Source organism: Amycolatopsis sp. lyj-90, from assembly GCF_046549035.1.
Classification (GTDB): Bacteria; Actinomycetota; Actinomycetes; order Mycobacteriales; family Pseudonocardiaceae; genus Amycolatopsis.
This window is the reverse complement of the sequence record NZ_JAJPWP010000014.1, coordinates 1-57,671: the sequence shown is the minus strand read 5'-3', so window position 1 is coordinate 57,671 and position 57,671 is coordinate 1. Positions and strand designations below refer to the sequence as shown.

General features: G+C 68.5%; 45 protein-coding genes, 1 rRNA gene and 1 other RNA gene (1 of these 47 running past the window's edge). 31 read left to right on the top strand and 16 right to left on the bottom strand.

The window, feature by feature from the left end:
* The 3 genes in view from ACLJPX_RS39445 to ACLJPX_RS39435 are tightly spaced (at most 31 nt apart) and all read right to left on the bottom strand, a layout consistent with a single transcriptional unit that may run on beyond the window.
* Positions 1-1,894: the 5' portion of an AAA family ATPase gene (locus ACLJPX_RS39445; protein ID WP_410605359.1), read on the bottom strand. The gene continues 935 nt to the left of window position 1, outside the view; the window shows 1,894 of its 2,829 coding nt (coding positions 1-1,894); its start codon is at positions 1,892-1,894; its stop codon lies off the left edge, out of view.
* Between the two features lie 31 nt (positions 1,895-1,925).
* A complete protein-coding gene (locus ACLJPX_RS39440; protein ID WP_410605524.1) occupies positions 1,926-2,300 on the bottom strand; it encodes a zf-HC2 domain-containing protein in 375 nt (124 codons plus the stop codon).
* A gap of 2 nt (positions 2,301-2,302) precedes the next feature.
* The gene (locus ACLJPX_RS39435) at positions 2,303-2,869 is read right to left on the bottom strand and encodes a sigma-70 family RNA polymerase sigma factor (RefSeq protein ID WP_410605523.1); all 567 of its coding nucleotides are present in this window, start codon (positions 2,867-2,869) and stop codon (positions 2,303-2,305) included.
* A 247-nt stretch (positions 2,870-3,116) separates the two neighbouring features.
* Between ACLJPX_RS39435 and ACLJPX_RS39430 the strand changes: the two genes are divergently transcribed.
* The 14 genes from ACLJPX_RS39430 (at position 3,117) to ACLJPX_RS39365 (ending at position 17,222) form a co-directional block, all read left to right on the top strand.
* A complete protein-coding gene (locus ACLJPX_RS39430; RefSeq protein WP_410605358.1) occupies positions 3,117-3,767 on the top strand; it encodes a DUF4142 domain-containing protein in 651 nt (216 codons plus the stop codon).
* Positions 3,764-4,573, top strand: coding sequence for a 4Fe-4S domain-containing protein (locus ACLJPX_RS39425; protein WP_410605357.1), 810 nt, complete (start codon positions 3,764-3,766; stop codon positions 4,571-4,573). The genes ACLJPX_RS39430 and ACLJPX_RS39425 overlap by 4 nt, the downstream gene beginning before the upstream one ends.
* Positions 4,570-5,853 (top strand): NAD(P)/FAD-dependent oxidoreductase, encoded by a 1,284-nt coding sequence (locus ACLJPX_RS39420; protein ID WP_410605356.1) that lies wholly within the window; start codon positions 4,570-4,572, stop codon positions 5,851-5,853. Before ACLJPX_RS39425 ends, ACLJPX_RS39420 begins: the two co-directional genes overlap by 4 nt.
* On the top strand, positions 5,774-6,343 hold the full coding sequence (locus ACLJPX_RS39415; RefSeq protein ID WP_410605355.1) for a hypothetical protein: 570 nt from the start codon (positions 5,774-5,776) through the stop codon (positions 6,341-6,343). Before ACLJPX_RS39420 ends, ACLJPX_RS39415 begins: the two co-directional genes overlap by 80 nt.
* A gap of 14 nt (positions 6,344-6,357) precedes the next feature.
* An RNA gene (gene rnpB, locus ACLJPX_RS39410) (RNase P RNA component class A) lies at positions 6,358-6,747 on the top strand.
* A 194-nt stretch (positions 6,748-6,941) separates the two neighbouring features.
* Positions 6,942-7,805, top strand: a complete 864-nt coding sequence (locus ACLJPX_RS39405; protein WP_410605354.1) for an SCO6745 family protein — start codon at positions 6,942-6,944, stop codon at positions 7,803-7,805.
* A 442-nt stretch (positions 7,806-8,247) separates the two neighbouring features.
* Positions 8,248-8,514, top strand: coding sequence for a hypothetical protein (locus ACLJPX_RS39400; RefSeq protein WP_005166545.1), 267 nt, complete (start codon positions 8,248-8,250; stop codon positions 8,512-8,514).
* A 13-nt stretch (positions 8,515-8,527) separates the two neighbouring features.
* The gene (locus ACLJPX_RS39395; protein WP_101612583.1) at positions 8,528-9,004 is read left to right on the top strand and encodes a hypothetical protein; all 477 of its coding nucleotides are present in this window, start codon (positions 8,528-8,530) and stop codon (positions 9,002-9,004) included.
* A gap of 3 nt (positions 9,005-9,007) precedes the next feature.
* Complete coding sequence (locus ACLJPX_RS39390; protein ID WP_410605353.1) at positions 9,008-11,965, top strand: ATP-binding protein; 2,958 nt, start codon at positions 9,008-9,010, stop codon at positions 11,963-11,965.
* Positions 11,962-14,127 (top strand): magnesium transporter, encoded by a 2,166-nt coding sequence (locus tag ACLJPX_RS39385; RefSeq protein ID WP_410605352.1) that lies wholly within the window; start codon positions 11,962-11,964, stop codon positions 14,125-14,127. Before ACLJPX_RS39390 ends, ACLJPX_RS39385 begins: the two co-directional genes overlap by 4 nt.
* A gap of 3 nt (positions 14,128-14,130) precedes the next feature.
* A complete protein-coding gene (locus ACLJPX_RS39380) occupies positions 14,131-14,727 on the top strand; it encodes a hypothetical protein (protein ID WP_410605351.1) in 597 nt (198 codons plus the stop codon).
* A gap of 4 nt (positions 14,728-14,731) precedes the next feature.
* Positions 14,732-15,730: a C40 family peptidase gene (locus ACLJPX_RS39375; RefSeq protein WP_101612587.1), complete on the top strand. Its 999-nt coding sequence runs from the start codon at positions 14,732-14,734 to the stop codon at positions 15,728-15,730.
* A 102-nt stretch (positions 15,731-15,832) separates the two neighbouring features.
* A complete protein-coding gene (locus ACLJPX_RS39370) occupies positions 15,833-16,990 on the top strand; it encodes a hypothetical protein (protein WP_410605350.1) in 1,158 nt (385 codons plus the stop codon).
* 34 nt (positions 16,991-17,024) lie between these two features.
* Positions 17,025-17,222: a hypothetical protein gene (locus tag ACLJPX_RS39365; RefSeq protein WP_410605349.1), complete on the top strand. Its 198-nt coding sequence runs from the start codon at positions 17,025-17,027 to the stop codon at positions 17,220-17,222.
* A gap of 465 nt (positions 17,223-17,687) precedes the next feature.
* Here ACLJPX_RS39365 and ACLJPX_RS39360 read toward each other — a convergent pair whose 3' ends face one another.
* A complete protein-coding gene (locus ACLJPX_RS39360) occupies positions 17,688-18,653 on the bottom strand; it encodes an AAA family ATPase (RefSeq protein ID WP_101612590.1) in 966 nt (321 codons plus the stop codon).
* 133 nt (positions 18,654-18,786) lie between these two features.
* Between ACLJPX_RS39360 and ACLJPX_RS39355 the strand changes: the two genes are divergently transcribed.
* Together ACLJPX_RS39355 and ACLJPX_RS39350 are read left to right on the top strand one after the other, a co-directional pair.
* Positions 18,787-20,196, top strand: coding sequence for an RNB domain-containing ribonuclease (locus ACLJPX_RS39355; protein WP_410605522.1), 1,410 nt, complete (start codon positions 18,787-18,789; stop codon positions 20,194-20,196).
* Complete coding sequence (locus ACLJPX_RS39350; protein WP_410605348.1) at positions 20,193-20,954, top strand: helical backbone metal receptor; 762 nt, start codon at positions 20,193-20,195, stop codon at positions 20,952-20,954. Before ACLJPX_RS39355 ends, ACLJPX_RS39350 begins: the two co-directional genes overlap by 4 nt.
* 55 nt (positions 20,955-21,009) lie before the next feature.
* On the opposite strand, the gene ACLJPX_RS39345 is transcribed toward ACLJPX_RS39350, so the two are convergent.
* Both ACLJPX_RS39345 and gabT read right to left on the bottom strand, forming a co-directional pair.
* Positions 21,010-22,440, bottom strand: a complete 1,431-nt coding sequence (locus ACLJPX_RS39345; protein WP_410605347.1) for an aldehyde dehydrogenase family protein — start codon at positions 22,438-22,440, stop codon at positions 21,010-21,012.
* Complete coding sequence (gabT, locus tag ACLJPX_RS39340) at positions 22,437-23,768, bottom strand: 4-aminobutyrate--2-oxoglutarate transaminase (protein WP_168214506.1); 1,332 nt, start codon at positions 23,766-23,768, stop codon at positions 22,437-22,439. The genes ACLJPX_RS39345 and gabT overlap by 4 nt, the downstream gene beginning before the upstream one ends.
* A gap of 109 nt (positions 23,769-23,877) precedes the next feature.
* Between gabT and ACLJPX_RS39335 the strand changes: the two genes are divergently transcribed.
* On the top strand, positions 23,878-25,365 hold the full coding sequence (locus ACLJPX_RS39335) for a PucR family transcriptional regulator (protein ID WP_410605346.1): 1,488 nt from the start codon (positions 23,878-23,880) through the stop codon (positions 25,363-25,365).
* On the opposite strand, the gene ACLJPX_RS39330 is transcribed toward ACLJPX_RS39335, so the two are convergent.
* Both ACLJPX_RS39330 and ACLJPX_RS39325 read right to left on the bottom strand, forming a co-directional pair.
* Positions 25,349-26,083 (bottom strand): cache domain-containing protein, encoded by a 735-nt coding sequence (locus ACLJPX_RS39330; protein WP_410605345.1) that lies wholly within the window; start codon positions 26,081-26,083, stop codon positions 25,349-25,351. The two genes, ACLJPX_RS39335 and ACLJPX_RS39330, sit on opposite strands and share 17 nt — an antisense overlap.
* 32 nt (positions 26,084-26,115) lie before the next feature.
* Complete coding sequence (locus ACLJPX_RS39325) at positions 26,116-26,859, bottom strand: FadR/GntR family transcriptional regulator (protein ID WP_101612597.1); 744 nt, start codon at positions 26,857-26,859, stop codon at positions 26,116-26,118.
* A 164-nt stretch (positions 26,860-27,023) separates the two neighbouring features.
* Here ACLJPX_RS39325 and ACLJPX_RS39320 point away from each other — a divergent pair, with 164 nt between their 5' ends.
* The 5 genes from ACLJPX_RS39320 to ACLJPX_RS39300 all read left to right on the top strand — a co-directional run bounded on the left by ACLJPX_RS39320 (position 27,024) and on the right by ACLJPX_RS39300 (position 32,563).
* Complete coding sequence (locus tag ACLJPX_RS39320; protein WP_410605344.1) at positions 27,024-28,445, top strand: gamma-aminobutyraldehyde dehydrogenase; 1,422 nt, start codon at positions 27,024-27,026, stop codon at positions 28,443-28,445.
* Positions 28,442-29,551 (top strand): ABC transporter ATP-binding protein, encoded by a 1,110-nt coding sequence (locus tag ACLJPX_RS39315; RefSeq protein ID WP_410605343.1) that lies wholly within the window; start codon positions 28,442-28,444, stop codon positions 29,549-29,551. Before ACLJPX_RS39320 ends, ACLJPX_RS39315 begins: the two co-directional genes overlap by 4 nt.
* A gap of 27 nt (positions 29,552-29,578) precedes the next feature.
* A complete protein-coding gene (locus ACLJPX_RS39310) occupies positions 29,579-30,784 on the top strand; it encodes an ABC transporter substrate-binding protein (protein ID WP_410605342.1) in 1,206 nt (401 codons plus the stop codon).
* 78 nt (positions 30,785-30,862) lie between these two features.
* Positions 30,863-31,747 carry an ABC transporter permease gene (locus tag ACLJPX_RS39305; protein ID WP_410605341.1) on the top strand — a complete coding sequence of 295 codons (885 nt, stop codon included), beginning with the start codon at positions 30,863-30,865 and terminating at the stop codon, positions 31,745-31,747.
* 9 nt (positions 31,748-31,756) lie between these two features.
* A complete protein-coding gene (locus ACLJPX_RS39300; RefSeq protein ID WP_410605340.1) occupies positions 31,757-32,563 on the top strand; it encodes an ABC transporter permease in 807 nt (268 codons plus the stop codon).
* Between the two features lie 47 nt (positions 32,564-32,610).
* Here the strand turns inward: ACLJPX_RS39300 and ACLJPX_RS39295 are convergent, their stop codons facing one another.
* The 4 genes from ACLJPX_RS39295 to panB all read right to left on the bottom strand — a co-directional run bounded on the left by ACLJPX_RS39295 (position 32,611) and on the right by panB (position 38,895).
* The gene (locus ACLJPX_RS39295) at positions 32,611-35,568 is read right to left on the bottom strand and encodes a PQQ-dependent sugar dehydrogenase (RefSeq protein ID WP_410605339.1); all 2,958 of its coding nucleotides are present in this window, start codon (positions 35,566-35,568) and stop codon (positions 32,611-32,613) included.
* Positions 35,569-35,760: 192 nt separating this feature from the next.
* A complete protein-coding gene (pip, locus tag ACLJPX_RS39290) occupies positions 35,761-36,720 on the bottom strand; it encodes a prolyl aminopeptidase (protein WP_410605338.1) in 960 nt (319 codons plus the stop codon).
* A gap of 89 nt (positions 36,721-36,809) precedes the next feature.
* Positions 36,810-37,784 carry a hypothetical protein gene (locus tag ACLJPX_RS39285; RefSeq protein ID WP_410605337.1) on the bottom strand — a complete coding sequence of 325 codons (975 nt, stop codon included), beginning with the start codon at positions 37,782-37,784 and terminating at the stop codon, positions 36,810-36,812.
* A 235-nt stretch (positions 37,785-38,019) separates the two neighbouring features.
* On the bottom strand, positions 38,020-38,895 hold the full coding sequence (gene panB / locus ACLJPX_RS39280) for a 3-methyl-2-oxobutanoate hydroxymethyltransferase (protein ID WP_101612605.1): 876 nt from the start codon (positions 38,893-38,895) through the stop codon (positions 38,020-38,022).
* A 255-nt stretch (positions 38,896-39,150) separates the two neighbouring features.
* Here panB and lysX point away from each other — a divergent pair, with 255 nt between their 5' ends.
* Positions 39,151-42,468 carry a bifunctional lysylphosphatidylglycerol synthetase/lysine--tRNA ligase LysX gene (gene lysX, locus ACLJPX_RS39275; protein ID WP_410605336.1) on the top strand — a complete coding sequence of 1,106 codons (3,318 nt, stop codon included), beginning with the start codon at positions 39,151-39,153 and terminating at the stop codon, positions 42,466-42,468.
* 148 nt (positions 42,469-42,616) lie between these two features.
* Positions 42,617-43,201, top strand: coding sequence for a DinB family protein (locus ACLJPX_RS39270; RefSeq protein ID WP_410605335.1), 585 nt, complete (start codon positions 42,617-42,619; stop codon positions 43,199-43,201).
* Here ACLJPX_RS39270 and ACLJPX_RS39265 read toward each other — a convergent pair.
* On the bottom strand, positions 43,198-43,734 hold the full coding sequence (locus ACLJPX_RS39265) for a methylated-DNA--[protein]-cysteine S-methyltransferase (protein ID WP_410605334.1): 537 nt from the start codon (positions 43,732-43,734) through the stop codon (positions 43,198-43,200). The genes ACLJPX_RS39270 and ACLJPX_RS39265 overlap by 4 nt on opposite strands.
* Before the next feature lie 97 nt (positions 43,735-43,831).
* On the opposite strand from ACLJPX_RS39265, the gene ACLJPX_RS39260 reads away from it, so the two are divergent.
* Complete coding sequence (locus ACLJPX_RS39260) at positions 43,832-44,458, top strand: VOC family protein (protein WP_410605333.1); 627 nt, start codon at positions 43,832-43,834, stop codon at positions 44,456-44,458.
* Here ACLJPX_RS39260 and ACLJPX_RS39255 read toward each other — a convergent pair.
* Together ACLJPX_RS39255 and secA2 are read right to left on the bottom strand one after the other, a co-directional pair.
* Positions 44,429-46,186 carry an NAD+ synthase gene (locus tag ACLJPX_RS39255; protein ID WP_410605332.1) on the bottom strand — a complete coding sequence of 586 codons (1,758 nt, stop codon included), beginning with the start codon at positions 46,184-46,186 and terminating at the stop codon, positions 44,429-44,431. The two genes, ACLJPX_RS39260 and ACLJPX_RS39255, sit on opposite strands and share 30 nt — an antisense overlap.
* Positions 46,187-46,410: 224 nt before the next feature.
* Complete coding sequence (gene secA2 / locus ACLJPX_RS39250; protein WP_410605331.1) at positions 46,411-48,738, bottom strand: accessory Sec system translocase SecA2; 2,328 nt, start codon at positions 48,736-48,738, stop codon at positions 46,411-46,413.
* 149 nt (positions 48,739-48,887) lie between these two features.
* On the opposite strand from secA2, the gene ACLJPX_RS39245 reads away from it, so the two are divergent.
* Both ACLJPX_RS39245 and ACLJPX_RS39240 read left to right on the top strand, forming a co-directional pair.
* On the top strand, positions 48,888-50,459 hold the full coding sequence (locus tag ACLJPX_RS39245) for an alpha/beta hydrolase (RefSeq protein WP_410605521.1): 1,572 nt from the start codon (positions 48,888-48,890) through the stop codon (positions 50,457-50,459).
* A gap of 52 nt (positions 50,460-50,511) precedes the next feature.
* Complete coding sequence (locus tag ACLJPX_RS39240) at positions 50,512-52,065, top strand: alpha/beta hydrolase (protein WP_410605330.1); 1,554 nt, start codon at positions 50,512-50,514, stop codon at positions 52,063-52,065.
* Between the two features lie 79 nt (positions 52,066-52,144).
* Here ACLJPX_RS39240 and ACLJPX_RS39235 read toward each other — a convergent pair whose 3' ends face one another.
* Entirely contained in the window at positions 52,145-52,813 is a 669-nt protein-coding gene (locus ACLJPX_RS39235) for an LppX_LprAFG lipoprotein (protein WP_410605329.1), read from the bottom strand.
* An 88-nt stretch (positions 52,814-52,901) separates the two neighbouring features.
* Between ACLJPX_RS39235 and ACLJPX_RS39230 the strand changes: the two genes are divergently transcribed.
* The 4 genes from ACLJPX_RS39230 to ACLJPX_RS39215 all read left to right on the top strand — a co-directional run.
* Positions 52,902-54,167 (top strand): MFS transporter, encoded by a 1,266-nt coding sequence (locus ACLJPX_RS39230; RefSeq protein WP_410605328.1) that lies wholly within the window; start codon positions 52,902-52,904, stop codon positions 54,165-54,167.
* A 68-nt stretch (positions 54,168-54,235) separates the two neighbouring features.
* On the top strand, positions 54,236-55,579 hold the full coding sequence (gene glnA / locus ACLJPX_RS39225; protein WP_037303423.1) for a type I glutamate--ammonia ligase: 1,344 nt from the start codon (positions 54,236-54,238) through the stop codon (positions 55,577-55,579).
* Between the two features lie 11 nt (positions 55,580-55,590).
* On the top strand, positions 55,591-57,153 hold the full coding sequence (locus tag ACLJPX_RS39220) for an amidase (protein WP_410605327.1): 1,563 nt from the start codon (positions 55,591-55,593) through the stop codon (positions 57,151-57,153).
* A 395-nt stretch (positions 57,154-57,548) separates the two neighbouring features.
* Positions 57,549-57,671, top strand: a 16S ribosomal RNA gene (locus ACLJPX_RS39215); the annotation flags it as partial.

Here is a 57,671-nt window from a genome sequence, read left to right as displayed (position 1 = left end):
CGCCGCCACCCTGCAAGGCGATCCCGCGGGCGAGAGTGGCGAGCGCGCCCTTCGGCACGTGGAAATCCCACGGCAGGCGTTTGGTGTCGAGCACCTGGCAGAGCTTGTCGGTGAGCGCGGACTCGTCGGCTAGCACGGCCGTCGCGAGCGTGAAGAAATACGGCTGCTCGAACAGTTCCGGCTGCTCGCCTGACAACGCCTCGCCGAAATGGCGGACGGCGTTCGCCGAAGAGCTTCCATTCCGGACGGTGTCGAGCGCGAGCAGGCCCGAGCGGCTCTGTTGCGCGGCGGGGTCGTTCAGCGGTGCCCACTGCTGCTCGAAATCGCGGAAGTCCGGTGGCGGGCCGAGTCTGCTGCCCGCTTCGGCGAGATACGTCATGCACAGCAGCGGCCAGACGGCGTCGGGCCCGCCCGCGTCGAGCCTGGCGGCGAACTGGCCGGCGGAATTGATCGCCAAGCGCGCGTCCGGGCCGCAGCACAGCGAAAGGATCATGGCCGTCGCGACGAAGGCCGCGGTTTCGCGGTCGTCGATGTGGTCGACGGCCTCGCGCACCCTGGCGGGCGCCGAATCCGGGTCGCAGTGGAACTCCGCGTGCGCGAGCTGGAGCAGGATCGCCATCCGCTTGCGTTCGCTGAGCCGTTCTTCCAGTGCCCGCACCAGAAAACGGACGGAGAGTTCCGGATCGCCCCGGACCACCGAATGCCGGGCGGCTAGCCGCAGCACGTTCACCGCCCAGGGGATCCTGATCGCGGTCGCCTCCAGCAGGTGCGCGCCGACCCGCTCCGGCGCGGCGCCCGCCTCGTGCAGGAGCCGTGCCGCTCGCGACTGGGTGACCGCCCTGGTGGTGAGCGGCATGTCGGCGAGCACCGAATTGCGGACGAACCGGTAGGTCAGCGCCGGCTGATGGCTGTTGGTCAGCAGGTGCACGCGCACCATCGTGTCGATGGCCTCGAGCGCGGTGATCTCGTCGACCCCGGCGAGCTGCGCCAGCAGGTCGAAGCTCGCGTCCTCGCCCAGGATCGCGACGGCTTCGAGCATCTTCGGCGCCGCGGTGTACTCGTGCATGCGGACCCGCAGCACCTCGCCGATCATCGCCGACCCCGCGGTGTCCAGGTCCATCCCGGGGACGAGTCGCCGGCGCAGCGCGGCGAGCAGGTACGGGTTGCCGCCGGTCACCTCACGGCATTCTTCGGCGAACCGTCCCAGGGAGACACTGAGGAACTCCGCGACGTGCCGCGTTCCCAGCCCGCGCAGCCGGATCGTCGCCGGGGTGCAGCCGGACATCTCCAGCAGGGCGACCTCGCCGGTCTGCAGATGCCCGATCAGCGAGGTCAGCACGACCATCACCGGCAGGTTCTCCACCCGGTGCCGGATGTAGGCGAGACAGCGCATCGACCACGGGTCGGCGAGATGGATGTTGTCGATGCCGAGGAAGACCGGTCCCTGTTCGGCGGCGTGGCGGACGGTGTGGAAGAAGGCGTCGAGCGCTTCGGTCTGTTCCTGCTCGTTCCGGGGACGGCGGTCCGGCAGGGATTCGGTGGCGTGGGGCGCTCGCGGCCTCGGCGACCCCGGCTCGGCGGGGGCGTGGGTGAGCCCTTCGATCAGCTGACGGCCGACACCGCCGCTCAGATGCGTCTCCAGCCGGGACGCGGTGGCGAGCGCGACGGTGAACCCCGCGGCCTTCGCCAGTTCTCCGCTCCGGGTGAGCACCGACGACTTGCCCATGCCGAATTCGCCGACCACCACCGCGCTCGTGGCGCGCCCGGTGAGGGCGGCCCGGAACAGCCCGGTGATCGTGTCGAGTTCGCTCTCGCGACCCAGCAGCCCGGCGGCGCGGCGCTTCGGTACCGAAGGCCCGCCGAAGGGACTCTCGGGATTTACTTCGGTATGCACCGTAGAGACCTTCGTGTCGGCTTGCGGCAGACTACTTGAACGTAAGCGGTAACGGGAGTAATCGCTGGTCGTCGAGGGGAGCAGGGGTCGAGATGTCCGCGTCCGACGACATCCGCCGGAACCGGCGGGAAGACCGTGACGACATCAGCGCCGCGACGACGCACGCCAGGAAGACCACGACGAGGTTGGCCTTGATCGTCGAAAGCCGTCCGCGGCGCCGCGTGGCGCCGGGGGACAGGTAGCGCAGATCGGCCCTCGCCAGCGCGTCTTCCACCGACGTGAATTCCGCGACCTGGCGGCCGCAGCGCCCGCAGCCCTTCAGGTGTTCTTCGAAGGCGTATGCCTCGGCTTGATCGAGCACACCGAGCACATAGGCCGCGACATCGGTGTGTTTCACCTTTCGCATCCTCATCGCGAACCCAGCTCTCCTAACGACCGTCGCAATGTCCTCATAGCCGCGTACAGCCGTGATTTGACCGTTCCCTCCGGGATTCCCAATATCACCGCCGCCTCCCGGACCGTATGTCCGGTCAGATACGTCTCGTAGATGACAGCCTGGTATTTGGTGTCCAGATATCGTAGCGCCTCGGAAATGACGAGCGCGGACAGTGACTGATCCGTCCGGTCCGCTATTTCGGCGTTTTCGGAACTGTCCAGCTCCACCTCCTGAGGGCGGGCGCGCCGGTTTCGCCAGCCGTCGATCACGATCCGCTTCGCCACCGTGAGCAGCCAGCCGCGCAGCATTCCCGGTTCCCGGTTCAAGGTTCCCGAATGCTGCCAGGCGCGAATCAGTGTCTCTTGGACGACGTCCTCGGACCATTGTTGATCATGGCCGGTCAGATACATGACCTGATTGAACAGAGTCTCCCGAAAATCCTTGTACAGCAACGAAATAAGCTCGTCGGACGGATCGTCGGACAGGTCGCCGACCTGCTGATCGCGGCCGAACTGACACCCTCTGCCCACTGCTTCCATAAGGTTTGCAACCTCCCCAGCGGTGGAGGATTTCACAGGTTCGTACACCGTAGCGCAGACTATCGCCGTGAGCCATGTGCAGTAGTGCTCTATTTACTATTAGTTGCCCGGTACGTATGGCGGCGATAAACGGTTCTAAATGTGTCGTGTGATGCACGTCACACCTGGTTGTCGGGACAGAGATCGAACCGGCCGCTCCGGTTCGCCGTACTCCCAGTGAGGTACTTGGCGGACGGGGACGGGTGAAATGATCTATCGACTGCTCGGAGTGGCGATCGCGTGCTTGGTGATATGGGCGGGAACGCCGACAGCCGCTTTCGCGGAAATCGACTCCCATGATCGGGAACTGCTCGTGCGGGTGCGCCAGGCGGGCTTGTGGGAAGGCCCGGTCAGCCGTCAGGCGGAAGAACGCGGGAGCGGGCAGCGGGTGCGGGAGGTCGGCCGCAAACTCGCCGACGACCACGACCGCCTCGACGCGCAGGTCCGCGAACTCGCTTCCAAGGTCCGTGTCGAACTTCCCGGCGAGCCCACCGAGGAACAACGGTCCTGGGTGGACGAAATCACCGGCGCCGCCGGTGCCGACTTCGACCGCGCGTACGTCAACCGCGCCCGTGCCGCGCACGGCAGCATCTTCGGTCTCGCCTCCCAGGTCCGGGCCGCCACCCGTGACGACGCGATGCGGTCCTTCGCCCAGACGGCCGTCGACACCGTCATGCGGCACATGACCCTGCTCGAAAGCACCGGCATCGCCGAAACGACCTCGCTGATGGTCGTGCCCGCCGGCGGCAACGAACTCGACGGCGGGGACGTCGCGCTCGGCGTCCTCATGGCCGGGATCGCCGGCGGCGCGACCTTCGGTCTGGTGCGGGTGCTCGGCTCACCGGGCAGGCGCGCATGACGGCCTCGCTTCTCGCGGTCATCCAGGCTCCGTCGCCGCACGACAGCGGAGTCCGGGACATCGCCACGCTTTCGGCCCGCTTCGCCTACGTGACGATGTGCCTGACGCTGGCGTGGGGCGTACTGAGCGCCACCGGGTGGATCAGGCGCGTCACCGGACACGAGGCGCTGCGCGGCGGTCACGTCGTGCTCGCGGCGTTCACCCTCGCCACCGGCGTCGTCCACGGTCTGTCCTATCTCTTCCTCGACGACGAGTCGTTCGACTTCGTCATGCTGCTGATCCCGTTCGCGGGTGGCGGATTCGCGCGGCACGCGGCGGGCGTGGTCGGACTGGAACTGTTCGTCGCCGTCTCGGTCACCGCCGCGTTGCGCCGTGGAGCGGTCAGCCGGAGCTGGCAGCGGTTCCATCAGGTCAGCTACTTCTCGGTCGGCCTGCTGGCGATCCACTCGTGGCTCGGCGCGTCCGCGAACGGGAATCTCGCGACGGTCTGGCTCGGCGGGATCACCGTGCTCACCCCGGCCGTCCTGCTCACCGTGCTCCGGGTGCTCCCGCCGCGGGCGCTGGTCCGCCTCGGCCTGCTCGACGGCGAAACCGGCCGGGCCGCGCCGGTCCGGATTTCCGTCGACGACAAGAAATGCCACCGCTACGCCATTTGCCAGGCCGAAGCGCCGCAGGTCTTCCAACTGCAGGGTGACGGCCAGCTGCGCTATCTCCGAAAACCCGGCGCCAAACAGGTGCCGCTGGTCCAGGCGGCGGCCCGAGCTTGTCCGATGCGAGCCATCCAACTGCAAGGGGCGGGACAATGAGCGAACGGATCGTCGTGGTCGGTGGCGGGCTGGCCGGGCTGCGCTGCGCGGAACGGCTGCGGGAACTGCGGTTCGACGGCGAACTGGTGATCGTCGGCAACGAGCCGGACCTGCCCTATCACCGGCCGGCGCTGTCCAAGCAACTGCTGACCGGCACCACGGATCCGGCGGAGATGATGCTCGCGCGGCTCGACGAGATCGACGCCGAATGGCGGTTCAACACCCCGGCCATGCATCTGCAGCCGGGCCGCCAGGTGGTCCATCTGCCTGGGGCGGAGGAACTGCCCTACGACGGGCTCGTCATCGCCAGCGGCGTCGAACCGCGGCGGCTTTCCGGTGTCCCGCACGGACATCCGCGCGTGGTCGTCGTCCGGACGCTGGCCGACGCCGCCGAACTGCGCGACAACCTCGCCGCCGACCACGGTCCGGTCGCGGTGCTGGGCAGCGGTTTCATCGGCTGCGAGGTCGCCGCGAGCCTGCGCGAGGTCGGCCGGGAGGTCACCATCATCGGCCGGTCGGCGACCCTGCTCGGCGAGGTCGTCGGCAAGCACATCGGGCAGAAGCTTTCGGCCCTGCACCGGGCCCGCGGCGTGCGGCTCGCGCTGGGCGCGTCCATCGAGGACTGGCAGACCACGGCGAACGGCCTGCGACTCCGGTCTTCCGACGGCTGGATCCTGGACGTCTCCTGCGTCGTCGTGGCGGTCGGGACCGTGCCGTCGATCTCGTGGCTGCGCGGGTCCAAACTGCCGCTCGACGACGGCGTCGTCTGCGCACCGACCTGTCACGTGCTGGGGATGGGCAACATCGTCGCCGCCGGCGATGTCGCGCAGTGGCCGAATCCTCGGTTCGACGAGGCGCCGAGACGGGTCGAGCACTGGCTCAACGCCGTCGAGATGGGCCGGGCCGCCGCGGAAAGCCTCCTGGCCGGGCCGCAGGCGTCGCAGCCGTTCGCGCCGGTGCCGCGGTTCTGGTCGGAACAGCACGGCGTGCGCATCCAGGCGGGCGGCATCCCGAAACTCGGCACCGACACCGTCGCGCTCGCCTCGCCCGTCGGCGGCGAGAAACCCGTCACCGGCTTCGTCCGCAAGGGCCGCCTCGTCGGTGTCGTCGGCCTCGACAGCCCGTCCGCCGTCCTCCACTGGACCAACGAGATCGCGGAACAGAACCCCGTCAGCCCGCAGGGAGAAACGGAGACGCCTGATGCGCCGATCGCGGTTGACCATGCTCGTCGTCATCGCGGCGCTCGTCGTGGGCGCCGCGATGTGGTGGCAGGCGGCTGATCCCGACGACCGGGTGGCGCTGACTGCGAGGGCCCCGGTCACCGAGACCCTCCCCAGCCCGCGCGTCCCGCCGTCCGGCACCTCGCGCCCCAGCACTCCCGAGGAGGCTCCGCCCGGCACTCAGCTCACCGCCGTCTACATGACGAAAATGGGGCAGGCCGTCCTCGACGAGACCGGCGCCGTCCTCTTCCGGTACGAACGCGACAACCCGCACAAGGCCCGCTCGGCGTGCCTCGGGGACTGCGCCGCGGTGTGGATTCCCATCACGACCACCGGCACGCCGGTGGTGACCGGCATCGATCCGGCGATCGTCGACACCATCAAGCGCCCCGAAGGCGCCAAACAGGTCACGCTCGCCGGGTGGCCGCTCTACAAGTTCGCCAACGCCCGGCCCGGCGAATGGACCGGGCAGGGCACCGACCACCTCTGGTTCGTGGTCGAACCCGACGGGCAGCGCAACCTGAACTGCCTGCCCGCGCCCGTGCAGTAGGATTCGCCGACGGACGAGTCGGCAGGGCGGCCGCGAGCCGGGAGACCGGTTCGAGGAAAGTCCGGACTCCACAGGGCAGGGTGGTTGTTAACGGCAACCCGGGGCGACCCGCGGGACAGTGCCACAGAGAACAGACCGCCTCCGTTCGCGGAGGTAAGGGTGAAACGGTGGTGTAAGAGACCACCAGCGTCCTGGGTGACCAGGACGGCTAGGTAAACCCCACCCGGAGCAAGGTCAAGAGGGAGCCGCGAGGCTCCTGCGCAGACGATCGAGGGCTGCCCGCCCGAGTCTGCGGGTAGGCCGCTCGAGCCCGTCGGCGACGGCGGGCCTAGATGGATGGCCGCCACTCGCGGAGCCGCAAGGCGAAGCGAGGACAGGATCCGGCTTACACGCCGGCTCGTCCGCTCCTTCTTTCCTGACATTCAGGACAAAGTAGGAAGGTCCGTGAAGGCCTCCTTACCTACCTTGAGCGTAGGGAAGGAGGCCTTCACGGACACTCCGCTCCCCACCTGCGGAAGCGATAGCAAAGGTCCCTTGCTTCCCACCTCGGCACCTTCGGACGCTGCGCCCCCTGTCTACTTGCCGGTAGGGTGCCCCCATGGGCGAAGCGAGTCGGGTCACGGGACGGTTCCGCGGGACGTTCGATGTACTGCATTCCCTTACCTACTTCGCACCCGAGACGGAAGCCGCGCTCACCGGCGCCGGGCTCCGTCCGGGGCGCATGACCTACTTCGCGGGCCGCGCGGCACCCATGGGCGCGGTGGGCCCGAGCGTGGTCGCGGCGACCTTCTACAACTTCAATCCCGAGCTGGTCGCCCGCTACATCCCGCGCGCCTGGACGCTGGCCACCCCCGAGCGGATCATCGAAGCCCGGTTCGAAGCCGTCGACGCGACGCTGACCCGGCTGCTCGGCAAGGACACGCTCGGCTCCGAAGCGGTCGCCGAGGCCGCCGAGCTCGCCCGCGAGGCGACCGGGGGCTGCCAGGTCGACGGCCGTCCGCTCTACGCCGGGCACGCCGACCTCGACTGGCCGAGCGAGCCGCACCTCGCCCTCTGGCACGCCATCACCCTGTTGCGTGAGCACCGCGGCGACGGCCACATCGCCGCGCTCCTCCTCAACGGTCTCGACGGGCTCGACGCCCTCCTCACGCACACCGCAACCGGCAAGGGCTTCCTGGCCGCCGCGGCCAAGGCCTCCCGGGGCTGGAGCGACGAGCAGTGGGACGGCGCGGCCGCCAAGCTCCGCGAGCGGGGCATCCTCGACGCCGAGGGCGGCCTGACCGAGGCCGGTAACGATCTTCGCGAGCGGGTCGAGGCCGCCACCAACGCGGCGTCGACAGGGCCTTGGGAGCACCTCGGCGAGGAAAAGACCCAGCGGCTGCACGAGCTGTGCGGGCCGTTGAGCCGCCAGGCCGTCGAAGCCGGCGCTTTTCCCGCGAATGTGTTCTCGACGGGCCGATAATCACGCTATGTAGTGAAAATGCCTGTTAAGTTTTCGCTTTGGGTAACGGAAGTATGACTTTCGCTTGATCGGTATCGATGATTTTTGTCGAATGCGTGCTCACCCAGCGGACTCGCGAGAAGCCACCGAACGAGTCATGTCACACTGGTCGCGGCCGGATTCTCGTCGGTCGGCCCGCACTCACAGTGAGCATCTTCCTCGCAACCGGGGGATTTCGTCGGCGCACTGCGAAATACGGGTGGCCGGGGTTAATCCTGACGACCCTTGCAACGATGATGGAGACCGTGGATGGTCGTGGTGCTGTGCCTCGCTCTGTGATTAGTAGACAAAACGACATCTACGGAGCGCGCTTTGACCGCTACGCCTCGTGACGCCATGATGTTCGAAGCACCACCGAGCCAGAACCGCGCGAACCCCCTCTCCGCGCACCGGGAGTAATGCGATGATGACCTTGACCACCCTCGACACGCTGGCCGCCGGCGAGCTCGGCACCGGCAACGTCCGCACCTGGCTGATCGACAACATCATTCCCCTGGTGCTGCTGGCCGTCGCACTTCTGCTGCTGTGGCTGGGTGGCGGCAAGGGGGACAACGCTGGTGTCATGCGCCGTCTCGCCGGTGTCGTGATCGCGCTGGCGATCATCGGCCTCGCGGTGAGTGGTGCCGGAGTCAACGTGGGCCAGTGGATCGCCGGCCTCTTCACGGGCTGAGGCAGGGCCCGCGTTGCGTATCCGCACCGATGACGAGGTTTACCGGGTCGATGCCGTGTGGCTCGGCCCGCCGAAAGCGACTTTTCCCTGGAGAGCCCGCTACGTCGCGTGGCTCGTCGGTATCCCGGTCTTTTTGCTCGTGCTCACCGCCGAACGGTGGGCGGGCTGGAGCTTCGGGTTCTTCTCGACCGCCTGGGCTTTCGTCGCCACAATCGTGATCACCAGATTGATCACGTCCAAGATCAGCCACGAGCGCCCGCTGGGCGCGGTGGCCGGGATGGCGGCGAAAGAGCTCAACTCACCTAGAGAACGGACCACGGGTACGGGCGGCGCGGCCAGCGCTTCCCGCGTCCGGGTGCGGGCGACCCGCCCGCTGCCGAAGCACCGCAGGAGACGGCAGTACCAGTACGACGGCTACGGCGGCGGCGCCGGAGCTCAGGGAACACCACGAGCGCGTCGGAGCCGCCCTGCGGCTCGGGCCGGGAGGTAGTCGTTGTTCGGTCGCGGCGGAAGCCGAGGAAAACGTGATCGAGACCTGCAGCAAGGGGCCTGGAACCCGCCCCAGCAGGTCCGCTCCGCGCAGCCCAAGAAGGCCGGCAAGGGGAGGCGGCTGCCCGGCGAGGCGGCCATACCCACCTATACCCCGTCCATCGCGGCGCGAAGCATCGACGGGCACCTGTTACGCACTGGTTATGAGGTCTACGCCTGGTACCGGCTCGCGCCGCAGCGCTGGTCGTTCCGGTCGGACTCGCAGCGCCGCGACCTGATCGCGGCCATCGCGGGGCAGTACGCGGAGCTCCAGGGCCGCTGGCTGCACCTGCGCGTGACCAACCGGCCGTACCCGATCCGCATGTGGGCCGAGGCCCACGTGCACAACGCCGTCGGCCGTCCCCAGGACGTCCCTGGCGCGCTGTCCTTCGACGACTACCTCATCGGCGAGCAGCAGCAGCTGATGGGCCGCTCGATGGCCGAAAAAGAGGTCTACCTCGGCGTCCAGGTGCAGACCCGGCGGATGATCGACCGCGCGGTCGAGAGCGCCGCCCCGGTGCTGCGCAAGATCCTGCCGGAGGCCGTCGACGCCGAACTGGCCGCGCTCGACTCCGAGGTCGAGCACCTCGACCAGGTGATCGGCTCGGCCGGGCTCGAAGGCCGCCCGGTGCACGCCGAAGAGATGTCCTGGCTGATGCACCGCTCGTGCTCGCTGGGCCTGCCCGCGCCGCGCAACATGCCCGCGATCCCCGGCGCGGCCTGGGAGCCCGAGGACCTCGCCAGCTTCACCGACGCGGCGGACTTCCACGCCGAGCCGTACGCGCCGACGGTCACCGTGCGCGGCCGCACCGGCTCGAACGCCGGGGTCTCGCGGCATCTCGCCGTGCTCACCGTCGGCCAGATGCACGGCCTGCAGATCCCCGAGGTCGACGACCCGTGGATCCAGCACGCCGACCGGCTGCCCGCCGCGGTCGAGGTGTCCGCGCGGATCTACGTCCGGCGGCCCGAAGAGGTCGCCGGTGAGCTGCAGCGCCAGATGAACAAGGTGCGCTCGCAGGTCAAGCACTACACCGACGAGCACGAGCTGGAACCGCCGCAGTCGCTGGCGCGCCAGGCGGGCCGGGTGCTGGAGATCGACGACGAGATGACGTCGGGCTTCACCGCGCTGGCCACCCGCGTCCGCTCCTGGTGGCGGCTGGCGGTGTCCGGGCCGACCGAGCGTGACGCGTTGCGCCTGGCCCAGCAGCTTCTCGACCTCTACAAGCCGAAGATCGCCGTCGAGCATCCCGAAGCCCAGTACGCGCTGGCCCGGGAGTTCATCCCCGGCGAGCCGCTGGCCTCGGCGGCGTACATGCGCCGCGGTTCGGTCGTGTGGGCGTCCTCGTCGGTGCCGACGGCGACGGCCGAGGTGGGCGACCGCCGCGGCATCCTGCTCGGCGAGACCGTGACCGCGACCCGGCGCCCGGTGGCGTGGGACCCGTGGATGGCGCAGGAGATCCGCGACGGTTCGGGTCTGACGGCGATGGTCGCCGGGCTCGGTGGCGGTAAGTCGTTCCTCGGCGGCGGCATCGTCTACAAGACGCTCCGCGCGGGTGCGCACTGGACGATCCTCGACCCGTCCGGCCCGCTTTCGCGGCTGTGCGACCTGCCCGAGATGCGGCCGTACGCGCGGAACATCAACCTGCTCAACGCGCAGCCCGGCATCCTCAACCCGTACCGGGTGGTCGCCGAGCCGCAGATCGAGCACTTCATGGACGAGGACGACCCCGAGCGCTCGTGGCGGCGGGAGAAGGCCCTCGCGGGCGCGACGCGCCGCCGTCTCGTGCTCGACGTCCTCACCGGCGTCCTGCCGTACGAGGTCTCGCGGATGGCGCAGACCCGGATCGTGTTGCTGCGCGCCGTCCGCGCGGTCGGCGGCCGGTTCGAAGCCGACCCCGGTCAGGTGATCGACGCGCTGCGACGCGACTCCAGCGAGCACCACGAGCACGCCGTCGTCGTCGCGGACTTCCTCGACGAGATGCGCGAGCGGATGGCGCTGCTCATCCCGGAGACCGACGCGGACCCGTACGCCGAGACCCGTGACGACCGGATGACCGTGCTGACCATGGCGGGGCTGACCCTGCCCAAGGACGGCGTCCCGCGCGAGTACTGGACGGACGCGGAATCTCTCGGCGTGGAGATGCTGAACCTCGCCGCGTGGCTCACGCAGCGGTCGGTGTACGAGAAGCCGAAGGAACTGCGCAAGGGCGTCTGGATCGACGAGGCGTTCTTCCTCTCCGAGGTCCCGACCGGCCGCGTGCTGATGAACCGCTTCGCCCGTGACTCGCGAAAGTGGAACGTCCGGGTGCTGCTGTCCTCGCAGATCCCCGCGGACTTCCTGAAGATCCAGGGTTTCGTGGCGCTGCTGGACTCGGTGTTCGTCGGCCGTCTCGACGACGACGACGCCCAGGCCGACGCGCTGCGCCTGCTCAAGGTCCCGGTCGGTGTCGGCTACGAGCAGGTGGTGGCCGCACTCGGCCGCCGTCCCGGCTCGTCACGCGATCTGCAACGGGACGTCGAGCCCCGCCAGTTCATCTTCGGCGACGGTGCCGGCGGCGTGGAGCGGATCCGCGTCGACTTCTCCGGACCGCACCTGGAGCACCTGCGCCGGGTCATGGACACCACGCCGGGCTCGCCCGACGCCAAGCCGTCCAGGCCGGGCAACGAACTCGCGGTCCCGGAAGAGAAGCAGTTCGTGGCGTCGCCACCGGAGGAAGACGACTTCGAGCTCGAAGAGGATCTCGAACTCGCGGCCGAACTCGAGGTCGGCCTCACCGACGAGCAGATGCTCGGCGCTCCGGACCCGCTGGCGGCCGAGACGGGCGAAGTACAAGGCGCCGTCCAAAATGGACACATCACGAACGGGGAAAAGGGCGAGCACGCGCGCGCCGGCAAGGGTGGCACCGGCAGGGATGCCGCATGAACACGGTGATCACGCTGGCGTGCGTCCTCGCGCTCGCCGCCGGCTGGCACGCGCTGCGCCGCCGCCTCGAAGAGGGGCCGCGGCCGGGCAAGAGCAGGCCCAGCCGCCGCGCGACGATGTTCGTCGTCATGCTGATCCTGGGGCTGCAGGCCGTGGTGACCGCTCCGGCGGCGTCGGCCGCCGCCTGTGGTGAAGCGCCGAACCCGGAACGGCCCGGCGCGGGCATGGTCGGCGCGCTCGACCCGCCCGCGACCGCTCGCGGTGAAGGCGGCAGCCCGTACAACGTGTACGGCTACGCGGGACACGTCTGGGACACCTTCGAAACCGACTGCGGCCCGCTGGCGGGCATCACCTCGCCCAACTCGACGATCGACACCTGGGCGGGCAATCAGCTCTTCAACATCGGCAAGAACCTCGTCGGCGCCACGAACTCGCTGCACTACACCGTGCTGCAGGGAAGCCTGCTCAGCCCGTTGTACAACGCGGTCAAGGCCGGGGCCGAGAAGGTCTACAACAACATCTACGCCCAGTTGTTCGGCCTCGCCGCGCTGATCATGTCCATCATGTTGTTCCGCAACATCTGGCGTGGCGATCTCGCGGCGGTCAGCAAACGGGCGCTGTACGGGCTGGCCGCGGTCTGGCTGGCCGCGTCCTCCTTGGCGCTCTTGAGATTCCTCGATCCGATCGACAACGCGATCGTGCAGACCACGACCAACATCCAGGCCGGGTTCATCGACGAGCCCAAGACGCCACCGCCGACCCAGCCGCCACCGCCCTCGGCACAACCGTGCCAGGCGACCCCGGAGGCAGTCGCGGCTCGCCAGCCGTGGGACCGGGTCCCGACCGAACTGCACTGCCGGGTCGTCTACGACAACTGGCTGCGCGGGGAGTTCGGCAGCCCGGACTCGCCGCAGGCGCTCCAGTACGGCCCGCTCCTGCTGGACGCGCGTGCCTTCACCTGGGGCCAGATCCAGCAGGGTGGCGACGCCGACACCGCGCTGGTGGACTCGAAGAAGGCGGCGTTCAAGGACATCTCGACCAAACTCGGCCCGGCGACGGGCTATTTCACGGGTGAGGACGGCAGCCGCGTCGGCGCCGGTTTCCTTTCCCTCGGCCAGGGGATCTTCTACTCGCTGTTCCAGTTGCTGGCGAAGGCGACGGTCCTGCTCGCGCAGGTGCTGATCAGGATCTTCGTCCTGACGGCTCCGCTGATCGGGCTGATCGCGCTGCTCCAGCCGCAGATCATGCAGCGCATCCTCAAGGTCGTCGGCGCGGTCGCCTTCAACCTCATGGTGCTTTCGGTGCTGGCCGGGGTGCACACGCTCCTGCTCGAGGCGATCTTCACCGCGGGGAACTCGCTGTCCCTGCTGACGAAGATGGCGCTCGCGGCCATCATCACCGTGTTGCTGTTCATGATCGGCCGTCCCGTCCGGCGACTGTGGCAGATGGTCGAGATGTCCGTCGGCATGGTCGGCGGCGCGGTCCCCTCGCCACGCGGCGGTCTCTTCTCCCGCTTCCGCAAGAAGAACAACGAAGCGACCCCGCAGGACGCGTTCTGGCAGAACGTCCGCGACACCGACGATGTCGTCGACGGCGACCTTCGCGGTCCCGTCGGCGCGACGGTCGGCGGCGGGCGGTTCCGGCCGGAGGCGACCATTTTTGCCAGCTCCCAGCGGCTCGACAACGGTTCCGGCGCGATCCGGCCCGCGGCGGCCTGGTCCGGGGCGCCGTGGCCGGGCGCGGTCGGCGGAGGTGGCGGCATGTCCGCGCTTCCCGCCGGTGGCGGCGGAGGCGTCCCGGTGTTCGGCCAGTACAACCCGTCCGCGGGCACTCCCGGCGACTCCATGTTCACCTCCGGCGGGCGGAGCCCTGTCCAGATCCCGAGCCGCCGGGTCGACACCTCGCCGGTCGCCGACCGGCGCTGGAGCGACGAACCGGAGCCGGTCGTGGTGCCGTCGCGGATGAACTCCGCCGGTGGCGGCTACACGACGCCCGACTTCTCGGGCACCGTGCCGGTGCAACCGGGTCCGTCGTCGCCGCGTCCTCGCCGGGTCGATCCCGAGGTCGTCGCGGGCAAGCCGGTCTTCGTGCTGTACCGGCCGTCGCGCGGGCTCGAGGTCCGCGAGGAAGTCCGCGACACCGACCACGCCGTGGGTCGGTGATCCATGCCGATCCGGACCAACCGCGGGCGAACCGCGGTCTATCGCAGACTGTGGGGCTGGCCGTTGCGCTCGCCCCGCCATCTCATCGGCACGCTGGTCTTCCTCGGGGTGGTGCTCACCGCGGTGGGCATCCTGCTGCCCAAGGCCATCGGCAAACCGGCACAGACGGCCACCGGGACGAGTTCCTCGGCGACCTCCACCTCACGGCCGGGCGTCGCGGCGCCGGTGACCGTGACGTCGACGCTGCCGCCGCGGCTGACCACCCAGCCGCCACCGTCTTCCGCACCACCTGACCAGAGCGGTGTCCGGGTCGCCAAGGAATGGGTGACGGCATGGGCGAACCATCCCGACGGTACGACGACCGAGCAGTGGCTGAACGGCTTACGGCCGTACACCACCGAGGAATACCTGGCCGGGGAAATGACGACGGTGGATCCCGCGAACATCACCGCCACGAAGGTGACCGGGGAGCCTCAGGTCGTGTCCTCCCTCGCCGGATCGATGGAGGTGGATGTCCCGACGGACGGGCCCAAGGTCCGGGTCACCGTCGCCAAGCTGAACTTCGGGTGGCGGGTCACCAAGTTCACGCAAGCGAGCTGACCCGATGAAGATCGGGATCATCGTCGGCGTGCTGATCGCCGCGGTCTTCGCCGCGGTGGTCACCACGAGCACGGTCTCCAAGGTGGTGACCGACCACATGGAGGCGCAGGCGGGCAGCGTCGTCAAGACCTCCTGTGACGCGTCGATCGGGCCGACCCTGCCCGGCCAGACCGATCGCGGTTCTTCGGACATCAACAAACTCGACGAAGAACAGCGGGGGATCGTCGCGCTGATCATCTCGATCGGCAAGCAGCGGACCCTGTCGCCGCGCGCGTGGCAGGTGGCCATCCAGGCCGGGATGACCGAGTCCAAGCTGCGGAACCTGACCCACGGCGACCGCGACTCGCTCGGCATCTTCCAGATGCGGCCGTCGATGGGCTGGGGCACCGTCGCGCAGGTCACCGACCCGCCGTACCAGGTCAACAAGTTCTTCGACGTGCTGCTCGCGGTGCCGGACTGGGAGAACATGCGCCCCGGTGACGCCGCGCAGCGGGTGGAGCGGTCCGGCTTCCCCGACCGGTACCACAACTGGGAGCCGATGGCGGCGCTCCTCGTGCAGAACGAGGGCCAGATCGTCGACGTCGTCGGCTGCGGCTCGAGCGTCGGCAGTGTGGTGCCGCCGAGCCAGGCCGCCGCGCAGGCCATCAAGTTCGCGCTCGCCGAGCAGGGCAAGCCGTACATCTGGGGCGCCACCGGACCGAACAGCTACGACTGTTCCGGGCTGATGCTGCGGTCCTACGAGTCGGCCGGGATCATCCTTCCGCGGGTTTCCCGGGACCAGTACAAGGCGGGCGCGATGCTGCCGGTGCGCCAGGCGCAGCCCGGTGACCTGCTGTTCCTCGCCACCGTCCCGTCGAACCCGGCGACCATCCACCACGTGATGATGTACCTGGGTGAGGGCAAGATCGTCGAGGCTCAGCAGACCGGCGTCCCGGTGCACATCCGCGACTTCTCCTTCGACGAGGCCGAAGTGGTCGCGCAGGCGGTCCGCCCTGGCGTTTAGCATGGTGAACGCGTGGTTTCGCGACCGCGGGACCATCGGATTCACCCGAAGTGGCGGCCTGTCCACCGGCAAGCGGCCGCACACTGGCAGAGGATGAAGAACGTGGCACGGAAATTCGGAAGGCGAGGCAAGCCCGCGGCGGGAGGCGGCCCGGAGGTCGATCCCCGCGATCTTTTCGGTACTCCTCAGCCCGCGAGGCAGGCCGCCAGACCGGCGTCGAGCACGCCGCTGGCCGATCAGCTGAACCAAGGCTGGCCGGGAGTCGACCCCGGTTACGTCGTGTTGCCGAGATCGCTGGCCGAGGGGATGTCGCTGCCCTGGCAGCAGCAGATGGCCGCCCTGCTGGCCCAGTTCCACCACGAGAACGCCCACCTCGCGTGGCCGATCTACCGTGTCGTCCCGTCGCGCTACGAAAAGCTCGTCGACCTCGACGAGGAGCAGCTGGCGGAGGCCGGCTACCTGGTCGAGATGGACACCGAAGGCGAGATGATCTACCGCGAGCGCAGCGGACGGAAGATCGAGGACCCGGCGAGCACCACGGTGCTCGTGTCCTGCCTCGATCCGATCCCGAAGCCCGTGCAGCGTCAGGCGCCCCCGCCGCCTTCGCAGGCCGCGCCGCCCGTGACCGGGCAGCCGCCGCGCGCCCCGGCGCCGATGAACATCGGACCCGCGCCGGTGTGGCGCACGGTCGCCCCGCCCGCCGGGCCGCCCGCGCCGCCGTTGCCGGGAGGCCACGCGGCACCGCAGCCACCACCGCCCGCCGCGGCTCAGGCGCAGCCGCCGCTCGCTCCGCCGCCCATCCGTCCTCAGCCCGCGCAGATGCCGCCCCCGTCGGTGAGCGCGCCTCCGGCCACGCCGGAAACGCAGTCCGCCGCGCCGCCCCAGGCCGAGCCGCAGCCGGAATTGCCGCAGCCCTCGAGCCCGCAGCCGGTCACGCCGCCTGCCGCGCCTTCGCCTGCCGCCACGCCGCCGGTCACGACTTCGCCTGCCACACCGCCGCCGGTCACGACTCCGCCGCCTGCCGCGATGCCGCCCAACGCGGCTCCCTTGCCGCAGCCGACGTCGCCGTCTTCGCCGCCGCAGGGCATCCCCGTCGCGCCGGAGCCCGCCACACCGCCGCGCGGTCTTCCGCTGCACCGGGGCTGGTTCGACGAACTCGGCGAGAACGTGCCGGAAAGCTCGAAGGTGGACCAGCCCGAAGGCGGCGAGTTCGGCCCGACCGGCGATCCCACGGAGATCCCCTACCGCTACCGCAAGTGATGACAGGACGTCCCGGTGATGTCACGCTAGACGTATGTCGAGCGACCCGAACCCGGATCAGGGCTGGTACTACAACACCAAGACGAACCAGGTCGAGCACCTGGAACGAGGCCGGAGCGTGGACCTCCTAGGCCCGTACCCGGACGAGGCGACGGCCAGGCGCGCCCTGGACATCGCCAAGGAACGCACGCAGCAGGCCGACGCCGAAGACGCCAAGTGGAACGGTGACTGAGCCTCCTCGTGAGTGGTAAGGACGGTTAGAGCGGACCGGTATTTGGCTACCTGTGCGTGACCAGGGCGAAGGTGTGTTGCGGTAGTCGAGGGGGTCGGTCCGGTCTCGGAGTTCGATGGCACCGGAATCTCACTGTGTCAGGTTCGAGTGTGGAGGATTTGGGACGTTGAACGTCCTGAATCCTCCACGCTCGGCTGGGGTGGCGGCTCACGCGTGTGTCGGGCGTTGACGATGAAGGATTTGGGACGTTGAGTGTCCCGATTCCTTCATCATCGACCGTGGCACCCCGCAATCTCGCGGACGGCAGCCGAGTGGGGAGGATTCGGGACGTTGAACGTCTCAAATCCTCCACTCGCCCACAACGGCATCCAGAACAAGCTCTACAAGCTCACCGAGATGACATCAGGATCCAGTGGGCAGGCAAATACCGGTCCACCAGAACCGCCCTTACCACTCACGAGGTGGTCAGGCGTCCTGCCGAGCCAGCACCGGGCCCAGTACGAACTCCGGGTCCACCTGCGCCGTGAGGTCCTCCCCGGCCCGCCCGCTGCCCCAAGCCCGCGCGTTGCGCAGGTGGAACTCGACGCCCTGACGCTGATAGCGCGCCCAGTCCCGCTGCTCCGCATCGACGGTCGCGAGCATCGAGCCCAGCGTGCCGAGGTTGTGCGCCTCGAGCTCGCCGATCGGGCGCGCGCGACCGCGTTCGGCGGCGCGGACGTGCCGCGAGTTCTCCATCCAGCCCAGCAGCGCTTCGCCGACCTCGTCACGCAGGAAGTCGATGTCCTCGTCCTCGGTCACCTTGTTGCCCACGACGACCAGTCGCACGCCGAAGTCCCGCGCGTAGTCGGCGTACTGCCGGTACACGCCGACACTGCGTACGGTCGGCTCGCACACCAGGAACGTCACGTCGAACCGCGTGAACAGTCCGGACGCGAACGCGTCGGCACCGGCGGTCATGTCCATGACCACGTATTCGCCCGCGTCGTCGACCATGTGGTTCAGCAGCAGCTCCGCCGCGCCGACCTTCGAGTGGTAGCAGGCGACACCGAGGTCGTCCTCGTCGAACTGCCCGGTGACGCCGAGCCGCACGCCGCCGAACTCGCGGAAACAGGCCTGGAAGATCGGGTTGTCCTCGAACGGCCGGACCAGCCGTGACCCGCGTCCCGGCGGGGTCGTCTTGATCATCGAGGCCGCGTCGGCGATCCGCGGGTTGTCGCCGCGCAGGTATTCCTTGATCAGGCCCATGTTGTCGCCCAGCGTCGGCCACGCGATGGCCTCTTCCTCGCTCGCGCCGAGCGCGACGGCGAGGTGCTGGTTGATGTCCGCGTCGATCGCCAGTACCGGTTTCCCGCCGCCGGCCAGGTACGCGGTGAACAGCGACGCCAGCGTGGTCTTGCCACTGCCGCCCTTCCCGACGAACGCGATCTTCACGCCACGGCCCTTCCTGTCGTTTTGAAAAGGGTATCGGTTTTCATTTCGGCCGTAACGTACACCCGACCGGCCCGCGCCCGAACGGGCGATCACCGGGGCCGACTCGGGATAGGGTTGGGTGGTGCCTCCACTCGTGATCAGGACACACACGGCCGGAGGGGACTTCGGTCGCCTGCGAGCCGAGTTCTCGCTGCCGGAGTCGTTCGGGCCCGACGTGCTCGCCGAGGCGGAGGCGGCAGTCGTCGATCCGCTCGAATCGGCCGGGGAACGCGAGGACGCCACCGGCCTGCCCTTCGTCACCATCGATCCGCCCGGGTCCAAGGACCTCGACCAGGCGGTGCTGATCGAGCGCGTCGAGGGCGGCGGGTTCCGGGTCCACTACGCGATCGCCGATCTGGCCGCGTTCATCCCGCCGGGTGGCGCGCTCGACAAGGAGGCGCGGCGCCGCGGGCAGACGCTCTACCTGCCCGACGGGAACGTCCCGCTGCATCCGCCGGTGCTGTCCGAAGGCGCGGCGAGCCTGCTGCCGGGGGAGACCCGGCCCGCCGTGCTGTGGACCATCGACGTCGACGCTCAGGGTGAGCCGACCGCCACCCACGTCCGCCGGGCGCTGGTCCGGTCCACCGAACAGTTCGACTACGAAACCGTCCAGGCCTCGATCGACGCGGGGAACCCGCATCCGTCGGTCGCGGCGCTGCCGGAGCTGGGCCGCCTGCGCCGCGAGCTCGCGATCCGGCGCGGCGCGGTCGAACTGCAGCTGCCGGAGCAGGAGATCAGCGGGGATCCCGACGGAGGCTGGGCGCTGATCCAGCGGCCGCGCAACGACGTCGACGCGTGGAACGCGGAGATCTCGCTGCTCACCGGGATGGCGGCGGCGAAGATCATGATCGACGCACGGATCGGTGTCCTGCGCACGCTGCCGCAGCCCGACGCCGAGGCGGTCGAATGGCTGCGCCGGTCCGCGCACGCGTTGAACATCGAGTGGCCCGAGGGCAAGAGCGCTTCGGAGTTCCTAGCCGCGCTGGATCCCGGCCAGCCCGCGTCCATGGCGCTTTTCGCCGACACCACAAGGCTTTTGCGCGGCGCCGGGTACACCGCGTTCGACGGCGAGCTGCCCGCGCTGACCACGCACGCCGGGATCGGCGGCGCGTACGCCCACGTCACCGCGCCGATCCGGCGGCTGGTCGACCGGTTCGCCACCGAGATCTGCCTCGCCGTGAGCGCCGGCCGCGAGGTGCCCGCCTGGGTCCGCGCGGCGCTCAAGGAGGTGCCGGAGCAGATGACCGCGTCCGACACGCTGGCGGCCAAGGTCGAACGGGCCTGCATCGACCAGGTCGAGGTCTGGGTGATGGCGGAGCACATCGGCGGCGAGTTCGGCGCGATCGTGCTGCGCGCGGAGGAGACCAAGGCCGAGATCCTGGTCGAGGATCCGCCGGTGATGTCCAAGTGCACCGGCGAAAAGCTGCCGGAAGGCGAGCGGATCCGCGTCCGGCTCACCGCGGTGGACGTCGACAAGCGGAAACTGTCCTTCGAGCGCGCATGATCGACGACCTCGGGGAAGTGGTCCCGCTGCAAGGACCCGCGGCGCGGGTGGTTTCGCTCGTGCCGTCGCTGACCGAGGCCGTCGAGGTCAGCGCGCCGGGAAGGCTCGCGGGCGCCACGGACTACTGCACTCATCCGGTCGACTTGGACGTCCCGAGGGTAGGGGGCTCGAAGTATCCGAACGTGGACAAAGTGCTCGAACTCGCCCCGGATCTGGTGCTGGCCAACTCCGAGGAGAACCGGCCGGAGGACGTGGAACGCCTGCGCGCCAACGGGATTCCGGTCTGGGTGATGGAGGCGTCGGCGACCGTACCGAGCGCGCTCGCCTCGATTCGGCGGATCCTGACGCAGGCCTACGACCTCACCGAGCCGCAATGGCTGGTGGAGGCCGAAGAGGTGTGGCGGGAGACGCTGCCGGAGCGCTTCCGCGCGGTGGTGCCGGTGTGGCGGAAGCCGTGGATCGTGCTCGGCCGCGACACCTTCGGCGGCGACGTCCTGCATCGCGTCGGCGTCGGCAACGTCTATAAGGACGACGAGGAGCGTTACCCGCGTCCGAAGCTCGAAGAGCTCCAAGCGCGCTTCGCGGACGAAGAGGCGAACCTGCTCGTACTGCCCGACGAGCCCTACGAGTTCACCGCGGACGACGGGCCCGAAGCGTTCCCCGGGGCGAAGTACGTCCTGGTCACCGGACGCCACCTCACCTGGTACGGCCCTTCGCTCGTCGAGGCCCACGCTCACCTCACGCAACTCGTCCTCTAGTTGCGGTAGTTCGTGCCACGAACCACCGCAACTAGAGGACGAAACGCGGGGAGGGTCAGAGGGTCAGGCCGGTGAGGACGGTGACGCGTTCCTCGGTGAAGTCGGCCATCGCCGAAGCCGGGCCTTCGCGGCCGACGCCGGAGTCCTTCACACCGCCGTAAGGCATCTGGTCGGCCCGGAAGCTCGGCACGTCGCCGACGAGCACGCCGCCGACGCGCAGCTTCGCGGACACGTCGAACGCCGTCGGCAGGTCGCGGGTGAACACGCCCGCCTGGAGCCCGAAGCGCGAGTCGTTGATCCGGCGCACGCCGTCCTCCACCGACTCCACGCGCGTGATCGACACGACCGGCCCGAAGACCTCGTCGGCCATCACCGACGCGTTCTCCGGCACGTTCGCGAGGACGGTCGGCTCGACGGTCGCGCCGTCACGCTTGCCACCGGTCAGCAGCTCGCCACCGGCATCGACGGCGGCCGCGACCCACGACTCGACCCGCTCGGCCGCGGCGGTGTTGATCAGCGGCCCGACGTCCACGCCGTCCGTCCGCGGGTTGCCGGTCCCGAGCGCGCGCACCTGCTCCAGCACCTTCGCCCGGAGCTCGTCGTAGACATCGGCGTGTGCGTACACGCGCTGCACCGAGATGCACGACTGCCCGGCCTGGTACATCGCGAAGGTCGCGATCCGCTGCGCCGCGAAGTCCAGATCCGTCCAATCAGGACAGACCAGCACCGCCGCGTTGCCGCCGAGTTCGAGCGCGACGTGCTTGCGCGGCACGCTGTCGCGGATGCCCCAGCCCACCGGCACGGAACCGGTGAACGACACGACCGGCAGCCGCGGATCCGAGACCAGCTTCGCCGATTCCTCGTTGCTCACCGGAAGGATCGACCAGCTTCCGGCGGGAAGATCGGTCTCGGCGAGGATCTCGCCGAGCAGCAATGCGGTCAGCGGTGTCGCGGGCGCCGGCTTGAGCACGATCGGCGCGCCGACCGCGATCGCCGGGGCGACCTTGTGCGCCACCAGGTTCAGCGGGAAGTTGAACGGCGTGATGCCCAGCACCGGCCCCTTCGGTACGCGGCGCACCAGCGCGAGCCGCCCGGTGCCGCCCGGGTCGGTGTCGAGTCGCTGCAGGTCGCCGGAGAACCGGCGGGCCTCCTCGGCGGCCCAGCGGAACGTCGACGCCGCGCGCCCGATCTCGCCGCGCGACCACTTCAGCGGCTTGCCCGACTCGGCCGTGATCAGCTGCGCGATCTCTTCGGACCGCTCACCCAGAACTCGGGACACGTGGTCCAACGCGCTCGCCCGTACGTGGGCGGGCAGCGTCGCGCACTCGTCCTGGACGTCGTGCGCGGCCTGGACCGCGGTCTCGATGTCCGAAGTGGACGGAACGTGGTGCGAGCCCGCCTCACTGCCGTCGAAGGAGTGGCGGACGACGACGGTCTCGTCGCTGGTGACCGGTTTTCCGGCCACCCAGTAAGGAAAGGTGGTCACAGCGAAGCCTCCGTACGGACAGCGTGCTCCAGGACCGACAGGCCCTCTTCGAGCAGTTCGGTGGACAGGGACAGCGGCGGCAGCAGCCGGACGACGTTGCCGTAGGTGCCGCAGGTGAGGACGACGACCCCGGCCTGGTGACAGGCCTGCGCGACCCGTTTGGTGAGGTCGGCGTCGGGTTCGGTGGTGCCCGGCTTGACGAACTCGGCGGCCAGCATCGCGCCGCGGCCGCGGACGTCGCCGATCACGCCGGTCTCCTCGGCCAGCGCCCGCAGACGCGGCAGCACCGTGTTCTCGATGCGCTTCGCCGACGCCGCGAGGTTCTCTTGCCGCATGACCTCGATCGAGCCGAGCGCCGCGGCACACGCGATCGGGTTACCGCCGTAGGTGCCGCCGAGCCCGCCCGGCGGGACGGCGTCGAGCAGTTCCGCGCGGCCGGTGACGGCGGCCAGGGGCAGTCCGCCCGCGATGCCCTTGGCGGTGGCGATCAGATCGGGCACGACCTCCTCGTGCGCGGAAGCGAACCACTCGCCGGTGCGGCAGAACCCGGTCTGCACCTCGTCGGCGACGAACACGACGCCGTTCTCGGTGCACCAGCGGGAAAGCGCGGGCAGGAAACCGGGAGCGGGCTCGATGAACCCGCCCTCACCCTGCACCGGTTCGAGGACGACGGCCGCGACCTGGTCGCCGCCGATCTGCTTCTCGATGCGGTCGATGGCGATGCGCGCCGCTTCGGGACCGGACAGGCCGTCTCGGTACGGGTACGACCCCGGCACCCGGTAGACCTCGGGCGCGAACGGGCCGAAACCGTGTTTGTACGGGATGGACTTCGCGGTCAGCGCCATCGTCAGGTTGGTGCGGCCGTGGTAGGCGTGGTCGAACACGACGACGGCCTGGCGACCGGTCGCGGCGCGGGCGATCTTCACCGCGTTCTCGACGGCCTCGGCGCCGGAGTTGAACAGCACCGAACGCTTCTCGTGGGTGCCCGGCGTCAGCTTGTCGAGTGCTTCGCAGACCTCGACGTACCCCTCGTACGGCGTGACCATGAAACAGGTGTGCGTGAACAGGCCGACCTGCTCGCGGACGCGGTCCACGACGGCGGGGGCGGCGTGGCCGACGTTGGTCACCGCGATGCCGGAACCGAAGTCGATGAGGACGTTGCCGTCGGCGTCGGTGAGCAGGCCGCCTTCGGCCGAGGTGATGTAGACGGGCAGCACCGAACTCACGCCCGCGGCGACGACGCCGGCGCGGCGTTCCTGCAGGGCGCGCGAGGCGGGGCCGGGGATCTCGGTGCGCAGCCTGCGCTGGGTTTCGGTGGTGGCGGTCACGGCCAAACTCCTGCGGGCGCGAGGGACGGGGTCGCCCTCCAGGATGAGAGCCGGAGCGGGCCGCGTCAGCTCGACATCTTGTCCATATCGAGGCGTAGAATTGGACAACATGGCACTGACGCTCCGCGCCCTCGCGGCCGAACGACCGCTCGGCCTGCGCGTGCGTGCGGCCGAAAGCGGGCTCGACCGGCCGATCGGCTGGGTCCACCCCACCGAACTGACCGATCCGCAGGCCTTCCTCGAAGGCGGCGAGCTGCTCCTGACCACCGGCCTCTCGCTCGATGAGACCACGGCGCCGGAGTACATCCGGAGACTTGTCGACGCGGGCGTGGCGGGGCTCGGTTTCGGTGTCGGCCTCAGCCACGGGAGCATCCCTCAGTCCCTTGTGGACACCGCTGAGGAGGTCGGGCTCCCGGTTCTCGAAGTGCCGAGGAAGACGCCGTTCATCGCGATCACGCGCGCGGTCTCCCGCGCGGTCGCCGCCGACGAGTACGCCTCGCTCGTCCGCACCGGCAAGGGGCAGCAGGAACTGACCAGGACCGCTGTCGGCAAGGGTGGTCCCGGCGGGGTCGTCCGCAAATTGGCGAAGCTGGTCGACGGCTGGGTGCTCCTGCTCGATTCGGCGGGCCGGGTCACCGAGGCGGCACCCGCCTCCGCTCGCGATTCCGTCGAAGACGTGCGAGAAGACCTCGCCCGCCTGCGTGCGGGCACGCTCGTGACGGTGGTGGGGGAGGATGAGGTCGTCCTGCAGACGCTCGACACCCGCGCGCGCGGCGTGCTCGTCGTCGGGACCCGTGGGCCGCTCGACGCCGCGGGGCAGCACATCGTCAACACCGCCGTGTCCCTGCTTTCCCTTGCGCTGGAACAGAATCGTGAACACGTGGCCGCTTTGCGGTACTTGCGCACCGGGTTGTTCGATCTCTTGGTGAGCGGGCAGGACGAGATCGTGACGAGTGCCCTTTCCACGGTTTGGGGCGGTGCTCCGGACGCGCCCTGGCGGGTTCACGCCTTCGTGGGATCGCAGGGGGCGAGGCAGGCGCTCCACGCCCTGCTCGAAGCGGAAACCGAGGCACACGAGGTGTTCTTCGCGTACTCGGGCACCGCGGTGATCGCCGCGACGGTCGCGGATCCCCGCGTCTCGGAGCGGGTGGTGCGGCTCGCGGCCTCGGTCGGCGGTCTGCACGGCGGCTCCTCCGACGTCATTGGCATCCCGGAATTCGCGTTCGGGGTCCGCCAAGCAGAGCAGGCGGCGGGCGTGGCGAAAGCCAGAGGAGTGGAGTTCGTCCCCTATGCCGACCATGCCGGGCGCGGCTTCCTGGAACTGGTCGATTCCCAAGCGGCGCAAGCGTTTTCGGACAGCCTGCTGGCACCGTTGCGGCACCACGACGAAACCGGCCGGGGCGAGCTGGTCGCCTCACTGACCTGCTGGCTCGAACACCACGGTCACTGGGATCTGGCGTCCGCGCGGCTCGGCGTGCACCGGCACACCCTGCGCAACCGCGTGCGCAAGGTCGCCGACCTGACCGGCCGCGACCTCGATTCCCCCGGTGTGCGCGCCGAATTCTGGCTCGCGCTGCAGGTCAGCGCTCGGACCTGACCAGTGCGATCGGGGAGTCCCCACACCGCCGCAGCGTCGCACCGCTCTCGGTGGTGACCGGTTCCGCGCCGGACGACCACCACGCCGGGACGTCGACATCGCGCACCAGCGAACCGGTGGCCTGACGCGCGTTGTTCGACACGATCACCCGGCCTTGGGCGTTGACCAGTGCCGCGCGGCCGCCGAGCGCGCGCAGTTTCGGCTGCAGCAGGCGCTCGACCTCGCGCACGTGGATGTCCGCGCCGACGACGCCCGCGAACGAGCCGTTTCGCTGGACCGGGACGGTGAACGTCAGCGTGTACTCGTCGGTGCAGAGGTAGTCGACGTACGGGCCGTTGATGTGACGGCGGCCGGTGTCACGCGGGACGGTGAACCACGACTGCCGGGTGTAGTCGAGGAAGTTGTCGCTGGCCGGATCGAGGCTGATGACCAGCTGGGCGGGTTCGGCGTCCCCGGTCTCGGTCCACCAGTCGAAGCCGAATTCCTGATCGGCCAACGCGTTCGGCGCGCTGATGAACCCCGCGCCGACGACCAGGCCGCCGAGAACGTCGAAGACCTGCGGCCGGAGCCGGGTCAGGTCGTCGGCGGTGGCATCGGCGGACGCGGCCAGCAGCCCCTCGGCACCGGACAAAACCGGCTTCAGTCTGCCGAAGACGTCCTCGACCAGGGCGGATACCTGCTCGACGACCTCGGAACCGGCGGACGGTGTGTCGTTCACGATGCTCACCTCGGATGCGCGGATGCCGCAGCTTAAGGGGCCAGAAGGTCTAAATGCACGTCCGCCAGCCGGTCTATCGCCTCGAGGATGTGCTCCTCGGTGAGTTTCCTGGCCAGCTCGCCGTCGCCCAGCGCGATGGCGGCGGTGATCGCGCGATGTTCGGCGTAGGCGTTCTCCCGGGTGCCGTGCGGCTCGAGCGGCAGCCACAGCAGCCCGCCTCGCTCACTCTGCAACTGCACTTCCTCCCTGGTCAGTCGCGGCGACTGCGCGGCCGCGGCGACTTCGAGGTGGAACTGGCGTTCGGCGCGCGACGCTTCCGCGCCGGTCGCGATGCGGATGTCCTCGGTCGCCAGCTCGAGCCGCTCGATGTCCTCGGGCGAACTCCGCTCGGCGGCGAGTTTGGCGGCGGCGCCGGCGATGGCGAGGTAGTGGTCGCCGACGTCGCGAAGATCCGACAGCGAAACAGTGCGAAGGCGTTCTCGCCACGAAGCAGCCGAAGGGTCCACGGGCGTCTTCACGAAGCTTCCGCCACCTCGGCCACGTCGCGTCTCGACAAGGCCCTGCTGCCGCAAGGCCACGAGCGCCTCGCGAACGGTCACGGTGGATACGCCGAACTGGGCGGCCAGTTCGGCTTCGCTCGGCAGCTGTTCCGAGTCGGCCAGCAGTCCGAGCGTGATGGCGTCGACCAGCCGCGCGGTGACCGCTTCCGCCCGGCCGATCTGGTCGAGTGGCGCGAACATCGCTGACCGCGCGCTGTGCGACATCCCCTTACGCATGGTGGCCCTTCGCCCGTACCGCTACCCGATGGAACCAATCTTGCCCCATCGTCTTGTCATTTAACATCTGGACTTATATGTTTTAGCTCCCTCGCCGCCCCACAAGGGAGCAAGGGACCTTTGCTATCGCCTCACGCCCCCAGGCCCAGTAGCCAGGAGCTCTCGTGCAGCAGTTGAAGCACTTCATCGGCGGTGAGTACATCGGATCCGCGTCGGGCGAGGTCGCCGACATCATCGATCCCGTCACCGGCCGCCCGTATTGCACCGCCGCCGTCGCCGGCCCCGAGGACGTCGATCGCGCGCTGAAGGTCGCGGCCGCCGCTTTCGAACAGTGGCGTGGGACCACGCCCGCGCAGCGCCAGCTCGCGTTGCTGAAGATCGCCGACGCCGTCGAAGCGCGCGCGGACGGCCTCGTGCTCGTCGAATCGGCGAACACCGGCAAGCCGATCGCGCTCACCGCGGCGGAAGAACTGCCGATGATCGTCGACCAGTTGCGGTTCTTCGCGGGGGCCGCGCGTGTCCTGGAAGGACGGTCGGCGGGCGAATACATGGAAGGGCATACCTCTTTCGTCCGCCGAGAACCGATCGGCGTGTGCGCGCAGGTTACGCCGTGGAACTACCCGCTGCTCATGGCGGTCTGGAAGATCGCTCCCGCGCTCGCCGCGGGGAACACGGTGGTGCTCAAACCGGCCGACACGACACCCGCGTCGACCCTGCTCTTCGCCGAGATCTGCGCCGAGTTCCTGCCTCCCGGCGTGCTCAACGTGATCTGCGGCGACCGCGAAACCGGCCGCACGCTCGTCGAGCACGAGATCCCCGCGATGGTGTCCATCACCGGCTCCGTGCGCGCCGGGATCGAAGTCGCCGCTTCGGCGGCGAAGGACGTGAAGCGCGTACATCTCGAGCTAGGCGGTAAGGCGCCCGTGGTGGTCTTCGCCGACGCTGACCTCGAGGCGGCCGCGGAAGGCATCGCCGCCGCCGGGTACTTCAACGCAGGCCAGGACTGCACCGCGGCGACCCGGGTCCTGGTCGACGGCGAGGTCCACGACGCGTTCGTCGAGGCGCTCATCCGGCAGGCGCGGGCGACCACCACCGGGAAACCCGACGACCCGTCGGTCGGTTACGGGCCGCTCAACAACGCCGCGCAACTCGAAAGAGTGGCCGGATTCGTCGATCGGCTTCCCTCTCACGCGACAGTCCACTGTGGAGGCAAACGGTATGGGGACGAGGGTTACTTCTACGCGCCGACGGTGATCTCCGGCGTCCGCCAGGACGACGAGATCAGCCGGACGGAGGTCTTCGGCCCGGTCATCACCGTCCAGCGATTCGGCTCCGAAGCCGAAGCGCTCGCCGCGGCCAACGGCGTCGACTACGCGCTCGCGTCGTCGGTGTGGACCGCCGACCATCAGCGGGCGATGCGGCTGGCCGGAAAGCTCGACTTCGGCTGCGTGTGGATCAACACGCATATCCCGCTGGTCGCCGAAATGCCGCACGGCGGCTTCAAGAAGTCCGGCTACGGCAAGGACCTCTCGCTCTACGGCCTCGAGGACTACACCCGCGTCAAGCACGTGATGAGCGCGCTGTGACGACCACCGAAAGGCACGCCATGCCTCAGCGAACGCACCCCGCCTTCGCGGCGGGGGAGCAAGGGACCTTTGCTATCGCCGGCGGGGACCCGGCCATCCGGCTGCGCGGCCTGCGCAAGGAGTTCGGCCAGGTCCACGCGGTCGACGGCGTCGATCTCGACATCCCGCCCGGCGAGTTCTTCTCGATGCTGGGCCCGTCCGGTTCCGGCAAGACGACCGTGCTCCGCATGATCGCCGGTTTCGAACTGCCGACGGCGGGCACGATCGAACTCCACGGCCGCGACGTCAGCCGTCTCGCGCCCTTCGACCGCGACGTCAACACGGTCTTCCAGGACTACGCGCTCTTCCCGCACATGACCGCGCGCCAGAACGTCGAGTACGGCCTTCGGGTGAAACGCGTGCCCCGCGCGGAGCGGCGTCAGCGCGCGAAGGAAGCCCTCGACACGGTGAGGCTCGGCGAGTTCGGCGAGCGCAAACCCGATCAGCTGTCCGGCGGGCAGCGCCAGCGCGTCGCCCTCGCCAGAGCCCTGGTCAACCGCCCGAAGGTGCTCCTGCTCGACGAACCGCTCGGCGCGCTCGACCTGAAACTGCGTCACACCATGCAGACCGAGCTCAAACAGATCCAGCGCGACGTCGGCATCACCTTCATCTTCGTCACCCACGACCAGGACGAGGCGCTGACGATGAGCGACCGCATCGCGGTGTTCAACGCCGGCCGCATCGAACAGGTCGGCTCACCGGTCGAGGTCTACGAACGGCCTGCGTCGGCGTTCGTCGCCGGGTTCGTCGGCACCTCGAACCTGCTCAGCGGTGGCGGTGCCGAAAACATCATCGGCAAACCCGGGGTCTTCAGCATCCGCCCCGAAAAGATCCGCATCGACGCGGATCTCTCGCAAGCGGCGGACGTCGGTGAAACCAGCGCCACCGGCACCGTCACGAACACCGTCTACGCCGGCGCCACCGTGCGCTACGAGGTCACGCTCGACGCCGGCGGCCAGCTCTCCGTGGTCCGGCAGAACACCGCCGAACCCGCGGACTTCGAGGGCGGCCGTGTCCGCCTGAGCTGGCGGCACGAACACAGCTTCCGCGTCCCCGAAGCCGGTTAGTTCTCCCCAGCACCGAAAGGTTGTTCAATGAAGAACAGGAAACTCGCGCTCGCCGGACTGCTCGGCGCCGGCCTGCTCGTGGCCGCCTGCGGAACCTCCGGATCCAACTCGACCGCCGCCGCACCCGGCGGACAGGGCTTCACCCCGCCCAAACTCGACGCGCTCCCCCAGCTCGGTCAGCCCGAAGGCCAGGTCAACGTGCTGGCCTGGCCGGGCTACGCGGAGAACGGCTCCAACGACCCGGCCGTCGACTGGGTCACCGGCTTCGAGAAGGAGACCGGCTGCAAGGTCAACGTCAAGGCGTTCGGCACCTCCGACGAAGCCGTGAGCCTGATGAAGACCGGGCAGTACGACGTCATCTCCGCCTCCGGTGACGCTTCGCTGCGGCTCATCGCGTCCGGAGACGTCGAACCGGTGAACACCGCGCTCGTGCCGAACTACGCCGACGTCTTCGACTTCCTCAAGAACCGCCCGTGGAACAGCGTGAACAACGTGTCCTACGGCGTGCCGCACGGCTGGGGCGCGAACCTGCTCACCTGGCGGACCGACAAGGTGAGCCCGGCGCCGACGTCGTGGTCGGTGATGTTCGACGCGAACAGCCCGTACAAGGGCAAGATCTCTGCCTACGACTCGCCGATCTACATCGCCGACGCCGCGCTGTACCTGCAGACCCACAAGCCCGAACTCGGCATCAAGAACCCGTACGCGCTGGACGACAAGCAGTTCCAGGCCGCCGTCGACCTGCTCAAGCAGCAGCGTCCGATGGTGGGGGAGTACTGGTCGGACTACCTGAAGGAGAGCCAGGCGCTCAAGAGCGGTGACGCCGTCGTCGGCACCGCCTGGCAGGTGACGGTGAACCTGACCAAGAGCGAGGGCGCGCCGGTCGAATCCGTGCTGCCGTCCGAAGGCGCGACGGGCTGGTCGGACACCTGGATGGTGTCGGCGAAGTCGCCGCACAAGACGTGCTCCTACAAGTGGCTGAACCACATCGTCAGCCCGAAGGCCAACGCCCAGGTCGCCGAGTACTTCGGCGAATCGCCCTCGAACCCCAAGGCGTGCGCCGAAACCAAGAACAAGGCGCATTGCGACACCTACCACGCCGGTGACGCCGCGTACGCCGCGAAGATCCACTACTGGACGACGCCGATCACGCAGTGCCTCGACGGCCGCACCGACGTCAAGTGCAAGGACTACGGCGAGTGGACGCGCGCCTGGACCGAGATCAAGGGCTGACCTCCCGAACTCCGGGAGCGGCTGGTGGTGCCCCCCCAACGCCGGCCGCTCCCGGTCCCATCCCCGTAGGTGGACATGATGACCACGACGCTCGATTCGCCGAGGCGGAAAGCCTCCGCCTTCCTTTATCGCAAGCCCCGGCTACGGCTGGCCATGCTGCTTTCCGCGCCGGCACTGTGGCTCGGCCTCGCCTACCTCGGCGCGCTGGCCGCGCTGTTCGTGACCGCGTTCTGGCACACCGACGTCTTCACCGGCCAGGTCGTCACCGAATGGTCGCTGGACAACTTCGTCACCCTGTTCAGTGACGCGGTCTATCGCACGATCACCCTCCGGACGGTCGGGATCGCCGCGCTGGTCACCGTGATCACCGTGATCATCGCCTTCCCGATGGCGTTCTACATGGCCAAATTCGCCTCACCGAGGGCGCGACGGCTCCTGGTGATCGCGGTGATGACCCCGCTGTGGGCGAGCTACCTGGTGAAGGCCTACGCGTGGCGGAGCATGTTGTCCGGCAACGGCGTCCTGCACTGGCTGCTCAACCCGTTCGGTCTCGACACCCCCGGCTACGGCGTGCTCGCGACCGTGATCACCCTGTCGTATCTGTGGCTGCCGTACATGATCCTGCCGATCTACGCGGGCCTGGAGCGGCTGCCCAATTCCCTTGTGGACGCTTCCGGCGACCTCGGCGCCCGGCCGTTCAGGACCTTTCGCTCGGTGGTCCTGCCGGTGACGTTCCCGGCCGTCGTCGCCGGATCGATCTTCACGTTCTCGCTGTCGCTGGGCGACTACATCGCGGTGAAGATCGTCGGCGGCACCTCTCAGATGCTCGGGAACGTCGTCTACGACAACATCGGCGCGGCCAACAACCTGCCGTTCGCGGCGACCGTCGCGACCGTCCCCGTGGTGATCATGCTCGCCTACCTCGCCGCCGTGCGCCGCACGGGCGCGCTGGACAACCTGTAGGAGCGCGCGATGCGGCTTTCCCGGACGACCAAATACCTGTTGCTGGCGGCTCTGGTTCTCGGCCTCGCGGTCATCTACTTCCCGCTGCTGGTGGTGCTGCTCAATTCCTTCAACGCGGACACCACCTTCGGCTGGCCGCCGTCGAGCTTCACCCTCGAATGGTGGGGCCGGGCCGCGGAGAACGAAGGCGCGCTGGACGCGCTGGGCACGAGTGTCCAAGCAGGACTCGCGGCCACGGCGATCGCGTTGGTACTCGGCACGATGGCGGCGTTCGCCTTGCAGAAGTACCGGTTCTTCGGCCGCAACCAGGTGTCGCTGCTGATCATCCTGCCGATCGCGCTGCCCGGCATCGTCACCGGTATCGCGCTGAACAACGCCTTCCGCACGATCCTCGGCATCGACCTGGGCCTGTTCACCGCGATCGTCGCGCACGCGACGTTCTGCATCGTGGTGGTGTTCAACAACGTCGTCGCACGCCTGCGGCGCATGGGCGGCAATCTCGAAGAGGCGTCGATGGACCTCGGTGCCGACGGCCTCACGACGTTCCGGCTGGTGACGCTCCCGATGCTGCGCTCGGCCCTGCTGGCCGGCGGCCTGCTGGCGTTCGCGCTGTCGTTCGACGAAATCATCGTCACGACGTTCACCCTCGGGACCGGGCTGGAGACCCTGCCGATCTGGATCCTGAACAACCTGTTCCGGCCGAACCAGGCACCGATCGTCAACGTCGTGGCGGCGGTGCTGATCCTCGCTTCGACGATCCCGGTCTACCTGGCACAACGGCTTTCCGGCGACACGACCTCCGGCGGGCGGTTGTAGAAAGCGCCGGTGCGGCTTCGAAAGCCGCACCGGCGCTCAGCGTTCACTCAGTACCGACGGTCGATCACCGCCCCGGTCGCGGCCGTGAAGACGATGTAGCCGTTCTGGAAGTCGCTACGCTTGCCGCCGGGGACGTCGTACTCGCCACTGGTCGGGAATCCGAGATACGAGGTCTCCCAGCCGAGCTGTCGCCAGCGATTGCGGATCGCGCCCCGGACGTCGAAAGCGGCGCTGGTGCCGAACCGCCAGTAGATCGAGTGTTCCTCGTTGCCCTTGCGGAAGTGGTTGTACTTGCCGCTTCCCTGCGGCGTCCAGGTCTCGTCGGTCACCGGATAGCCGAACCCGGCTTCCCAGCCGAGGCCCGCCCAGCGTTCGCGGATCCAGCCGTGCACCTCGTAGGCACCGGTCGACGGTGTCCAGTAGATCGAGCCGACCCGGCTGAAATGGTTGTACCTGCCCACCCCGTCCGGGGTGCCGGTCTCGTCGGTGGTGGGGTAGCCGAAGTACCTCTCCCACCCGAGCGTCTTCCACTTCTCCCGGATGGCGCCCATGACGAAGTGCGCCCCGGTCTCGGCCGTCCAGTAGATCGACGAGTCGACGAAGTGGTTGTACCGGCCGGTCCCGTCCGGCGTCGCCGCCTGGTCGGTGGTCGGGTGGCCGAGCACCCCGCTCTCCGAACCGGTCTCGAGCCACTTGTCGCGGATGGGGCCGTAGACCACCGCCGCACCGGAAGCCGGCGTCCAGTAGATCGTCCCCTCACCGGTCGTGGGCCCGCCTTCGAAGTGGCTGAAGCGGCCGTCGCCCACCTTGCCGGGGAACTCGTCGATGCTGGGAGCACCCAGGAAGGCATGCGCGCCGAGGGCGACGTACTTTTCGTGGATTCGGCCTTGGACGGCGGTGACACCGTGTCGCCAGGTCCAATAGAGCCGGCCGTTGGCATAGGCCTGCCAGTGCCCCGGGCTCTCGATGACCTCACGTCCCACGGCGGCACCCAGTGTCGTGCGCAGCGTGGGCTCGTCCGCATAGCGTTTTTCGATGGGCGAGCGGTAGTCCGCGCGGAGCGTGAGTTCCGCGGCCGTCATCCGGATCTCCCGCTGCGCGTTGGTGCCGAAGCTGTCCGCCCACCGGTGGAAAACCGCGCCGTCGAGTGCGGTGGCCGGCGCCGAGAGCTTCAGCGGAGAGCCGACGGTCACCAGGCGGTTCGCGCTCCGACCGGGTTCGACGGTGAGCTGGGCCGGGTGACTACCGGCGACCGTGAGCCGGGCGAGGCGTGGCTGGGCGACATAGCGCGCCTTGGCCACGACGTTGCGGCTGTTCGTCACGGTGCCGGTGAGTACGAGACTGCTGTCGGTCTCCTCAGGGAAGTCCATCTTGAGGGTCGATCCCGAGCCGTGGCGCACCAAAGTGGTCGTACAACTGTCGTCGGCGGGGCAACGCCGTTGCTCCGCCTTCCAGATGACGGTGATCGGCCCGTCGACGGGATCGTCCGATTCCGCGGACACCTCGACCGTTGCCCTCGCCGAGTACACCGTGCCCTGGATCGGCGGGATCAGCGTGATCACCGGGCCCGCGCCACCAGGCGTGATCGTCTGGCTCGAACTCGCCACGGCGCCGTGGATGTCTTTCACGGTCAGGGTGGCGGTCGCGGTGTATCCCGGTCCGTAGGTGTGCTCCGAGGTGCGCCCGCTGCCGGTTCCGCCGTCACCGAAGTCCCACTGGTAGGAGAGATCGTCGAAGTCCGGGTCTGTCGACAGGCCCGCGTCGAACGAGACGGTCCGGGTGACGGGGTCGATGGTGGCGTTGAAGTCCGCCACCGGGACCTTGTTGGCGGGACGGTAACTCAGCCGCCGCAACGCCGAGGTGTCCGCGTCGGCCACCACGATGTCGCCGTTGGGGGCCGTCGCGATCGAAACCGGGTTGCCGAGCGCGGAGGCGAAAAGCGTGAGTGGGCTGTTCACCTGCGCCGAACTGGTGAAGCTGAGCGTCGACAAGGTGCCGGCGCTCTTATCGGCCACGAAGTGACTCTCGCGGTACTGCTCGGGGTAGGCCTGCCCGCCGTACCGAAGGCCCCCGACGAGGGCACCGTTGCCATTTTGGCCGGCCTCGACCAGCGGCGCGGTGTTCGTCACGTCGGCGCACTCCGGCAGGTCCTGGTAGCCGGGTGTCCTGGTGTTCCCGTTCCAGCAGGGCCATTTCGAGCTCTGGCCGGGAAGCGCGATGTTCACTTCGTGCCGTCCGGCCGGGCCGGTGTCCGTGACGAGCACTCCGCCCCGAGGGTCGAGCGTGACGCGCGGATCGCGCAGGCCGCTGAGATAGGTACGGCCTCGCCAGGAGTTGAGGTGGCTGGGGTCGTAGTAGGGGTTGTCCGCGACGCCGCGCCCGCTCGTGTCGACACGCAGTACCTTGCCGGTCGGCAGGCTCGGGTCCAGCGCGTGCAGGGCGAACCTGTCGACGGGTTCATCGGTGGCGTTGTCGCCGACCGCGATCCAGAGGGCGCTGCCCGTCGGATCAACGGCGAGATCCTGGATCCCTCTCTCGTCGGAGTTCGCCGCGAATTCGAGGACCACCGATTCACCGGTGAGCCCGGTCGGCGCGTCCGTGCCCTGTGCCTGCCACTTGCTGACGCGGAGCACGCGCCCGGTGGAACCGCCGGGAACCGCTTGAGTGGTGTAGATCGTCCGGCTGGTGGCGTAATCCGGGGCCACCGCGATACTGGTCAAGCCGAGCGATCCCCCGGTGTAGACGGGGATCGAAGCGACTTCGATCGGCTGACCGCCGCTCGGTGTCCAGCGCACCGAGCCCTGCTTGCCGGTCGTCAAAGCACTGCCGTCGGGCAGATACGCGGCGTCGGTGAGCTCTCCCGACGGCTGCCCGGTCGGCGTGTCGACGAAAACGAATCCGGTCGGTAGTACAGGCGCCGCTTCGGCGGCAGGTGTGGTGACAGCGGTGATTCCGAGCGCGGTCAAGACGGCCGTCGCGGCGGCGACGGATCTTCGAGAACGCATCAGACCTGCTTTCTTCGGACGAAGAGAGCTCCCGAAGCATCAGATCGCGCGCAGGCCGGGGCGAAGATGTGTCGTGGCCACGGCAGGACGCAACGCGACGATCAAGACACCTGGATCCCCCCAAGGACGATGATCAAGGAGAACGCTATTGGTCTGGACCCGCCTTGTCATCGGCCATTTGCATGCCGAAAGTCAGAGCTGCCGGAAAGAATCCGTCGCGGCCCGAAGCGCAGCCAGCATTCCCGGATCCGTCACCGCGTGCCCGGCCGCCTCGACCAGATCCAGCTTCGAGTCCGGCCAAGCCCGGTGCAACTCGTACGCCGTCACCGGCGGGCACACCGCGTCGTACCGCCCCTGCACGATCACGCCGGGAATCCCCGACAGCTTGCCGGCCTCGCGGATCAGCTGTCCTTCCTCGAGCCACGCCCCATGACAGAAGTAGTGCAACGCGAGCCGCGCGAACGTGACCGCGAAGTCCGGTGACGCGTATTGGTTGCGGAAGGCCGGATCCGGGCGCAGGCAGACGATCGCGCCTTCCCAGGTGCTCCAAGCGATGGCGGCACGCTCCCGGATCGCTTGATCGGGGTGATAGACGAGTTCGCGATAGGCCGCCATCGGGTCGTCGCGGCGTTCTTCGGGAATCGGAGCGAGGAAGGCTTCCCACTCACGGGGAAAGAGATTCGCGGCGCCGCCGCCATAGATCCAGTCGAGTTCGCTACGCCGGACAGTGAAGACACCGCGCAGGATGATCTCGGTGACTCGGCTCGGATGGGTCTCGGCGTAGGCGAGGGCGAGAGTCGCGCCCCACGAGCCGCCGAAGATTTGCCATTGTTCGAGATTCAGCCGTTCGCGCAGCTTTTCCATGTCCGAGACAAGGTGCCAGAGGGTGTTGACCGACAGGTCGACGTCCGGTTCGCCGATGGCCGGAGTGCTGCGGCCGGTGCCGCGCTGGTCGAACAGGATGATCCGATAGACCTCGGGATCGAAATGCCGCCTCGCCATCGGCGAGATGCCGCTACCAGGGCCTCCGTGCAGGACGACCACCGGTTTGCCGTCCGGATTCCCCGCCTCCTGGCAGTAGATCCGGTGCCCGTCGCCGACGTCGAGCATGCCCTCGGCGCGAACGTGGATGGGCGGATACAAATCGTCCATACGGACACTTTGCCCGAATCGGCGAGTGTCCGAAGGGTGGGGGCCCGCCCCCGCCGCCGGGCTGAGCGGGCCCCCGGTCTTCGATCGCGTCAGCAGCCCGCCGTGGCGGCCACGTTCGCGAATCCCTTCCCGGCGCCGGTCACCTTGTTGCTCGCGCAGACCTTGTTTCCCGTAGCGGCCTTCACGAGATAGAAGCCGTACGCGTGGCTGGACTGCACGTCCGCGGTGTTGCCGGAGAAGGTGTTGCCGCGGCCCCAGCCGTCAAGCTGGACATGGACCTCGAAGCCGCCGTAGGTCGCATCGTGCACGAAGACCTTGCTGCCCCGGTTGTCCGCGACCACGTAGTTGTTGCCCTTCAGGTCCACCCAGCTGTCGGCGAAGTGCTCGCCGCTCTGCCCGGTCCCGTCGAAGACGTTGCCGCGCAGCTCACCGCCGGTGGTGCCTTCCTTGATGTCGATCGACTCGGCCCGCACGTTCGGGCCGATCTTGTTGCCGATCGCCTTGTTGCGATCGCTCCGGTCGGGCGTGCCGCCCGGCCAGTTGCCCTTCGCGGAACCGAAGTAGATGCCTTCGCCGTAGCCCGCGAACTCGCGGCCGGTGTCGGTCACCTCGGAGTTCTTCACGACGTTGTCGGTGCTCGTGTACTGGAAGTGGATGCCTTCGTGGCCGACGGCGGTGACCTTGATGCCGTCGACGACGGTGTTCTTGACGCCCGTCGCCATCAGGCCCTTCTGACCACCGGTGAGGGTGAAGCCGGTCAGGTTCCAGTAGCTGCCGGTGAGTTCGAGCGTGCGCCCGGCCGGGGCCTTGATGACCGCGCTCCGGGGACCCTTCAGCGTGATGCGGCTGCCGGAGGTGCCGCTCTTCGCCGCCTTGAAGTTGCCCGAGAAGGTCGTGTTGGCCGCGAGCTCGATGATGGCGCCGGGAGTGACCGAGGCGAGCGCAGTCGTCAGCTGCTCCGAAGTCCCGACGCGGACCGTCGCGGCCTGTGCGGGGTACGCCGCCAGCGTCGACAGCAGTGCGGCACCGGTCGCGATGGTCAGAACCCGCTCACGAACACGCATCCGTGGTCCTCCTCGTCGAGGGATCGAAGCTCGGTCGTGGCGGCGACGGCTAGACCGTAAGGCAGCTCTCGAACGCTAGTCAAGGACATGATTGAAGTTCATATACGTGAACAACTAAAGGAGGGTCTGTGCGCACCGCCCACCGAGAAAGAGAGCAAGGGACCTTTGCTATCGCCCTCCCCGGCGGGAGTGATAGCAAAGGTCCCTTGCTCTCTTTGTGCAGGTCAGAGGCGGGTCAGTCGTGGAACGAGTGCTCCGAAGCCGGGAACTCGCCTCGCCGGACGTCCTCCGCGAACGCCGTCGCGGCCCCGGCCAGTACGCCGGCGAGATCGGCGTACTTCTTCACGAAGCGAGGAGTCTTGCCGCGCCGAAGCCCGGCCATGTCCTGCCAGACGAGCACCTGCGCGTCGCAGTCCGGCCCCGCGCCGATCCCGACGGTCGGGATCTTCAGTTCGTGCGTGATCCGCTTCGCCGCTTCGGCGGGCACCATCTCCATGACGACCGCGAAGGCGCCGGCCTCCTCCAGGGCGAGCGCGTCGGCGAGCAGCGCGTCGGCCGCTTCGCCGCGTCCCTGGACCCGGTAGCCGCCCAGATTGTGTTCACTCTGTGGGGTGAATCCGATATGTCCCATTACCGGGACGCCCGCTGACGTCAGTGCCTCGGCGTGCGGCGCGAATTTCCGCCCGCCTTCGAGTTTCACCGCGTGCGCACGGCCTTCCTTCATGAACCGCACCGACGTCTCCAGCGCCTGCTGCGGCGAAAGCTGATACGAGCCGAACGGCAGGTCGGCCACGACCAATGCCCGCTTCACCGACCGGGTCACCGCGCGGACCAGGGGAAGCAGCTCGTCCACGGTCACCGGAAGTGACGTGTCGTAGCCGAAAACGTTGTTCGCCGCGGAATCCCCGACGAGCAGCACGGGAATGCCCACCTCGTCGAACAGCGCGGCGGTGTACATGTCGTAGGCGGTGAGCATCGGCCAGGCTTCGCCGCGCTCCTTCATCTCGCGAAGGTGATGTACGCGGACTTTCTTCCCAGACGTGGTCTGGGGCGCCGCGCCGGTCCCGTACGGAGCGACGAGCTCGCCGGAATCCTTTTCAGTGGCAGACATCCTTGTCGACCGTCCTTCCCTCGAGGCCTCGATGAGGTCCCCGGGTCGTGGAGCTGAACAAGTCAAAGCGTGACACGCGGGAATGGCCCTCCCAAGGCCCTGCGACCAGCTTCACACCGCGGTGTCGAGGCAGCGTCACGCCTGCGAACGACGAAATTGAGACCAGAGGATGATGATCGTTGACAACCACACGGGGTTGTCTGACGTCAAGTAAGAGCAGCTGTCGATCACCTGTGAGTACCGCGAAAGGCCAGAATGGTAAACCCAGCGAGCCGTGTGCCGCCGTGGAAGGCGAGGGCGGGCGGCATCGTCGCCACCCTCGTGCAGCTCGCGGCCGTGTTCTCGGTGATCCTCCTCCTCGCCGGCGGTGTGAAGGGGCCGGTGCTCAAGGCGGGTGACGTCGCCTTCTCGGCACTGAGCATCCCGACGAACGCGAGTCTCGTGATCGTCCTGTTGCTCGTCGTCCTCGGCGCCGCGCTCCGCCGCCGCAAACGGGCCGCTCTTTACACGTTGCTGCTGTTCCAGTTCGGCGGCCTGGCGGTGACCCTGGCCTTCCAAGCCGCGTTGCTGTGGTCGCCCGAGCTGCTCAAGCTGGGGCCGTGGCAGGTCCGGCACATCCCGCACCAGGTGTGGGTGCTGGCCATCGCCGACCTGATCTCGATCGGGATGATCGTGTTCCTCTGGATCATCCGCCCGGCGTTCCCGGCCCGGCTCGCGCCTGGCGCCTGGCGTGACGGCTTCACTGTGCTCTTCGGCGGTCTCGCCGCGGTCATCCTCGTCGGCTGGGGCTTGAGCGAAGCCTTCCCTGGTCGCCTCGCGGACACCTGGGAGCGGTTCGCGTGGGTCGTCAACCACACGACCGGTGAGAACATCCAGCTGCGCCGCGTCGGCATCGGCGAAGGTCCCGCCTGGCTCGACCTCCTGCTCGACCTCAGCGCGACGGCCGTCGCGACGGCCGCGTTGTACACGCTTTTCCGCGGCGTACGCAGCCGTCGCTTGAGGACAGACGAGGAAGAACTGCGCGTACGCCGCCTTCTCGCCGAACACGGCGAAGACGACTCTTTGGGGTATTTCGCCACCCGGCGCGAGAAGAGCGTCGTCTTCTCGCCCAACGGCCGCGCCGCCGTGGCCTACCGCGTGCTCGCGGGCACCAGCGTCGCGAGTGCCGACCCCATCGGCGATCCCGACGCCTGGCCGGACGCGGTCCGCGCCTGGCTGAACGAGTCACGCACCTACGGCTGGACCCCCGGCGTGCTCGGTGCGAGTGAACGCGGCGCGAAGGCATATGCCGACGCGGGTCTGCGCGCACTGGAAATCGGCGACGAAGCAGTGCTCGACGTCCGAGACTTCAGCCTCGCCGGGCCGGAGCGCCGCTCGGTCCGCCAAGCGGTCAAACGGATCGAACGGGCCGGATACACCACGAAAGTCCGGCGTCACAGCGAAATCCCTGCCGACGAAATGGCCAGGCTGTTGCTGCACGCGCAGCAGTGGCGTGGCGCGGAGACCGAACGCGGGTTCTCGATGGCGCTCGGCAGACTCGGTGATCCGAGCGACGGCCGCAGCGTGATGGTGGAGGCGTACGACGCCAAGGGCGAGCTTCGCGGCATGCTGTCGTTCGTCCCGTGGGGCCGGCGCGGTCTGTCCCTCGACCTGATGCGGCGCGACCGCGACGCCGAAAACGGGCTCAACGAGTACATGGTCGCCGAGGTCGTGGCGGCGAGCTCACACCTTGGCGCACAACGGATCTCCCTGAACTTCGCGATGTTCCGCGCGGTCTTCTCCGAGGGGGAGCGGATCGGCGCGGGTCCGGTGCTGCGCGCGTGGCGCAGCGTCCTCAGCATGGCGTCGCGATTCTTCCAGCTGGAGTCTCTCTACCGGTCGAACGCCAAGTACGGACCCGACTGGGAACCGCGATTCCTGTGCTATTCCTCGGCTCGACGGCTGCCACGGGTCGGCATCGTCGCCGGCGCGCTCGAAGGATTCGTCCCCACCGGACGTTCGGCCAGGGCGCTGAAACTGGAAACCGTCACCGACGAATTCGTCGCCGAGGTCCATCGCATCGACGCGAACGCGGCCACCCCCGCGCCGAAGCAGGTGCGGCGGCCCGACCAGGTCCGCGTGCGAATGGCGAAGCTGGATCGACTGCGGGAAGCCGGGATCGACCCCTATCCGGTCGGTTTCGCCCGGGAGGATCAGCTCGGCGACGTCGTCGCCAAGTTCGGCGACCTGAGCCCGGACACCCACACGGGTCACCGGGTGCGCATCGCCGGACGGGTGCTCGCGATGCGCAACCTCGGCGGGCTCTGTTTCGCGCGGGTCAAGGACTTCGGCGGCGAGATCCAGCTGATGCTCGACGCCTCCGTGCTCGACCTCGGCGGCTGGCGGCGCGGTGTCGACCTCGGCGACCACGTGGGTGTGAGCGGGCAGGTCGTGACGTCACGGCGTGGCGAACTTTCCGTGCTCGTCGATGAGTGGACAGTCACGGCGAAGAGCCTGCATCCGTTGCCGGACAAGCGAAAAGGCCTCACCGACCCGGAGACGCGGGTGCGGCAGCGCTACCTCGACCTCGCGGTGAACCCGGATTCGACGGCGATGCTGCGGATGCGGTCCACCGTGGTGCGCGCGGTGCGGGAACGACTGCACCAGGACGATTACCTCGAAGTCGAGACGCCCATGCTGCAGACCGTGCACGGCGGCGCCAACGCCCGGCCGTTCGTCACCCATATCAATGCCTACGACATGCGGATGTACCTGCGGATCGCGCCCGAGCTGTACCTGAAGCGGCTGTGCGTGGCCGGGGTCGAGCGCGTTTTCGAGCTGAACCGGAACTTCCGCAACGAAGGCGTCGACGCGACGCACAACCCCGAATTCACCATGCTGGAGGCGTACCAGGCGTACGCCGACTACAACACGATGCGGACGCTGACGCGTGAACTCGTGCAGCACGCCGCGGAGGCCGCGTACGGTGCGCAGGTCGTCCGCCGTCCGGGACCGGACGGGAAGGTCATCGAGTACGACATCTCCGGCGACTGGCCGGTGATTCCGGTCCATGAGGCCGTTTCGGCTGCGCTCGGGGAGAAGATCGACGCGGGCACCTCGGTCGCCGAACTCCAGCGGCTGTGCCGCGCGGCGGGAGTGCCGGTGAACGAGGAGGCCGGTCACGGCGACCTCGTGCTGAAGGCGCACGAGCATCTCGTCGAAGGCGCGACCGTGCTGCCGACCTTCTACACCGACTACCCGACCGACGTCTCGCCGCTGACCCGGCAACACCGCGTGGACCCGCGGCTGGCCGAGCGCTGGGACCTGATCGCGTTCGGCTCCGAGGTCGGCACGGCCTACACCGAACTGACCGACCCTCTCGAACAGCGGCGGCGGCTCGAGGCCCAGTCGCTGCGAGCGGCGAGCGGTGACGTCGAGGCGATGGAGCTGGACGAGGACTTCCTGCTCGCGCTCGAACACGGCATGCCGCCGACCGGCGGGCTCGGCATCGGCGTCGACCGGCTGCTGATGATGCTGACCGGTGCGTCGATCCGGCAGACGGTGCTGTTCCCGTTCGTGCGCCCGCAGTCGTAGCGGCCGCGGGGGAGCAGGGGACCTTTGCTATCGCTCGTTAGCCTCACTAACGAGCAATAGCAAAGGTCCCCTGCTTTCTTCCTCGCCGAATCGCTTCGGGAAGTCGGAGCCGGATGTAAAGATCTCCTTCCCAATGGAAGGAGCCACCATGGCTGGAAACGTTCCCCCGGTCGCCGACGAGCGCGAAGGTCTCCTCGCCTACCTCGAGCAGCAGCGCCACGTCCTGCGGATCGCGGCCCACGGCCTCACCGAAGAACAGGCCAGAGCCGTCCCGACCAAAAGCTCACTGAGTGTCGGTGGCCTGATCAAGCACACCGCGCACGTCGAAGACGGCTGGCTCGACATCATCCTCCAGAAGCCCGCGAAGCCTATGGAAGAGACGATGAAGGAGTACGAAGCGGGCTACGTGATGGCGCCGGACGAGACGATCGAAAGCGTCTACGCGCGCTATGACGAGGTCGCCCGCCGCACCTCGGACGTCATCGCCGGGATCGCCGACCTCGGCCAGCCTGTCCCGGTGCCGCAGGGCGTGCCCTGGTATCCGAAGGACGTCGAGGCCTGGTCTGTCCGCTGGGTGCTGCTCCACCTCATCGAGGAGACCGCGCGGCACGCCGGGCATGCCGACATCATCCGCGAGCACATCGACGGCGCGACCGCGATCCCGCTGATGGCCGCGGCGGAAGGCTGGCCGGAGACGCCCTGGCTCAAGCCGTGGTCGCCCGCCACGGCCTAGAACAACGTCGGTTCGTCCGCCAAAGCGCCTTCGATGACCAGCATCCGGCGCTTGGTGGCGACCCCTCCACGCGCCGAGAACCCGCCGTCCTTGCCGCCCGCGGCGAGCACGCGGTGGCACGGCACGATGATCGGGAACGGGTTACGGCCCATCGCCTGCCCCACGGCCTGCGCCCCACCGGGCATGCCGAGGATGTTCGCGATGTCGCCGTAGGTCAGCGTCTTGCCCGCGGGGATCGAACGGATGAACTCGTACACCCGGTGATGGAACTCCGGCACGCCCTCGTAATCGAGCTCGACGCCGGTGAGGTCCGTGCGCTGGCCGTTCATCAACGAGACCACGTCGTCGATCGTCCGCTGGACCTCCGCCGGCGGTACGGACTCGACCGCGTCGGGCAGGCGCGCGGTGAGCCGCGCCCTGGTCTTCTCTTCACTGCCTTCGGGTAGCTGGACCGCGATGACCCCGCGTTCGCTCCACGCGATGCCGCAGTCGCCGATCGCGGTGCCGAACACGGCGTAGCCCGGTGCCGTCATGAGTCCAGGGTACGAGACGGGTCCGACAGTTTCGGCTTAGCCGCTTTTGGCGACACCACAGTGCCAAGGACACGGTGGCTGCGATAGGACTATGGGCATGACCGACCTCGTGCTTGATCACCTCGTCTACGCCGGGCCGAATCTCGAAGACGCTGTCGCGCGCGTCGCGGATCTGACCGGCGTCACGCCCGTACGCGGGGGCAGGCATGTCGGGCTCGGCACGGCCAACTATCTGGCCGATCTCGGCGCCGGTGCCTACCTCGAAGTAGTGGGGCCCGATCCGGACCAACCCGGGCACGCCGGGCCGCGGCCGTTCGGCATCGACGAGCTGACCGAGCCCGCCCTGATCACCTGGGCCGCGCGTGTTCAGGGCATCGACGACGCGATCGCCGAGGCCCGTGAACGCGGTTACGACCCGGGAGAGGCGTTCGAGATGTCGCGCGCCACCGACGACGGCGAACTGCTGACCTGGCGCCTCACCGGCGCCGGCGGCTTGAACGGGCTCGCGCCCTTCCTCATCGACTGGGGGAGCACTCCGCATCCGACGACGCGAGGACTTCCCTCGATCCCGCTGCTCCTGGTCACCGGTGTCCACCCCGAGCCCGCCGCGGTGGAGTCCGCGGTCCGGGCGCTCGGGATGGACATGCTCGTTCGCCGTGACGCGAAGCCCGGCCTGGTGGCCGTGCTCCAGAACTCAGCCGGGAAGCAGGTCACGCTGAGCTGAGCGGGTCACGACCGTGCCCTCGCGCCAGCCGTTGGTCATCGGCAGCCGCCGGTCCCGCCCGAACGCCTTGAACGTGATCTTGGTGCCCGGCGGGTACTGGCGGCGCTTGTATTCGGCCTTGTCGACCATGCGCACCACACGATCGATGGTCTCCGGCTCGAAGCCCGCGTCCACCAGGTCGACGTAACCGCGGTCGCCCTCGATGTAGTCGTCGAGGATGTCGTCGAGCATCAGGTAGTCGGGCAGCGAGTCACTGTCCAGCTGCCCGGGCCGCAGTTCGGCCGACGGCGGCTTGGTGATCGAGTTCTCCGGGATCGGCGGAGTCTCGCCGTTCTTCTCGGCTTCCGCGTTGCGCCATTTGGCCAGATGCCAGACGTAGGTCTTGAACAGGTCCTTGATCGGCGCGAAGGCTCCGACGGCGTCGCCGTAGATCGTCGAATAGCCGACGGCGAGCTCGGTCTTGTTGCCGGTGGCGAGCACCAGGTGACCGTCCTGATTGGACAGTGCCATCAGCAGCATGCCGCGGACGCGGGCCTGGATGTTCTCTTCGGCGAGGCCGGTCAGCTGAAGCTGTTCGACGTAGATCTTGACCATGTCCGCGATCGGCTCGACGCGATAGTGCGCGCCGATACGGCGGGCCAGATCAGCGGCGTCGTCCTTCGAGTGCCCCGAGGAGTACTCCGAAGGCATCGAAACGCCGTAGACGTTGTCGCCGCCGAGCGCGTCGGCGGCCAGCGCCGCCACGACCGCCGAGTCGATGCCGCCGGAGAAGCCGAACGTCACCGACGAGAAGCCGTTCTTGTGCACGTAGTCGCGCAGGCCGACGACGAGCGCGTGCCAGACCTCGGCCTCGTCCGACAGCGGCTCGCTGATGGCCGAATCGCTGCTCGGGCTGTAGGCCGGGACCGGCTCCTCGCTGAGGACGCGGCGCTTGACCCGCAGACCCTCGAACTCCCCCTCGGCGGTGTGCCCGCCCGCGACCAGGTCCGTGTCGACGATGAGCAGGTGCTCGACGAACTGCGGAGCGCGCGCCAGCAACCGGCCGTCCGCGCCGACCACGATCGAATCGCCGTCGAAGACGAGGTCGTCCTGACCGCCGACCTGGTTCGTGTACACCAGCGGCGCCCCGGCCTCGGCCGCGCGGCGGGCGATGAGCGGCAGGCGGATGTCGTCCTTCGCGCGTTCGAACGGCGAAGCGTTGGGCGCGACCACGAGGTCCACCCCGGCCTTGCCCAACGCGGAGATCGGGCCGCCGTCCTGCCAGACGTCCTCGCAGATGACCATGCCGACGTCGACGCCGTGGAAGCGGACGACCTCGAGGTCGTGGCCCGGCTTGAACCAGCGGTGCTCGTCGAAGACGCCGTAGTTGGGCAGGTGGTGCTTGAACTGGCGGGCGACCACCTCGCCGCGGTACAGCGCGGCCGCCGCGTCGCGCGGACCGGCCTCGTCCAGGTCGAGGTACCCGATGTAGGTGAGCACCTCGCCGCATCCGGCTTCCTCGAGCCGCCGGGCGAGCGCTTCGACCATCTGCTTCGAGGCGGAGGCGAACGTCGGGCGGAGGGAAAGGTCCTCGACGGGGTAACCGGTGAGGGACATCTCCGGGAAGACCACGACGTGGGCGCCTGCTTCGGCGGCCTTGCGGGTCCACTCGACGGTGAGATCGGCGTTGCCCTCGAGGTCCCCGACGGTGGTGTTGACCTGGGCCAGTGCGATGCGCAGTTGCGGCATGCCGTCATTCTCACCCACCGGCGTCCGCCGGGACGAGTGGATGTGCCGAATCGCCCACCTGGGTCCTGTTCGCCGGGGCGCGACCAGCGGGGGAGCAAGGGACCTTTGCTATCGTCGGACGCCTGACCTGGGCTTTCGCCGGAAAAGAGAGCGGGGGACCTTTGCTGTCACTCTCTTTTGGAGAGCGACAGCAAAGGTCCCCCGCTACGTTCCGGGCCCCGGAGCTACTTCCGCTTGATCATGCTCCGCACCTTCTTGATGGTCTGTTCGAAGTCGGAGTCGAACGGGTTGTCGTGCACCAGGTAGGTCCACGTCGTGTTCGCCCGCCGCACGCCCGCGTCACCGAGGTCGATCCCGTTCTCGGTGATCTCGGCTTCCTCGAGTGTCTTCGCCGCCCGCTCGGCCGCCTCCGGGATGATCTTGTGGAACTCAGGGATCGCCGCGCGGTGGAACTCGTCGATCGGCGTCTCCCGCGCCAGCGCCCGCAGGTGGATGCTCTCCCGCACGTCGGTCAGGAACGCCAGGTGGTCCGACCACAGCTGGTCGATGTGGAACAGCAGCACCTCACGGCTCAGCTGTTCGACACGAGCCTCGTCGTCGACGGCCTCCGAAAGCTCCTTGAACTTCTCCGGATGCGCCTTCTCCAGCACCTCCGCCGCGTGCGCCGTCCGCAGCACCTTGTCCCGGTGCTCGAGCAGCTCGCCGCGCTGCCGCTCGATCAGCCGCGTGTAGCGCCAGGTGTTCCGGTGGATCTCCAGGTCGACACCCTCGGCGACGCGCTGCGCGTGGTTGATCTGCCGCAGTGCCGCCGGGTCGGTGACCTCGCCGCTGCCCACGTCGGAGCCGATGCCTTCGGGCACGTCCGGCGCGTTCGACAGCACGAGTTCGTCGTTCAGGCTGGCGAAGAACACCGCGCTGCCCGGGTCACCCTGCCGCCCGGACCGGCCGCGCAGCTGTCCGTCCAGCCTGCTCGACGGGTAGCGGGCGGTGCCGATCACGTGCAGGCCGCCGAGTTCGACGACCTCGTCACGACCGTCGCCGTCCTTGCCGCCCAGCCGGATGTCGGTCCCTCGACCGGCCATCTGGGTCGAAACGGTGACCGCGCCCTTCTTGCCGGCGTCGGCGATGATCTCGGCTTCTTCGGCGTCGTTGCGCGCGTTGAGCACGACGCATTCGAGCTCGACCTTCGCCAGCTTCTCGGCCAGTTCCTCCGATTCGGCGACGTCCTGGGTGCCGACGAGGATCGGCCGCCCGCTCTCGTGCACCCGCCGGATCTCCTCTTCGATCGCGCGCAGCTTCTGCGACGGCGACCCGAAGATCCTGTCCTCCTGGTCTTCACGGATGTTCGGCGTGTTCGGCGGGATGACCGCGACCTCGAGCTTGTAGAACTCGCGCAACTGCTCGGCGACCGCGACCGCGGTACCGGTCATGCCCGCGACCTCGGGGTAGCGCGCGAGCAGCGCCTGCACGGTGATCGAGTCGAGGATCTCGCCCCGGTCGGTCGCCTTGACCTGCTCCTTCGCCTCGACGGCGGCCTGGAGGCCGTCCGGCCAGCGCTGCAGTTCGGCTACGCGGCCGCGTGCGGCGTTGATCAGCTGCACCTTGCCGTCACGCACGAGGTAGTCGACGTCGCGGGTGAGCAGCGCGTGCGCGTGCAGCGCCACGTTCACCGCGGGCAGCCGGTCCGAACCCGTGTCGTCGTAAAGGTTGATGTCGTCGCCGAGGGCCTTCTCGACCACCGACGCGCCCGCCTTGGTCAGCCAAGCGTTGCGGCCGTCGGCGTCGGTCTCGTAGTGCAGCCCGAGCCGCAGCCGCCGGACGATGTTCGCGACCTCGTCGTCGGCGTCGGTGTGGTCGATCGACCCCGCCATCACCAGCGGCACCCGTGCCTCGTCGACCAGCACGGAGTCCGCCTCGTCGACGATCGCCACCTCGGGATCGCGCTGGACCAAGTCCTCTTCGCGGGTCACCAGGCGGTCGCGAAGCACGTCGAAGCCGATCTCGCTGACGGCGCCGTACGTGACCTCCTTCGCGTACGCCTCGCGGCGCTCGTCGCGCGAGTGAGCCGGCTCGATCCAGCCGACGGAGACGCCGAGCAGGTCGTAGATCGGGCCCATCCATTCCGCGTCACGGCGGGCGAGGTAGTCGTTCACCGTGACGACGTGGACGTGCTTCCCTCGCAGCGCGTACCCGGCGCCTGCCAGCGCGCCCGCCAGCGTCTTGCCCTCACCGGTCTCCATCTGCACGATATGCCCGCTGAGCAGGCCCATCGTGCCGAGCAGCTGGACGTCGAAGGCACGCTCGCCGAGCGCGCGCCGAGCGGCCTCACGGCCGAGCGCGCAGACCTCGACCAGCTGGTCGTTGCCGAAGGACGTGGCGTCCCGAAGCTTGCCGGCCCGCTCTGTCAGCTCCTCGTCGGAGAGCTTCTCCAACTCGGGCTCGAGCTTCTCGATGGCCGGCAGCAGCGCTTCGTAGCGGGTCAGCTCGACGCTGCCCGGCCGCTGGATGATCCGGCGCAGCTTCTTGCCCACCCGGCTGATCAGTGCTGCCACCCCTGTGCTCCCGTCTGTTCTTCTGCCGTCCGCACCCGTATCACCAACGCAGTGGTGGTGCGGCCGAGTTCCACGGCCGATGGCACGATCCAACCGTGTCCACTCATGTCAGCGCCAGGTCCCGTGCCCGTCGATTCGCCGCGATCACGCTGTCCGGCCTGCTCGCCGTCACTTTCGCCGCGTGCTCGTCGGGAGAGGGTAGAACCCAGCCGCCGCCTCCGGCGACCGAATCGCACGCTCCGACCGGACCGGTGCCCGCAGGACTCGAGAAGTTCTACGGACAGAGTCTGACCTGGGCCGACTGTGCACCCTACGCGACATCCGATGACGCAAAAGCGGCGTTTCGAGTGAAGGACGCACAATGTGCCCGGCTGACCGTCCCGCTCGACTACGCGAAGCCTGAAGGCGACTCGATCACGCTCGGCCTGCTGCGCCGGAAGGCGCTGGAAACCGACGAAAGGATTGGGTCGCTCGTGGTCAACCCGGGCGGCCCGGGTGCTTCCGGTATGGAGGCCGCGGCCGGTCTCGCCTCGCGGACGGCGACGAACGAGCTGGGCAAACGCTTCGACGTCGTCGGTTTCGACCCGCGCGGCATCGGCGCGAGCCAGCCGCAGATCCGCTGCCTGACCGACGCCGAACGCGACGCGGACCGGGCGGACGACAGCGAGACGGACGGGTCACCCGACGGGGTGAAAAAGCAGGAGACCGAGTCCCAGGAGTTCGCGACCAGGTGCGCTCAGCGGACCGAACACGGTGCCTCGATGCTCGCGAACGTGGGTACGCGCGACGTCGTCAAGGACATCGACATCCTGCGTTCGGTCCTCGGCGACCCGAAGCTGAACTACCTCGGCTACTCGTACGGGACGAGGATCGGATCCGCCTATGCGGAGGCGTTCCCGGCGAATGTCCGCGCTCTGGTGCTCGACGGTGCCGTCGACCCCGAGCAGGACGCGGTGGAATCGCTGGTCGCACAGGGGCAGGGCTTCGGCAAGGCGTTCGCAGAGTTCTCGAACTGGTGCGCCGCGCGCGAAGACTGCGCTCTCGGGCGTGACGCGGCAGGCGTGACCAAGGCGTTCCAGGACCTGGTGCGGCCGTTGATCGACTTCCCGGTGCCGGTCAGCGACGGTCGGAAACTGTCGTACGAGGACGCGACGACAGGCGTTATCCAGGCCCTCTACCAGCAGGATCTCTGGGAACCGCTGAACACCGCGCTCAACGACCTGAAGCGCCAGCGTGGCGACGGCCTGGAGCGGCTGGCCGACCTCTACAACGAACGCGGTGCCGACGGCCGCTACGGGACGACACAGGACGCGTTCGTCGCGATCCGGTGCGTCGACGACCCGCGGGTCACCGATCCGGCGAAGATCCTCGACGCGCAGAAGCGGTACGCGCAGGCGGCGCCGTTCCTCGACGACGGCAGGCCGGACGGTTCCGCCCGCGACGCCTGCGCCTTCTGGCCGGTCCCGAACACCTCGGAACCGCACCAGCCCAACGTCGAAGGCCTGCCGAAGACGCTGGTCATCTCGACGACGAACGACCCGGCGACCCCCTACCAGGCGGGCGTCAACCTCGCGAAAGCGATCAAGGGAGCTTTGCTGACGTTCGAGGGCACCCAGCACACGGTGTTCCTCCAAGGCGTCTCGTGCGTCGACCGGATCGGCATCGACTACCTGGTGAGTGGCGCCGTGCCGGACGAGGGCACCCGCTGCGCAGGCAAGTAACGAGTTCGGCGCGAAGGGCCGTGAGCTGCCGGGACGCTGCGAAGATCGCGAGATGAGCCTTCGCCGCGTCCCGGCCACGCTCGCAGTTGTCGTGCTCGTCGCTTCGTGCACGTCACCACAGCCGCAGCCTGTGCAGCCGCCGGCGCCTCAGCCGACCACGGCGTCACCGACTCCGGACCCGAAGGCGCTCGAGAAGTTCACTGAGCAGAAGTTGGCATGGGGCGCGTGTGAGTCCTTCAAGGACAAGACGTTCGACTGCGCGAAGCTCACCGTGCCGCTCGATTACCTGAAGCCGGACGGCGAAACGATCTCGATCGGCGTCCTCCGGCACAAGGCGACGAAGGCGGACCAGCGGATCGGCTCGCTCGTGGTCAACCCGGGCGGGCCCGGCGGCTCAGGCGTCTCGGCGGCCGCGCGCATCGCGAAGTCCCTGCCCGCGGCGACCTTGGCCGGGCGCTTCGACATCGTCGGTTTCGATCCGCGCGGCGTCGGGACCAGCGATCCGAAGCTCGTGTGCCTCACCGATGCGGAACGGGACGCGGACCGCGCGGACGATTCGGAAAGCGACACGACCCCGAGCGGCATCACGAAGCAACTCGCCGAAGCGAGGGCGTACGCCGCGAAGTGCGCCGAGCGCACGAAGCACGGCAAGGAGCTGCTCGCCAACATCGGGACCAGGGATGTCGTCCGCGATCTCGATGTCCTTCGCTCGGCCCTCGGCGACGAGAAACTCACCTACCTGGGCTTTTCGTACGGCACGCAGATCGGGACCGCGTATGCCGAGGCATATCCGGACAAAGTGCGGGCGCTGCTCCTCGACGGCGCTGTCGATCCTCAACTCGACACCGCCGAATCGCTGGTCACGCAGATGGCCGGCTTCCAGAACACGTTCACCGAATTCGGCGAATGGTGCGTCGCCCGCGCGGACTGCGCGCTCGGCCGCGATGCGGGGGCGGTGACGAAGGCGTTCCAGAACCTGGTCCAACCGCTGATCACCAAGCCGGTCCTGGCCGGGAACCGCGAACTTTCGTTCGAAGACGCCATCACCGGCACCAGCGCCGCGCTGTACTCGCAGGACGCGTGGAAGTTTCTCAACGACGGGTTCGCCGAGCTCAAACGGGGGAGTGGCAAAGCCCTGGTCGCGCTCGCCGACAACTACTACGGCCGCGAATCGGACGGCCGGTACACCGGGATCCTCGACGTGTACTTCGCGGTTCGCTGCGTCGACAGCACGCGGATCACCGACCGGCGCGTCATCGACGGAGCCCACGAGCGGATGCTCCAGGGCGCGCCGTTCCTCGCCGGTGGCACCCCGGACATGAGCGAGCTCGACATCTGCTCGGTCTGGCCGGTGCCCGCCACTTCGGAAGTTCATAAACCGGACATCGAAGGCCTGCCGAGTCCGCTGGTCATCTCGACCACCGATGACCCGGCGACCCCGTACGCGTCCGGCGTGAACCTGGCGCGGGACCTCAAGGGAGCTTTGCTCACGTTCGAGGGAGCGCAGCACACCGTCTTCCTGGACGGCAACGCCTGCGTGGACGGCGCCGGCTTCGCCTACCTGATCGACGGGAAGCTGCCCGCCCCGGACACCCGCTGCACCTAGCGGGGGAGCAAGGGACCTTTGCTATCGCCACCCCCGCTGACCTGGCCTTTCGTCTCGCCAGGGAAGCAGGGGACCTTTGCTATCGCCCGCCCCCGACGACCACCGCGTCATGCCTGGTCAACGCCAGCTCCAGCATCACCGCGAAGTCCTGCGGGCTCGTCGGCGGCACCTGCAGCCACACCCGCACCAGCCGCCGCGGCGCGGCTTTCGAAATCCACAGCTTCACGAACACGTCCGACCTGATCTCCGGCACGATCCCGCCGATCACCGCGGCGGGCACCTTCGCCGCGATCCGGAACGAGTCGGTGTCCTGCACCCGCTCCCACCGCTCGCCCTTCAGCTCGGTCGCCCCGGTCAGCAGTCGCCGAAGCCCGCCGTCCGCCCCGAGCATCGCCTGAGGCGTGTAGGGCGCCGAAGCCGGAACCACCCGTTCCCCGTCAGGCCCACTGAGCGTGATCTCCGACCCGGAGAGCCGGTACTTGACCTTCATCCGTTCGAAGTCGTCCTGCAGGTCGGCATTACCGACCGCGCCACCCTCGAGACTGACGTCGCCATCGAGCCCCCGCACCGGCAACCCGGTGACCACGCCGTTCACCCCGAGAGTGAAGCGAACGCTGCGTAACGAGACGAGGGAGTCGGCCGCCGCGCTCACGAATTCCTGGGCGGACGGCAACGGGGGCGACCCCGCACAGCCGCCGATGAGCCCGATCGTGAGCAGCAGCGCCGGCACGAGGTGACGGCAGCGCATGGCCAGAGCCTATGGCTTGGCCCGAATCTTGCGCACGGTGTCCTTCCAGCCGCTTCCGTCGGGAGCCGCCGCCGATGAGGCTGTATCCGTGCACCCTGAGACCCGGCTCCACCGTGCGTGGTTCGTCGCCGCCGCCGCGTTCATCGCCCTGCTCGCCGCCGCCGGTTTCCGCGCGGCCCCCGGCGTGCTCATCGACCCGCTCCACGACGAGTTCGGCTGGTCGCGCGCGACGATCGCGTCAGCCGTATCCGTGAACCTCGTGCTCTACGGACTCTTCTCGCCCTTCGCAGCAGCTCTCATGGAGCGCTTCGGCATGCGACGCGTCGCCTCGACGGCGTTGTTCGTCGTCGCGATCGGTGCGGGCGGCACGGTGTTCATGAGCGCGAGCTGGCAGCTCATCCTCTGCTGGGGCGTTCTGGTCGGCATCGGCACCGGTTCGATGGCGATGAGCTTCGCCGCGACGGTCGCCGCCCGCTGGTTCGTCCGCAGCCGCGGCGTCGTCACCGGGGTCCTCACCGCGGCGGGCGCCACCGGCCAGCTGATCTTCCTCCCGATCGTGGCGAACCTCGCCATCGACGAAGGCTGGCGGACCGCCTCGCTCGTCATCGCCATCGCCGCCCTGGCCGTTGTCCCCGTCGTCCTCCTGGTGGTCCGCGATCACCCATCCGACGTCGGAACGACCGCGTACGGCGCCGAGCCCGGCGAAGTCGCGCCGGTCACCCGCACCGGTGGTTCCGCCCGCCGGGCGCTAACCGTCCTCGGCTCGGCAGCACGCACCAAGACGTTCTGGTTGCTCGCCGTCGGCTTCGCGATCTGCGGCGCCACCACGAATGGCCTGGTCAGCACCCATTTCGTCCCCGCGGCGCACGACCACGGCATGCCACAGACCACCGCCGCCGGCCTGCTCGCCCTCGTCGGGATCTTCGACGTCGTCGGCACCATCGCCTCCGGCTGGCTCACCGACCGGGTCGACCCGCGCGTCCTGCTCGGCGTCTACTACGCCCTTCGCGGTGTTTCGCTCGCGCTTCTTCCGCAGCTGTTGAGCGGATCGGTGGAACCGAGCATGTGGGCGTTCATCGTCTTCTACGGCCTCGACTGGGTGGCGACGGTTCCGCCGACGGTCGCGCTCTGCGTCCGCCAATACGGTGCCGCCGGGCCGATCGTCTTCGGCTGGGTTTTCGCCAGTCACCAGCTCGGCGCCGGTCTCGCGGCCTTCGGTGCCGGCGCGATCCGCGACTCCTCCGGCAGCTACGCGCTCGCTTGGTACATCGCCGCGGGTCTCGCCGTGCTCGCTTCGGTCGCCTCGCTGGCCATCACGAAGGCGGCCAAGCCCGCACCGGTTCTGGTGGGGTGATCCACCACTTCCGGTCGATCGGCGCGTCGCGAAACATGTCGTTAACACGTTCTCGTTAGGGTGCGGCCATGGATCGCCAGCAGGAGTTCGTGCTCCGTACCTTGGAAGAGCGCGACATCCGTTTCGTCAGGCTCTGGTTCACCGACGTGCTGGGGTTTCTCAAGTCCGTCGCCGTGGCTCCCGCCGAGCTCGAGGGCGCCTTCAGCGAGGGCATCGGCTTCGACGGATCGGCCATCGAAGGATTCGCGCGCGTCTACGAATCCGACATGGTCGCGAAGCCAGACCCGGCAACGTTCCAGGTCTTGCCGTGGGAGACCCCGGACGGCGGCCCGTACTCGGCGCGCATGTTCTGCGACATCGCGATGCCGGACGGCTCCCCGTCGTGGGCGGACCCCCGGCACGTCCTGCGCAGGCAACTCTCGAAGGCGGCCGAAGCGGGCTTCACCTGCTACGTCCACCCCGAGATCGAGTTCTTCCTGCTCGCCAGCCTGCCGGACGACGGCAGCGAACCCGAGCCCGCGGACAACGGCGGGTACTTCGACCAGGCCAGCCACGCGACAGCGACGCACTTCCGCCGCCACGCCATCGAGACGCTCGAGGCGATGGGGATCTCGGTCGAGTTCAGCCATCACGAAGGCGCGCCCGGCCAGCAGGAGATCGACCTCAGGTACGCCGACGCGCTGACCATGGCCGACAACGTGATGACCTTCCGCTACGTCGTCAAGGAGGTCGCGCTCACCCAAGGGGTCCGCGCGACGTTCATGCCGAAGCCGTTCACCAACCAGCCGGGCTCGGGGATGCACACCCACGTGAGCTTGTTCGAGGGCGATCGCAACGCCTTCTACGACGCCGAAGACCCGTACGAGTTGTCGGCGACCGGTAAAGCTTTCGTGGCGGGGCTGTTGCACCACGCGAAGGAGATCTCCGCAGTCACCAACCAGTGGGTGAACTCCTACAAACGGCTGATCAGCGGAAGCGAGGCCCCGACGACCGTTTCGTGGGGCCGGGCCAACCGCTCCGCGCTGGTCAGGGTGCCGATGTACTCGCCGGGCAAGGCGTCGTCACGCCGCGTGGAGATCCGCACGCTCGACTCGGCCTGCAACCCCTATCTGGCGTACTCGGTCATCCTGGCCGCCGGCCTCAAGGGCATCGAAAAGGGCTACGAGCTGCCGCCTCCCGCCGAGGACAACATCTGGCAGCTCTCGGACGCCGAACGCCGCGCGGCCGGATATGCCCAGCTCCCGCAGAACCTCGGCGAGGCCCTGTCCGAGATGGAAAAATCGGAACTTCTGCCCGAAGCGCTCGGGGAGCACGTTTACGACTTCTTCCTGCGCAACAAACGTGTTGAATGGGATAACTACCGCAGTGCGGTGACCCCGTACGAACTGCGGACCCTGCTTCCGGTGCTCTAGAAGGAGACCTGATGGTGCGGCGACCGGTGTTCCGAGTTCTGACGACACTGGTCGCCGCGACCATCGCGGCGAGTGCCGCACCAGCGGCATCCGCCACCGGCAGACCTCTCGACCTCGACGCCGCCGACATCCCCGCGCTCCAGGCCCGGATGTCCTCCGGACGGCTGACAGCGGTCGGTCTGACCTCGGCTTATCTCGATCGCATCCACAAGGTCGACCGGAAGGTCAACGCGGTCATCGCGGTCAATCCGGCCGCGCTCGCGCAAGCCGCGGAGAGCGACGCCAGGCGCCGGGCGGGCAAGACCCGCGGCCCCCTCGACGGCATCCCGGTCCTGGTGAAGGACAACGTCGACACCCGCTCGATGCAGACGACAGCCGGCTCACGCGCCCTGCGCAGCAAGCCCGCGAAAGACGCAACATTGCTCCGCCGCCTGCGTGATGCGGGCGCGGTGCTCCTCGGCAAGGCGAACCTGTCCGAGTGGGCGAACTTCCGCGCCGCCAAACCCACTTCCGGGTGGTCAGGCGTCGGCGGGCAGACGAACAACCCGTACGTGCTCGATCGCAATCCTTGTGGGTCGTCCGCCGGATCCGCCGCCGGTGTCGCCGCGTCGCTCGCCCAGGTCGCGATCGGCAGCGAGACCGACGGCTCGATCGTCTGCCCGGCCGGGATGACCTCGACCGTGGGACACAAACCGAGCCTCGGCCTGGTCAGCCGCACCGGGGTGGTGCCGATCTCGGCCGAGCAGGACACCGCCGGCCCGATGGCCCGGCACGTCGTCGACGTCGCGCTGACTCTTTCCGCGCTCCAAGGCCGCGACCCGGCCGACCCCGCCACCGGCGCGTACCCGCCGAATCAGCCGACCGACTACGCCGCACACCTCCGCCCCGGCGCGCTGAAGGGCTCCCGGATCGGCCTCTGGCGACTGCCGGTTCTCGGCCCGGACGTCGACGCCGTGATGATGCGAACCAGGAACTCGCTGGTCAAAGCGGGTGCCGAGGTCGTCGAAGTGACTCCGCCGTACCAGGCCAGGCTCGGCGAACTGGAGTTCCCGGCACTGCTCACCGAGTTCCACCGGGACATCGACCGCTACCTGGCCACACGCCCGCAAGGGCCGAGCGACCTCGCCGCGCTGATCGACTACAACCGGTCCGACCCGCTGGAGCAGACCTGCTTCGCCGGACAGGAACTCTTCGAGCAGGCACTCGCCGCACCCGGCCCGTCCGATCCCGGCTACCTGGCCATGCGCCGCGAACTGACCGATCTGGCGAAACGCTCGATCGACGAGACCCTCGCCAAGTACCGCCTCGACGCGATCGCCGCGCCCACGAACCCGCCCGCCTGGAAGACCGACTGCAAAACCGGCGACAACGACGTGATCCCGTCGTCGACGCCCGCCGCGGTCGCGGGGTATCCGGCGGTGACCGTGCCCGCCGGTTTCGTCGGCGAGCTCCCGGTCGGGGTTTCGTTCATGGCGGGGCGGTGGACGGACGCCCGAGTGCTCTCCTACGCGGCCGACTTCGAACGCGTCGTCCCCGCCCGCAAACCGCCTCGCTACCTGAAGACCGTCGGATGACGGGGGTTCATACCGGCTGACCTGCGGCGATGTCGTTAAGTGACCCCCCTGTTTTCAGGGGGTTCCGGGGCATGTAATCTTCTCTTCGTCGCCAAGAACACCGGGCCACCGGGGCCGAAAAGCCCCAGGCCAGGAACACGGGCCGAGCGGGTTGACACCGCGAACCGGACCAGGTAACGTTCTACGTCGGCCCACGAGCGGCCGCCGACCCCCTACGACTAACACCGTAGGATTCGGCATGCTCGACCAAAAGCTTGTGAATATCGCTTTGAAACAAAGCGTGTTGCTTGAGAACTCAACAGTGTGCTAGTGAACTAAGCCAGTAGAGCTTATGTATTAAGAACCTCGTTTGAGGTTCCTTTGAGTGCATTAAATTGCCTCGATCAAATTTGACATTGTTGGAGAGTTTGATCCTGGCTCAGGACGAACGCTGGCGGCGTGCTTAACACATGCAAGTCGAACGATGAAGCCTTCGGGTGGATTAGTGGCGAACGGGTGAGTAACACGTGGGCAATCTG

What these genes read in the sequence shown, in the direction of transcription:
- glnA (WP_037303423.1), top strand. Translation starts at nt 54,236, where the DNA reads ATGGATCGCCAGCAGGAGTTCGTGCTCCGTACCTTGGAAGAGCGCGAC.
- ACLJPX_RS39325 (WP_101612597.1), bottom strand. Translation starts at nt 26,859, where the DNA reads ATGCGTAAGGGGATGTCGCACAGCGCGCGGTCAGCGATGTTCGCGCCA.
- ACLJPX_RS39305 (WP_410605341.1), top strand. Translation starts at nt 30,863, where the DNA reads ATGACCACGACGCTCGATTCGCCGAGGCGGAAAGCCTCCGCCTTCCTT.
- ACLJPX_RS39235 (WP_410605329.1), bottom strand. Translation starts at nt 52,813, where the DNA reads ATGCGCTGCCGTCACCTCGTGCCGGCGCTGCTGCTCACGATCGGGCTC.
- ACLJPX_RS39295 (WP_410605339.1), bottom strand. Translation starts at nt 35,568, where the DNA reads ATGCGTTCTCGAAGATCCGTCGCCGCCGCGACGGCCGTCTTGACCGCG.
- ACLJPX_RS39310 (WP_410605342.1), top strand. Translation starts at nt 29,579, where the DNA reads ATGAAGAACAGGAAACTCGCGCTCGCCGGACTGCTCGGCGCCGGCCTG.
- ACLJPX_RS39335 (WP_410605346.1), top strand. Translation starts at nt 23,878, where the DNA reads ATGGCACTGACGCTCCGCGCCCTCGCGGCCGAACGACCGCTCGGCCTG.
- ACLJPX_RS39265 (WP_410605334.1), bottom strand. Translation starts at nt 43,734, where the DNA reads ATGACGGCACCGGGCTACGCCGTGTTCGGCACCGCGATCGGCGACTGC.
- ACLJPX_RS39380 (WP_410605351.1), top strand. Translation starts at nt 14,131, where the DNA reads ATGCCGATCCGGACCAACCGCGGGCGAACCGCGGTCTATCGCAGACTG.
- ACLJPX_RS39260 (WP_410605333.1), top strand. Translation starts at nt 43,832, where the DNA reads ATGACCGACCTCGTGCTTGATCACCTCGTCTACGCCGGGCCGAATCTC.
- ACLJPX_RS39350 (WP_410605348.1), top strand. Translation starts at nt 20,193, where the DNA reads ATGATCGACGACCTCGGGGAAGTGGTCCCGCTGCAAGGACCCGCGGCG.
- ACLJPX_RS39375 (WP_101612587.1), top strand. Translation starts at nt 14,732, where the DNA reads ATGAAGATCGGGATCATCGTCGGCGTGCTGATCGCCGCGGTCTTCGCC.
- pip (WP_410605338.1), bottom strand. Translation starts at nt 36,720, where the DNA reads ATGGACGATTTGTATCCGCCCATCCACGTTCGCGCCGAGGGCATGCTC.
- ACLJPX_RS39415 (WP_410605355.1), top strand. Translation starts at nt 5,774, where the DNA reads ATGCGCCGATCGCGGTTGACCATGCTCGTCGTCATCGCGGCGCTCGTC.
- ACLJPX_RS39405 (WP_410605354.1), top strand. Translation starts at nt 6,942, where the DNA reads ATGGGCGAAGCGAGTCGGGTCACGGGACGGTTCCGCGGGACGTTCGAT.
- ACLJPX_RS39220 (WP_410605327.1), top strand. Translation starts at nt 55,591, where the DNA reads ATGGTGCGGCGACCGGTGTTCCGAGTTCTGACGACACTGGTCGCCGCG.
- ACLJPX_RS39300 (WP_410605340.1), top strand. Translation starts at nt 31,757, where the DNA reads ATGCGGCTTTCCCGGACGACCAAATACCTGTTGCTGGCGGCTCTGGTT.
- ACLJPX_RS39430 (WP_410605358.1), top strand. Translation starts at nt 3,117, where the DNA reads ATGATCTATCGACTGCTCGGAGTGGCGATCGCGTGCTTGGTGATATGG.
- ACLJPX_RS39440 (WP_410605524.1), bottom strand. Translation starts at nt 2,300, where the DNA reads ATGCGAAAGGTGAAACACACCGATGTCGCGGCCTATGTGCTCGGTGTG.
- ACLJPX_RS39385 (WP_410605352.1), top strand. Translation starts at nt 11,962, where the DNA reads ATGAACACGGTGATCACGCTGGCGTGCGTCCTCGCGCTCGCCGCCGGC.
- ACLJPX_RS39255 (WP_410605332.1), bottom strand. Translation starts at nt 46,186, where the DNA reads ATGCCGCAACTGCGCATCGCACTGGCCCAGGTCAACACCACCGTCGGG.
- ACLJPX_RS39420 (WP_410605356.1), top strand. Translation starts at nt 4,570, where the DNA reads ATGAGCGAACGGATCGTCGTGGTCGGTGGCGGGCTGGCCGGGCTGCGC.
- ACLJPX_RS39400 (WP_005166545.1), top strand. Translation starts at nt 8,248, where the DNA reads ATGATGACCTTGACCACCCTCGACACGCTGGCCGCCGGCGAGCTCGGC.
- ACLJPX_RS39240 (WP_410605330.1), top strand. Translation starts at nt 50,512, where the DNA reads ATGAGCCTTCGCCGCGTCCCGGCCACGCTCGCAGTTGTCGTGCTCGTC.
- ACLJPX_RS39365 (WP_410605349.1), top strand. Translation starts at nt 17,025, where the DNA reads ATGTCGAGCGACCCGAACCCGGATCAGGGCTGGTACTACAACACCAAG.
- ACLJPX_RS39285 (WP_410605337.1), bottom strand. Translation starts at nt 37,784, where the DNA reads ATGCGTGTTCGTGAGCGGGTTCTGACCATCGCGACCGGTGCCGCACTG.
- ACLJPX_RS39435 (WP_410605523.1), bottom strand. Translation starts at nt 2,869, where the DNA reads ATGGAAGCAGTGGGCAGAGGGTGTCAGTTCGGCCGCGATCAGCAGGTC.
- ACLJPX_RS39270 (WP_410605335.1), top strand. Translation starts at nt 42,617, where the DNA reads ATGGCTGGAAACGTTCCCCCGGTCGCCGACGAGCGCGAAGGTCTCCTC.
- ACLJPX_RS39425 (WP_410605357.1), top strand. Translation starts at nt 3,764, where the DNA reads ATGACGGCCTCGCTTCTCGCGGTCATCCAGGCTCCGTCGCCGCACGAC.
- lysX (WP_410605336.1), top strand. Translation starts at nt 39,151, where the DNA reads ATGGTAAACCCAGCGAGCCGTGTGCCGCCGTGGAAGGCGAGGGCGGGC.
- panB (WP_101612605.1), bottom strand. Translation starts at nt 38,895, where the DNA reads ATGTCTGCCACTGAAAAGGATTCCGGCGAGCTCGTCGCTCCGTACGGG.